The following is a 57671-nucleotide window of genomic DNA, read 5'->3' as shown; positions in this document are numbered from 1 at the left end:
AGGATAGCCCTCCCAATCGTCAGGCAGCAAAATCCTTCTAAGGTCCGGATGTCCCTCAAAATAAATCCCCATCAGGTCAAATGCTTCGCGCTCATGCCAGTCTGCCGTGCGCCACACCGAAGTAAGCGAAGGAATCTCCGGTAGTTCATCCAGCGAACGATGACCAGACAACTCAACTTTTAAGACCAAACTGTGTTGATACGGCAAGGAATTTAAATGGTAGACAATGGTAAAATGCGTTTGATAATCCACTGCAGTAAGGTTGCTTAAAAAATCAAAATATAAGCCTTCTGTATCCCGGAGGAATAAACAAACGGCTACAATATCTGCTTTATCTATAAATAGTGCAGGCTGCAGCCCATTGCGATCTTCTTTAAGAATAAGTTGAGTTCCAAATTTGGAAACAAGCATCGATTTAATTTCGTCAAATGTCATATTTATGGAGCTATACGCGTAATCTTCCAGGAATCCGACACCTTTTTATAGACTATGCGATCATGTAGCCGGCTTGCACGCCCCTGCCAAAACTCAAAATAAATCGGTTTCAACAGATAGCCACCCCAATGTGACGGTCTCGGTACAGAATCGCTTCCATTGTATTGGTTTTCGAGTGCTTCCACCCTGTTTTCCAAAAAACTACGGTTGGGAATTTCATGGCTCTGCGGGGATGCTAGTGCACCGATACGGCTTGCTTTTGGGCGCGATTGGAAATATTCATCGGAATCGGCCTCACTTACAAAATCAATAATACCTTCAATTCGGACCTGCCTCTGTAATTCAGGCCAAAAAAACAACATGGCAACATGCGGATTCGCTTTCATGTCTTCCCCTTTACGGCTTTCATAATTTGTAAAAAAGATCAGTCCTTCAGCTACAATGTCCTTCAATAAAACAACTCGCGAGGAAGGTAATTGATCGGATGACACCGTTGAAAGCACCATGGCATTAGGCTCGATTACCTCGCTGTGAATAGCCTCATCAAACCATTTTTTAAACTGGTGGACTGGATTACGATCCACATCCGATTCAGATAGGCTACCTAATACGTAATCCTGTCTGATTGCTGCAATATCTTTATGTTGAATGGACATAGAAACCTGTTTTTATATCCCACAAACTTACTAAAATCATTGCTTTTTCTCTATAAAGTTAGTAGAAATTGACAAAATCTCAATTTTGGCACAAATCTCGCATAGATTAAATAAAAAAGATTAAATTCAATAAATAATTAAAATTCGCGCTATATGTTTACCGAACTAAACCCACAAAAAGGAAGTCTATTGATTTCCGAGCCATTTATGTTAGACCCTAGATTCCTCAGATCCGTGATATTGTTATGTGAATACAATACAGAGGGTTCCCTCGGATTTGTCCTAAATAATCAAACCAATGTTCGCATAGGCCAATTATTGGAATCTATACCGAATTGCAATTTCCCCATCTACGTCGGTGGTCCTGTGGCTCAGGAAAGTCTTTTTTTTGTACATAGCCGTTTTGATTTACTGCTAAGTGGCGAGGAAGTGGCTCCTGGAATCTATTTTGGAGGCGATGAAGAAAAGCTTATTGAAGCCATACAAACCGATAGCATAAAACCTGACGAATTAAAATTCTTTATCGGATATTCTGGATGGTCTGCCGGTCAGTTGGACGGCGAAATCAAAGAAAATAGCTGGGCTGTACAAAACAAATACCACCATCAGCTCATTTTTGAAGGTAATGGCGAATTGCTATGGAAGGATGCCATCATTGGATTAGGTCCCAAATATGCACATGTCGCCAACTTCCCACAGAGCCCAGGTCTAAATTAGCGAAAGGGACTTACGCTATATGACAGTTTGCTTTACGAGTCCGTAAATCACCGAATGAGCCTATGACAAAATAGGCGGTTTTCTGCCATCATGTCCTGTAGGGACGATTTGGAACACTGATTGTATGTTTTAAACAAATCATAAAATTAAAATAGCGACATACAAATTATGAATCCAGAAAAAGGTAGTATTTCAATTCACACGGAGAATATATTTCCCGTAATCAAAAAGTTCTTATACTCTGATAATGAAATTTTCTTGCGTGAACTGGTATCTAATGCCGTTGATGCTTCTCAAAAAATCAAACGTCTGGCTTCTTTGGGTCAATACCAAGGGGAAACAGGAGAATTGATTGTAGACGTAAAATTTGATGAAGCGGCCAAGACCATCACTATTTCCGATAATGGTATTGGTATGACAGCCGATGAAATAAAAAAATACATCAACCAGATCGCTTTCTCAGGAGCAACAGAGTTCATGGAAAAATTCAAGGAGGCAAATGACGCAAATGAAATCATTGGTCGCTTTGGTTTAGGCTTCTATTCCGCATTTATGGTAGCCGATACCGTAGAAATCCAATCTTTATCCTATCAAGATGGCGCAGAACCGGCTCATTGGACTTGCGATGGTAGTACATCTTACGAAATTTCTACGGGCTCAAGAACCACACGTGGTACCGACGTCATCTTACATATTAATGAAGAATCAACAGAATTTTTAAGCCAGGCACGACTACAGGACATTTTAGATAAGTATGCTAAATTTCTTCCTGTTTCAATCCGTTTTGGCACCAAAACAAATTCTGAACAGGACGGTGAAGACGAAGAAGGAAAACCAAAATACAAATCTGTAGAGGTAGATAATATCATCAATAATACCAATCCAGCCTGGACAAAATCACCGTCTGAATTAAAAGACGAAGATTATCTAGCCTTCTACCGCGAACTCTATCCATATTCAATGGATGAACCTTTGTTTTGGATACACCTCAATGTTGATTACCCATTCAACCTGACAGGTATCCTCTACTTCCCTAAAGTTAAAAATGAACTGGAAATCCAGCGTAATAAAATTAAACTCTATTCTCGACAAGTGTTTATCACCGACGAGGTGAAAGATATTGTTCCTGAATTCTTGATGTTACTTCATGGGGTAATTGATTCACCGGACATTCCGTTAAACGTATCCCGTTCATTTTTACAGGCAGACAGTAACGTAAAAAAAATCAACAGTTATATCACCAAAAAGGTGGCTGACAAATTGAACGAAATATTTAAGACCGACCGTAAGGGATTTGAAGAGAAATGGACGGATATCGGTTTATTTATCAAATACGGTATGCTTAGCGATGAGAAATTTGCTGAAAAAGCAAATGACTTCTGTTTAGTAAAAAACACAGGTAACCAAAGCTTCACCATTAAAGAGTATTACGAAAAGGTCAAAGATATCCAGGTAGATAAAGATGGTAACATTATCTACTTATATACACATGACGCCGCTCAACAAGATGGCTTTATCCAAACGGCATTAAACAAAGGTTATGATGTTTTGATGCTTGATGGGCCATTGGATACACACTTTGCAGCTTATTTAGAGCAAAAGGGCGGCGATAAGGTACAGCTGAAACGTGTAGATGCTGACGTTATCGATAAGTTGATCCAAAAAGATGAAAAGGTTGAATTGGCCCTTTCAGAAGAAGAATCCAAAAAAGCGCTGGAGGTTTTCGAAAAAGCAATTTCGCGCCAAGATATGAAAGTTGAAGTTGACGCGTTAAATGAAAGTGACCTGCCTGTATCGGTAACAATTGATGAATTTATGCGTCGAATGAAAGATATGGCCAAGACAGGTGGTGGCATGAATTTTTATGGTTCATTGCCCGATAATTATAAGGTAACAGTCAATGGGAACCATCCGCTGATCAAAAGAATTTTATCGTCATCAGACGAAGAAGGTTCAAAACTGGCAAAACAAGCTTTTGATTTAGCACTCTTATCCAGAGGTTTATTGTCTGGAGCAGATCTGACATCTTTTGTGAAGAGAAGTGTAGAAATGATTTAAGGGTATTCCTTCTAATAAAAAAGGCGGTCTCTTTAATAGTAACCGCCTTTTTTATTAAAAATTGGACACAAATGACAAATTTGGAGCAGCCAAATGCATGGCATTATCGAAATGCAACCCTTTAGATGTTTTTTATTAAAATTTAATAAACTAATCTTCACCCAGTTGGCTTTAAACGCTGTTTTTTTTCAGTCAAATATTTGGAGGGAATAGGGTTTAATCGTACTTTTGTATCATCAAAATCACGGTAGGTATAGCTCAGTTGGTTAGAGCACTAGATTGTGGTTCTAGGGGTCGTCGGTTCGAGCCCGATTACTTACCCAAAAAGGCAGATCAAATGATCTGCCTTTTTTAATTTGATAAGTTCTCAGCCAACTAAACAAATGCTCCTTGACCAGCTACCCATCATCCGAACAAGCTTCAAAGGCAACTTCTTCCCTTTTACAGTTCAGGCACAGGATCCATAAGCCCTGGATGGCGCGGATCATAAATAGCCACAGCAACTTTAGAGTCCGCACAACCATAATATAAAAACCATTTTTGTTTAAAAAAGACCAATCCTTCGATAAAAACCGTTCCATCTATATATTGTCCACTTTTTTCGAAAGATTCCATGGGGCGTAAAAACGGAACATCCATTCGAGCCAATACGCTTGTCGGATCTCGTGGACTAAACAAAACCTGTCCAGCGGAATAGGTATTTTTATTAAAACGCACATCCCCTTTCTCAGCATGATTCTTACCATTGTATAGCAATACAATTCCTTTATCAGTCAAAACTGCTGGAGGACCGCACTCTGTCAATGAACTATCAAAGTAACCATCCCTTGGCGAAATGAAGGCTTTCAGTGTACCTCTATTATCTGTTACGGGTTCCCAGTCAATCAAATTATCGGATGTGGCGCCATAGACACCATGTTCTCCCCAGTACAACCAATATTTCCCATTGATTTTAGCTATAACCTGTTTGTTACCTTTCAATGTAGTCACAATAGAAGCCGATTTATGCGGTTCATTGACTAGAGTGCGCCTATTTCTCGAGTTCTTAAAAATAGGACCGTATTTAGTCCAGTGTTTCAGATCAGTGGATATTGCTACACCAAGCCGCGGTACCTTTCGGTTCCATTGGGTATAAAATAGCACAAAACGCCCATCCTCAGTCTGTGCTATCCGAGGATCTTCTGTCCCGCCAGGCCACTCGTTATCCTGCTGCTCATCAGGCCCCGGATAGAATATCGGCGTTTTCAGTCGTTCAAAATGAATACCGTCAGCACTAGCTGCTAACCCCAATCGGGAGGTCCGGTGGCCAATAGCTTTTCCTGTCCGATCTTCTGCACGATAAATGACATAGATACTATCTCCCCTTACTACTGCAGCAGGATTAAAAGTGTCGTTGTCCTCCCATCGAATTTCTTTCTTCAGCATTGGATCATAAAATACGGAACTCGTATCGGGCTCAATAATTGGATTGACACCTTTGGGCCGTTCAAAGCCTCCTAATACCCATTGTTCTTTTTTAAGCTTTCCAGCAGGCTGCACGCTGCAGCCGCATAAAAAGACGAACAGAATAGAGCCTGCAATTTTTACGATAATATTCATATTTTAATTGATTTCTATGGTTTTACATGTAGTAGCAAACAACAGCCTGTAAAAGTGAAAATTATAAATTGGTTACCACTGAAGAGCGATCGAAACTATTATTGATCATTCACAAATATAATGCTAATAGAAAAAAGTACCGCAAAAACAAGTTCAACAAAATTGAATTGGGACCAAAACTAAAAAACACAAATAAACAATTCAACGATAAATAACTCGAAATATTGCAATATATCGCAATACTACAACGATTATAATGACAAATATTGCAACATATAGCACAAAAACACTACATTTATAGCATGATATCCAAAGAAGAACGTCACGATTTTATATTAGTTAAAATCAAAAAGGAAAGGAAATTAGTAATGACAGAGTTAGCGGCCGAACTTGGTGTCTCTGAGCATACCGTCCGACGTGATCTTAAAGAACTATCTGACGCTGGCTTGCTCCGCGCTATTCGAGGGGGAGCCACTTTACGGTCAAACTTACCATTCGATATATACGACCGAAATAACCTTGATGTTATGGAGAAACAAGCCATAGCAGAAAAATCGATCACACTATTGAAAGATCATCAAGTCGTCTTTTTTGACGGTGGCACAACAACACAGGCAATTGCTGGCAACATTCCAGATAGCCTAAACCTTACTGTGGTCACACATAGTCTCCCGATAGCCAATATACTTGCAAACCTCCCAAACATCAGCTTGATTTTCGCGGGTGGCGCTTTCTGCAAATCATCTCTTACGATGCAGGGACAGCAAACTATTTCTAACTTTGAAGAAATATATGCGGATGTCAGCTTCATAGGTGTATGTAGCCTGGACCCCTATCGTGGACTTACGGCAAGAACTCGCGAAGAAACAGCTATCAAAAGAGTACTATGTAAAAATTCAATGAACATTGTTGCTGCCACAACGAGCAATAAGCTCGATACCCTGGCATCTTTTCTAACATGCCGCGCATCTGATATCAGTTATTTAATTACAGAAAAGGATCCTTCTGATCGCATTTTGCAGCCTTATGTCGAACAAGGTATTACAATTTTATAAGTTTACCATTTATGAACAATCTCAAACAGGAAGCCGCCAATGCTGCTCTTCAACTTTTAGAACCTGATCAATTCATTGGACTAGGTGTTGGATCAACAATAGCTTATTTCATTGAATTAATTGCCAGTAGGGTCAGTTTTAAATCCAGCCTGAAATTTACATCGCCTTCTTTGGAAACCAAAATACTGCTCCAAGAAAATGGTCTTATTTGTATTGATAACAGTACCATAGCAACACTGGATTATTATTTTGACAGCTGTGATCAGGTGGACATTCATTTAAATGCGTTCAAAAGTGGCGGCGGCGTACATACAGGTGAAAAGATTATGGCGAATATGGCAAAGCAATTTATTCTCTTGGTCGATGGCGCAAAGATGGTCGATAAACTGACCACAAAATATCCGCTATGTGTTGAAATTATTCCCGACGCCTGGCTATCGGTACTTAAAGAACTAAAATCAAGCTATTCTTCAGCGATATCAAATATTGTATTACGAAAATCTGAACAAAAATCGGGGCCTCTACTATCTGAGAGAGGTAATTTCCTGGCAGACATTTATTTTTCTAAACTGCCTGATATTTTTGATTTGAATAAACAAATCAAACTCATTACAGGCGTTGTAGAACATTCACTTTTTTATCAACTGTGTTCGGTATGTCTTCGAGCAACAGAAGATGGCGTAACACATCACTTTGCAAACCGCATTGTAGAATCGAACACGGACAAAAAAAGCACGCAATAGCATTAAATTTTATATTGAAGTCCAACAAGTAGCAAAACTGCGCTAAAATATTTTAAATCAACATGAAACACACTCAAATTAACACAGGAATACTAAGTTTTGGCATGTCAGGACGTGTTTTTCACGCGCCATTTATACATACCAATCCACATTTCAATCTCAGCGCTGTTGTAGAACGGTCGAAAAAAAACGCACATGAATTTTATCCGGCAATAAAAAGCTACGATAATATAACTGAATTACTAGCGGATGAAAGCATCGAACTGGTCATTGTGAACACACCAAACTATACCCATTTCCAATATGCAAAAGAAGCCCTAGAGGCAGGAAAACACGTTTTGATAGAAAAACCTGCCGTTGATGATTCTACACAATTCGATACGCTTCTTGCCATCAGCAAAAAACAAGGAAAAGACTTATTTTTCTATCAAAACAGACGATATGATAGTCACTTTTTAGACATTAAAAAAGTGATCGAAAGTGGAGAATTAGGAAAGCTGATTGAAGTGCATTTCAGATTTGATCGCTATAAAATGGAATTGGGACAAAAATACTTTAAGGAAGATACGCAGTATATTTCCAATGGTATCACTTATGACCTAGGTCCGCACCTTATTGATCAGGCAATCTCACTTTTTGGAAAACCGGTTAAATTTACCAAGACAACATCCATCAACAGACCCGATTCTAAAGTTGCAGATTATTTTCACTATCATCTTTATTATCCAGCTGGACTGAACGTGTATTTAACAGGCAGTTTACTTGTCGCCTCTCCGCAGCCCGCCTTTGTCTTACATGGTACAAAAGGGAGTTTTATCAAGAATATGACGGATGTGCAAGAACAGCAATTGCTAGATGGTATGCTGCCCGACGATCCATCTTATGGCCTTGAGCCAGCCGGCCTCGAGGGAAAACTTGTTACGATAGACGTATCAAATCAAAAACATGAGTCTTTAGTAACGCCACATACAGGAGATTACAATCAGCTGTTTGAAGCCATTTATGAAAGCTTAAGAAATAATATCGATTACCCTATTAAAGCGGATCAGATTAAATGGCAGATTCAATTGCTTGAAGCTGAAAACACCTAAGTTTTTAAACAATCAAATGGCAGCACGGTTCAAGAAAAATAATAGGTGCTGCCATTTTTAATTTGATTCCCAAAGGCATTCGTTCGGTTCAATATGGATCATCACATGACCAAGATCAGGAATATGCGCAACCAAGTGGTCTTTGAGTTTATGCGCCAGCTCATGCCCTTCTCTTACCGTAATTTCACTATCGACAATAGCGTGCAGATCGACGTGATATTTAGCCCCCGATTTGCGGACAAAACATTTTTCCGTGGCTTTTATCCCATCTACTTTTAATGCTTCTTGCCGGATATTGTCAATGACCTCATCGTATACATTTTCATCCATGATCTCGCCAAGCGCCGGTCTGAAAATATGGTAACAGTTATAAAGTATAAATCCAGCGGCAAATAATGCCGCGTAGTCATCCGCATTTTCATATCCCTTTCCGAGCAACAATGCAATAGATATCCCAATGAAAGCTGCAACTGACGTTATCGCATCGCTTCGATGATGCCAAGCGTCTGCACGAAGGGAAGAACTATTAGTTTCTTTACTTTTCTTCATAACGATCCTATAAGAAATCTCTTTCCACACAATGATCCCACCCAGAACAAATAAGGTCCAAGGCTTTGGCAGGTCATGTGGCGTTCCTATATTCTCAATACTTTCATAAGCGATTATGGTTGCAGAAACAATAAGAAAACCAACGACAATAAATGTAATGAGTGGTTCTACCCGACCATGGCCATAAGGGTGATTGTCGTCGGCAGGTCGTTGCGCATATTTTAAACCGAGGAGCACTAGAAATGAAGAGAAAATATCTGCCGTTGACTCAATTGCATCCGCTATCAGCGCATAAGAGTTTCCAAAGAAACCAGCTAACCATTTTAATAATGCCAGTGATGCATTACCTACAATACTAAAATAAGTCGTTCTGACTGCAGTCTGCTCTTGAAGTTCGGACATAGCTATAAATTAACTTGACACCGCGAAAATACTGTTTTTCTTTTCAAATTCTATTCTCCAGCTATAGAAAATAGTGATCACAACCTTCGAGCTTTAGCTACCACTCGCGATATCCTCCAATGCTTTTTTTATCTCAGGGGCCCCATAGTCACGGCTTCCTTCCAGACGCTCTACGATCTTACCCGCTTTATCCAAGATAACCGTTGTTGGTATGGACTGTCCTAAGAATTCTGCAGGAATTTCACCCGCTGCTATGTAAAGTGGTAGATCATACTTGTTTTCGGCCATGAATGCTGAAGACTTTTCTATGTCGCCATCAACATCTACCATGAGAAAAACGATATCTTTATTATCTTTAAGCGATTGCCTAAGCTGGTCAATAGAAGGTAGTTCATGAATACATGGGGGACACCAGGTCGCCCAGAAATTAATAAACACGACCTTACCTTTTAAAGCACTTAATTGAAGAACCTTACCCTCTTTATCCTTAAAAGATAACTCCTGCGTTGTGGTTGCAGTGTCAGCAAAAGCTTCAGCAGGTCCCTCTACCTTTTCGGCCTTGGCCTCATTTTTAGTGCCTGTGTTTCCACAGCCAAAAAATAAACTGGTCGATAAAGCCGCAAGACCAAAAAAAATAATTCCTTTATTATACCTAATATTCATCGTCTTCTGTTTCATTAAATTATGCTATTTACAAATATATTACTGTCCACCAATCGCGGAGACCTCGTCTATCCAATCCTTCTGGGAGAAATTTCTCAAAACATTAGCTAATTTAACCTTAATTATTCAAGACCACAAGTATTACACACAACTCCACAACATAAACCATTGATCAATAACAAAATAAGCAACAATAAAATTAAAAAATTAACAAGAACTTTTCCGACATTTAAGAGCGTGAACATATCGTTGACCAAAAGACAATTAATTGAATACACCATGAATCTCCCAGCAAATCATTTCAAAAAAAGCGTATCAATATGTTTCCTGTTATTCATCACCATCCAGCTTAATTTCGGACAATCCTCCTCAACTAAATTCAACAGGCTATATCAGCTAATAGCATCAAAAGATTTCTTCACTGCCCGCGACCTGTTTAGGGTAAATAAACCTTTCTTAAACGCCAATGAGCAAGTTTTTATTTTGGCAATACTCGATAACGCCTTTAACAAACCCATCGCTTCAAACAAAAAAATAGCACTATTGAGCGCAGCAACAGAAGAATTACCCGACACACTGCGACTAAAATTACGGCGTGTTCAGGAAGATAATTTTGTCAAACTGAAAGATTACGCGGGGGCAAAACAGACAACCCAGAAAATCTTACTCGACTTCGATCCTTTGCTGTCAACAGATACAAGAGCGGATCTCAGAAACAATCTAAAAATCTGGTCAGCACTTGAACATGTGCGGCCACAGCTTATAGAAATCAACGCCGATACCCGTCTTAAAATGACGAAAGATAAAGCCGGGTTGAAGAATCTAACACTAACAGTCAACGGCGATACGGCAAGTTTTATATTTGATACCGGAGCAAACCTATCGACAGTCACAGAGTCCGTGGCCAAACGTCTTCATATGGATCTTATCCGTGCAGATATTGATGTAGACGCCATTACCGGTGTTTCTATCAAAGCCGATTTGGCCGTTTGTAAACAATTAAAACTTGGTAGCATCAACATTTCAAACGCAATATTCCTGGTTTTCCCAGACAGCGCACTTTGTATCCCGCAAATTGGCTATCAGATCAATGGTATAATAGGCTTCCCTGTTATTGAAGCACTGCAAGAAGTACAGCTTACACAGGACGATTTTTTCATTGTACCCAAGAGACCTACAGTTTCATGGAAAGCATCGAATCTTGCAATAGATGGGTTATCACCGCTTATTGCCATTGATGGAAAGCACTATACTTTTGATACAGGAGCTGAAAAAACAATCCTTTATGCACCATTTTACGAAACCTACAAACAACATATCGAAAAACAGAATATACCGACCAAGGTCGCCATGGGAGGCGCAGGTGGTCAAGTTGAATATGACGGATTTGTTATACAACATACATTCCATATTAGCGATAAACCGATCGCTCTTAAAAATATAAGCCTATTAAAATCGAAGATTAAGAATGAAACCGTGTATGGAAATATAGGACAAGATATTATTCGCCAATTTTCTATAATGATACTAAATTTTAAAGATATGTTTATCCAATTTAATTAACAGAAAGCTAAGCTCGGTTTAGTCTCATCACAATACCCCATAAAAAACCCCTAAAGGTTGGAGAAAACTTTTAGGGTGTTTTTATGGGGTTCTATAGATTTATTGAACAATTAGGCGGAGCAGGCCGTGGCATTAAAGCCCTTCTTTTTGATAATTTCAATGATTTCTTCCTCCGAAACGCCTTCAGCTTTTACAGTCAGAATTTTGTCTGCATTTGTGGTGTCAACATTCCATTCATAGATACCGTCTACACTATCCAGATCAGCGCTTACTTTGGACACGCATCCCCCACAAATAAGGTTTGTTTTAAATTGAAATTCTTTGCTTTCCATGTTATTTAATTTTAATGTTATTAATCTATTTAATTATCTATACAAATATCCCTTTAATTCGATGGGTTGTACTTACAGTTTTTCTATTTTGTTTTGCAATATTTACCGTTTAAGATGAGGTCTAGACCTCAACCATAGTTAGCTATTTTTTCCAGCGAAGTCGCAAGCTATTACTGACAACACTTACACTACTCAATGCCATTGCAGCTCCAGCTATCATCGGGTTTAAAAGGAAACCATTGAATGGATACAGAATACCTGCAGCGAGGGGAATCCCAATTAAATTATAAATAAACGCCCAGAACAAATTTTGTTTAATCGTCGCGACCGTTTGTTTCGAAAGTCGAATGGCCTGCGGTATCTTCGTCAAATCAGATGAAATAATTGTCATTTTTGCTACATCCATTGCAATATCACTTCCCTTCCCCATTGCAATACTGACATCGGCCGTTGCTAAGGCTGTACTGTCATTAATACCGTCCCCAACCATAGCGACCACCTGCCCTCTTTGCTGCAATTCTTTAACAAAATCAGCTTTGTGCTCTGGCAATACTTCCGCTTTGTAATGCTGAAGACCTGTTTCCGCGGCAATGGCCCTAGCCGTAGCCTCGTTGTCACCAGTCAGCATATATAGCTCAATGCCCATGGCCTGCATCTCCTTGATAGCACGCACAGAAGTTTCCTTAATCCGGTCCGCAATGGCTATTACCGCTAACGCAGTATGACTGTTGGCAAACCAGATCACTGTTTTGGATTGATTTTCCCACTGGGTGCCATGTTCCATCAAATCCGTCGGAATTGTAATCCCATTCTCATCCAACAACCTGCGATTACCTACAGAGTACGTTTCGATTCCATCACTGCCTTTAACACCTTTCCCAGTAATACTTTCGATAAAGGATACTGGAGTAGCTTTTACATCTTTAAAATACCCGACTACAGCTTCTGCCAATGGATGCTCTGACTGTTTCTCCAGGCTCAACAAGATACCTTTCAAACTATCCTCATCATTTTTCCAATAAAGGTCAGTGACCACAGGCTTTCCTTCCGTAATGGTGCCGGTTTTATCCAAAACAACTGTATTTACCTTTTTGGCCAGCTCCAGACTTTCCGCATCTTTAATTAAAATACCCTGCTCAGCTCCCTTACCCACTCCAACCATGATTGCTGTGGGAGTTGCTAAACCTAGTGCGCAAGGACAAGCAATAACCAAAACCGTTACTGCCGCCATTAAACCCTGTACCAGATGGTTTTCTCCACCTAAAGTAAACCACAGTAGAAAAGTTAAAATAGCAATACCAATGACAATAGGAACGAATACAGCAGCAATTCGATCGACCAGTTTTTGCACAGGGGCCTTGCTTCCTTGTGCATCCTGTACCATTTTAATGATTTGGGCAAGCATTGTTTCCCGGCCAACTTTTGTAGCTTTGAACTGAAAACTGCCCTTCTGGTTGATCGTCCCTGCAAATACCTGCTCATTGCCCATTTTTAAAACAGGGACCGGCTCTCCGCTTAACATACTTTCGTCAACATAGGAATTTCCGCTGATAACAACCCCATCAACGGCGATCTTCTCCCCTGGTTTCACCAGAATAATATCGCCAGTATTAACGGCTTCTATAGCGACCTGACGCTCTGTTCCATCCGATTGAATGACCATCACCGTCTTAGGCTGCAGGCCCATTAGCTTTTTAATGGCGGATGAGGTGTTACCTTTAGCCTTCTCTTCCAGTAGTTTACCCAATAAAATAAAAGCAATGACGACTGAGGCGGCCTCAAAATACACATGTGCATGCAAGCCACGCTGATGCCAAAATTCAGCAAAGAGCATATTAAACACACTAAAGATGTAGGCTATTCCTGTGCTTAACGCAACAAGCGTATCCATATTGGCCGAACGATGTTTTGCCTGTTTCCACGCGTTGACAAAAAAGTCCTTGCCCAGCCAAAGAACTACTGGCGTGGAAAACAGCCACATAATAGGATTTGCGTACGGCATATCCATAAAGAACATACCTATCACGACCACGGGAAGCGAAAGTATTACTGCCCATCGAGTTTTGATTTTAAGCTTACGGGATTTCTCGGCGTGAATAGCCTCCAACGTTTCCTGCTGAGTAGATTCATCTTCGATTAATAAATCATAGCCACCAGCCTGAACCGCTTTCTGGATTTTTAAATGATCCGTAATATTAGGCAAATACTCCACCGTAAGGTTTCCTGTTGCAAAATTTACAGACGCATTGACAACCCCCTGTTCATATTTCGCCATACTTTCAGCGCTACTGGCACAAGAGGCACAAGTCATCCCAAGAACTGGAAAAGTTTTGGTTAATGTAGAAACACCATAACCAAGATCTTTGATCGTTTTTACACTGCTAACGACGGCTTCACTATCCTTCGGTACGATAGCAGCTCTGTGGTTATTCAATTCCACCCGATAGCTCGCTAGGCCTTTAACCTGGGCTAGTCCTTTTTCGACAATTGATGCACAATGTTCGCTTTCAACATCTTCTAAAGGTAGATAAACCGTATCCTTATAAATATCTGTCGCCATAACTTATTGTTTAATTTTACACAACAAATTTGGCCACAAATAAGATTAAAGTCATTACACAATTAAGGAATTGATTTGTAAAATTTACTCGATAATAAAATACGAAAGGTCAAGCTCAATGGAAAAATCATATGGAGAACTCTTCTTTAGCTTTCAATTTTCTCAACAAAACCATAGATAATGTAATCACCCCGTTCTTCGAGTTTAATCTTTTCCATTCCACTCCAGCCGGATGCACTGGTATCTTCATCGATAAAATTTTGAATTCTGTCAAATGCGACACCGATCTTTGTTTTCCCATCTCCATAGATTTGATATCTCGCAGAGGTCTGCCAGCTTACTTTTTTTCTAAATAACCGTAAACCTTCTCTTTTCAAAAAACCATACATTTCATTAGATAAATTCATATTCTCATTTGTTTTACGCGCCCACACTACTCACCTATTTTTTTGGTAGATGCTTTTTTGGTTTAAGGAATTACCTCAAGCCCTCTCGTTGGTTTATCTATTTAAGCTACATGGATTTAATGGCTAAAGAAATGGTTTTTTGATGCTAAAATAGACGAATCTAAGATAACGAACCAGATGGAATACTACAATGAAGCTACTGCTGTTTCATCGTACTCAAATGCTATTTCGTCGAATTTTCCAGAAACACACAATAGAACTTCTTTCAATGTCCATGATGATCTGGCAGGCTCTGCAAACAAAGTCTACTACATCGCGAACATAAATAGCAACAGACACTATTTTTTTCGTCGAATAGATTCTTTAGTTCGTCTGATTCATTTTCAATTCTGTCGATATTTTTCGTTGTTCTTTTCCATAGCGAGCACATTTGTTTACAATTTAAACGTATAACTATGGAAAACATTGAAAATTTTTTAGCAGAGGATTTTGTACTGGATGTACAAACTGTCTGCGCGGTAGAACCGATCTCATTTTTTGATTTTGATGATATGGAACTGGTAACTATTAAGACAGTTACATCTTCAAAAGTAATATAAAAGAGGATAACGCTGTGAAGGCGTTCTGGTAGGCGCCTTTACAGCAATCGTCTTTATTGCCTAATAAATAAAAAAGAATCGAGTATATGACTTCACCCAAGCTTAAATGTATTCTCATTGAGGATGAACCACTGGCGACAAAAAAAATAGTTGAATACATTCACATGTTTCCAGATCTTCAATTGATTAAGATGGTTGAAGACATTGAAAATCCAGCATTATTTAGCCATGATCTAAAATCTGCAGACATCCTATTCCTCGATCTCATTGTTAGCGGCGGTAATATTAATACACTAGCCGAATTGATCGCTGATATTCCAATCCTGATCATCACCTCCGCCGTGTCACGTTGGCAATATCCAGAATTTATCAAAAACAGGAAGCATTTTGCGCTGCAAAAACCAATTTCGCCCCAGATGTTTCAGTCTTGTATAAAACAAGTCATGCAATACTAGTCCAACTAATTCATGTCATTATTCCACTTATCCGATTATTTTCTTCTGCGCACTCCGCTACTTCCAGCTGCATCTGCCGTTGATCTTTTAACGATAACTGAGCGACATGAAATAGAAGAGAAACTTCGTCATTTGTTTCAAATTGAGCAATTAAAAGAAGCCTTATTTCTGGCAAGCCCGGCCTTCTCGGCGGAAGTTCAAAAATGGCTTGGATACAAGAAAGAAAGCAGCTCAAAAATGATCGCTTCACTACTCAAATATGCGATTAGGATGAGCACCAGAAGTACGCCTTTCGGTTTATTCGCAGGGGTATCTTTTGGGAACATTGCCGTCTCCGAAAAAAAGGTATCGTTAATCAGGTCAAATGCAAATCAAGCTGTTTTAAAACTGGATACCACCATTTTGACAAAAATTATTGGACAGATATCAAAAGACAAAAGAATTTACAGTCAACTCTATTATCGTCTCAATCCCACCTTATACTTAGATGGTAAATATTACAAATATTATCAAAAAGTGACAAATGGGAAGAAAGGACAGCATATCCTGAAACGTATAAGGCTTACTCCAGTTTTGGATCGAGTCATCCAATACTTTGAACACAATAAGAAAACTAGTCATTATCAATCATTAATCGATCTGCTGCAAGGTCTTGGAGCATCGATAACGCATGCGGCCCTATTCGTCAATAACCTCATCAGCCTTGGAATCATATCCTCTGAATTACAGCCCAATGTCATTGGCCGAGGTTATCTGGACAGCCTGATAACGACGCTTGAAAGAGTGGATAAGGAGGGAAATTATTTAAATCCTTTATTAACGATAAGAAAATGGCTTCATAGTTCTCAATCTGTCATTGAGATCCGAACCGCCATCCTTAAATTATTGCAGCCTTTGGCTCCAGACCTCGATATGACCAATTCGTTACAGGGGGACCTTCTCATAGGGATGGACGAAAACAATTTATCAGATACCGCATTAGATCACATAAGAGATCAATTTCAGGATTTACTACCACTTTGCAGCCAGGCTAAGTTAACAGATTTTGATCGGTTTAGAGCTGCGTTCTCTGTTAAATATGAAGATAGAATGGTTCCGCTAACGACAGCTCTAGACCCCGATATTGGGATTGGTTACGGACGTCAAGAAGGTGTTTACAATATAACGGATGAAATACTCGGGGAAGTTAACAACATCACCCCGGCGGGCGAAAAAAAATATGGCGACCACCATTATCAAGATCTGGTCATTGAAAAATTTGTAGAAAGTGTAAAAAATCAATTCACCGAAATTCAGCTGACCAGCAAAGATCTAGATCATATCGCTAAACAACGTAAACAAACTGTCAATACGATCCCTTCTTCATGCTATGCCATCGGCAATCTCCTTAGAAGTTCATGTCAGGAAAACTTATTCTTCAATCTGGTTACCATTGGTGGTTCGTCATCAGGAAACTTAATTTCCAGATTTGCACATCTGGATGAAAAATTGAATAACAAGTTGAAGGAATCTGCCGACACAGAGCAACAGCAGTTTCCAAATGCGATACTTGCCGAGATTTGTCATTACCCAGACAATAATGCTGGAAATATCATTTATAGACCTGCGCTGCGAAAAGCATCAATTTGTCTAAGCCCGACAATCGATAAAGAACAAGAGCAAATTGATGTTAATGACTTATACCTGTTCATCAAAGACCAGCGCCTAATCTTGTGGTCCAGGAAATTCAATAAAATGGTTATACCTCGTTTAACTACCGCCCACAATTTTGAACAGGGTATGAATATATATAAGTTTCTCGCAGATTTTCAGTTCCAAAATAATAGGTTGGATCTTTCCTGGAATTGGGGGATTATGAAGGAGCAGCCGAGACTCCCAAGAATAAGCTACAAAAATATTATCTTGTCTAGAGCACAATGGCGAATTCAAAAAATAGCGAAATACCCCAGTACCCCTCAGGCTTTCATAAAAAATATACAAGCGGAGCTAGCAATTCCTGCAATGGTCATCATCAGCAGTGGCGATAATGAATTGTTGATAAATTTAGACAATCCTTTTTGCATAGAAATCGTATTGGATCATATGTGCAAAAGAGAGATCATATTAACCGAATATATCCTGAATGACTATTCATCAGTAGCCTGCGATAAAGATGGACATATTTTTGCCAACGAAATCATTATTCCAATAGAATCACAGCAGGAGACTTTCACAAATGAATCAGCCCCTCAAGAAAGTAACCTAAAAAGATGCTTCCCCTTGGGCAGTGAATGGCTTTACGCCAAGATCTATTGTGGTTTACATGTTGCAGACACCTTGTTAAAGGAAATTTTCCCCCTAATCGTAGCGACACTTAATCAACAAGATGTCCTAAAAAAATGGTTTTTTATACGCTACAACGATCCGTCGCCCCACATTCGATTTAGAGTTGAGCTTTCAGATCCAAGCCAGTATTATTTCGTTATATCCACGCTTAATACCCTATTGGAACAGTTTATTAAAGATGGACAGATATCAACGCTATCCTTTGACACTTATACACGGGAGATTGAACGATATACACCATTTTGTATGGAACTTAGTGAGGAGCTATTCTATCAACAGAGCGAAACGGTACTGAAGGTTATCCAACAAAGTACTTCAATCAATGATCGATGGCGCCTGGCTTTCGAAAATATTGAGTCGCTCTTAGAAGCTGCAAAATTTACACTGATCGAGAAAAGAGATTTCTGCCTACAGATGAATACCCTTTATCAGCAAGAATTTGATAATAATAAAAACCTTTGGATTCATCTCAACAATAAGTTTAAAGAGAAAAAAGACTGGTTCGAAAAACCTTTAGACAACCCTGAAGAATCGAAAAAGAAACTAAATGCACTTCAATACAGCATATTTAACACCTTACGGAGTCATACCGATCAAGATGAATTCAAGTCAGCCCGAACATCGTTACTATCAAGCTACATTCATATGTTCATTAACCGATTGTTCATGTCCGATCAACGCTTACATGAACTTGCTGTTTACCATTTTATGGTTGGCTATTATAAAATGCAAATTGGGAAACAGAAAAAACGTATAACCTATGAACCCGATAAATTATATAAGTCCCATCTTCGCGAAGAGCTGATTACGATATTGTAAACCAATACCGAGTTCTGTCCCATTTTTCAGAATGACTTTACTTGCCTCAACACCCTTGATCTGTTTGATATTGACAATATAGGATCGATGCATACGAGCAAACATATCCCAAGGCAGTTCTGCTTCCATATCTTTCATGGTCGACAGCAAAGTCTGCATACCTTCTAACGTATAAATTTGAATGTAATCCCCCCAGGCTTTTAGATAGAAAATATCTGCAGGATCTATAAAAATAGTTTTGTTCCGATCCTTTATCTTAATCGCTTTTCTTTCACTCTGTGCCCCTCTTCGAGAAAACAAGATTGCCTTTTGAACTTTTTCAATTGCCTTGATCAATCGCTCTTCCGTCAGGAGTGGCTTTAAGATATAATCGATTACTTCCAATTCAAACCCATCAACAGCATACTCATAATGCCCAGTTATAAAAACAACAAATGGTGGATGAGCAAGTCCTTTGAGAAAGGTAATTCCATCCATTTCAGGCATATCTATATCTGACAAAATGAGATCTACCTCCTGCTGCCTTAAAACGTCAATTGCTTGCAATGGGTTTTCAAATACACCCAATATTTCGATCAGGCCTAATTTGGAAACTAATTTCTCCAGGCGACCTCTCGCAATAGGCTCATCTTCAATAAGGATAGTTTTAATTCTATTCATAAGTACTTCGCAACCCGCTGCTTTGGTGCTACGGTTCTGTTTCCGAATGTAAAGTTACAACAAGATTAACACTAAATACACCCTCATGCGACTTTATTTCCAAATTATGATGATGAGGATAATGAAGTTCCAGTCGCTTTTTTACATTTTCTATCCCTAATCCGCCGATATAATTTTCTGGTTTTGAAAGTTCCCTATATGCATTAGCCACGTGCATATACACCTTGTCATCCTTCACCTTAATGTCTATGGATATCCATCCCGCCGAAGAACTTAGCCGAGGTCCGTGTTTGAATGCATTTTCTACAAACGGAAAAAAGATCAAAGGAACCATCATGCAGCTTTCGTCTTCAGCCGCCAAATTTAGATTGATCTGCACGGTCTCGCTATAGCGTAACTTTTCCAATTCAACATAATCCTTTAGCAATTGAAATTCGCGACTAATTTCTATCCTGGGTTGATTACTTTCATGCAGTAAATACACCATCATACTGCTTAAACGCATCATACTTTCGCCGCCTCTTTCATCATGATCGGATACCAGCACATAGATGCTATAAAGTGTGTTAAGTAAAAAATGTGGATTAATCTGGTATTTTAGAAAAGCAAGTTCCAACTGGACATTGTTCAACTCAAGTGCTGAATTTTTCAATTCGAGTTTCATTTTTGAATTTCGGACAGACATAAACGCCTGTACAATTTTTACGGTCAAAGGCAGGGCCACCAGAAAAATAAAATCCAACAAATAATCGCTAATGGAAGAAAGGCGAAAAGCACCGAAGATTCCTTGACTTAGTATTATTTCAAGATAGCTTGACAGGCGAACATCTGGTGTTAGATATTTCAATGTTAATAGGGCTGCAAAATAACTTAGAAACGACCACCAGGCATAAATAAACAATAACCACAATATACACAACACAAACTTTCCTGGAATAAACCAGCGCGGAATGATGACATACGCTGTTACATAAAATATGGTCAACAAAGAAAATACGTCCTTTACAAACAAAATCCAGGAATTATCAATATCTATCCGCTGATAGGAAATGAATTGCATTCCCAAAACCAAAAACCAAAAACACAAATGAAGAATAATACGTTTTCCCGTATTGTAATTTTGGAAAAACCTGTTCATAGATAGCATACTTTTCGATAATATCAGTCTAATATAATGATATCCTTTAGTCTGTGGTAGTCTGACTTGCTATGCGAGAACGCAAAAAGACATTTCTGCGACAAAAAACAACAACCTATAACGCTAACAATCTGAATATATCTCAATTAAGATCTGAACAAACCAAAAAATAGAATTACGTAGAAAAGAATAAAATTGTAACAAATATATTGCTTTAAATTTTCAACCATAAATTGTCCATAAAATGAACGATTGATGGGGTTGGCAAAAAATTTATTGCGATCTACCGTATATTTAATTTTATAGAACCCACATAAACAACAATTAGATGTCAACTACTTTTATGCAGCTTTGGTTATATAATAACTGGGCCAATACAGCACTCCTGGATAAATTGAAAAGTGAAGGCGAAAATGTACCTCATTCTTGCATACGGCTCTTTAGCCATATTGTCAATGCTCAGATTATTTGGTTAAGTCGATTAACTGGTGAAAAACCACCTGTTGGTGTTTGGGATGAGCACAGTATCATCGATTGCCAAAGGTATCACGATTTAGCTTCTGAAGGATTTAGGCAGCAAATTCGGCGCAGAAATGATACGGAGGATGAAATTGTCAATTATACAAACACACAGCATCAGGCTTTTCATAACATGGCCAACGACATTCTGTTACACGTCTTTAATCATGGCACCTATCACAGGGCGCAAATAGCAAGCGAAATGCGAAAAAATGGCATTGAACCTGTCAACACAGATTATATCACTTTTGTTCGCACATAACAGTACTGTCATCAGACGCCGCCGTGGTCTGATGACAAACGAAGTAGTTGCAGTTGGCGGACTAGACGTTCTATAATATCGGAGAATACCTTAAATTTGAAACAAAATGAGTTACAAACATATCTTTAAAGCGTCCTTGGCTTGGAATCATCCTGAACAGCCTAGTGCTGTAGGTTCAAAAATTTATACAAAAAGCCATCACATCGCGATCGAGGGGAAAGCTGACCTGCAAGTTTCCGCAGCAAAAGCATTCAAGGGTGACCCTGCATTGTACAATCCGGAAGATTTGCTGCTGAGCAGCCTGATTTCTTGCCACATGATGTCCTATTTATACGTCTGCTCGAAAAATAGCATCGAGATTTTATCCTATAAGGACAATGCTATCGCTACCCTGGAAACGGATGGAGATGGAAGTGGTCGTTTTACAGAAGTTATATTACACCCCGAGGTTCTCATCACAGATGAATCCCAGATAGAACTTGCTTTATCCTTACATACCCAAGCAAATAAACTGTGTTTTATTGCGAATTCATGTAATTTCACGGTGCTGCACCATCCCAAATGTCAAGCGATTTAACCAGAAATGGGCACGCTATCGAAAGAAAAAAGCTCCCTCTTTTCGATTTGTTAACGCTATCGAAAATGCGACACTCACCACAAATTAGTAATTAAATAACAAACAAGTTTTTAAGGATTTCATTACTTTTGAATCATGATGGAAAATTCCAAGAAAAAAGCAGCAATCGGATTCATATTTATTACACTACTAATCGATATTACGGGTTGGGGAATCATTATTCCTGTCGTCCCTAAACTTATCGAGGAATTGATTCATAGCGATGTCAGTGAAGCGGCAAAATATGGCGGTTGGCTCGGCTTTGCCTATGCTTTCACGCAATTCATCTGTTCTCCCGTCGTTGGTAACCTCAGCGATAAATATGGCAGAAGGCCAATTATATTGATCTCACTTTTTGGCTTTGCGGTAGACTACATCTTTCTTGCCCTCGCACCAACTATAGGTTGGCTATTCTTAGGACGCGTTATCGCCGGATTGACAGGTGCTAGTTTTACAACGGCAAGTGCTTATATCGCCGATATATCTACGGATGAAGATCGGGCAAAGAACTTTGGCTTGATAGGCGCTGCATTTGGTCTAGGTTTTATCATCGGCCCAGTTATTGGCGGTCTGCTCGGTCACTATGGTGCCAGGGTTCCCTTTTATGCGGCCGCAGGACTGTGTATGCTAAACTTTCTATATGGCTATTTTATCTTACCTGAGAGCTTAGATAAAGAAAAACGTAGAGCTTTTGAATGGAAACGCGCAAATCCAATTGGATCCTTTAAGTTTCTTGGAAAACATCCAGAAATATCCGGATTAATCGTTGCCTTAATTTTAATATATATCGCAGGCCACGCAGTTCAAAGTAACTGGAACTTCTTCACCATGTATAAATTCGACTGGACAGAAAGAATGGTGGGTATCTCATTAGGTGTTATTGGATTATTGATTGGATTGGTTCAGGGCGTTTTAATTCGATGGACAACGCCCAAACTTGGTGAACAAAAAAGCATTTTCTATGGATTGACCCTGTATGCTATTGGACTACTGTTATTCTCGTTTGCAAGCGAAGGATGGATGATGTTCGTCTTCCTTATCCCCTATTGCTTGGGTGGTATTTGTGGACCAGCTCTTCAGTCTGTTATTACAAAAAATGTTCCTTCAAACGAACAGGGTGAACTTCAAGGTGCACTAACAAGCTTAATGAGTGCAACATCGATTATTGGTCCACCAATGATGACAAACCTATTTTATTATTTCACCCATGACAAAGCACCATTTAAATTTTCTGGCGCGCCGTTTTTCTTAGCATTTATCCTGATGACGATTAGTGTGATCATTGTCTATAATGCTTCTCGCAAAAAGAGAAATCAGCAAATAAATCTTTAAACCTGATTGATCAGTCTGCACTATTTTCATCTATCTTCCTCTAAAACTCAACTGGCCTANNTAGGCCAGTTGAGTTTTAGAGCTTTGACTTTAAACGGCTCAATGTCTCCTGTGAAATATTCAGATAGGAAGCAACTATTCTATTGGATAGCCTTCTGACAACCATTGGATTTTCATCCAACAATAAACGATATTTTTCAAGGGCATCTTGCATTAAAAATGACATCAGACGCTTTGTATTTGTTACATAGGCAATTTCCAAATAGAGACGGTAGAACTTCTCCCACTGTGGAATGAGGTCCAACAAATGATAAAAATCCTTATGACTTATATAGTAGATTTCAGTAGGTTCCAAAGCCTGAATGAATTCTTCGGACTCTTCTCCTGTAATAAAACTGACTAATGCGGTTGCAAACTGATTCTCAAAGGCAAAGTAGCGTGTTGCTTCTTGTCCAGACTCATTAATAAAAAAAATACGTAAACACCCCTTGGTCACGAAAAATGAGCGTTGGCTTATTTCACCATTGGCCAACAAAAACTCATTTTTCTTTAGCTTTAAAGGCTTAAAATATGAGCGTATTAGATGTAATTCATCTTCTGTTACCGTAATTTTACTCGTGATATAGGATATCAATAGCTCATCCATTTTAATTGCTGTTCTAAATTAATTTCCAGCAAAACTAATAAAATTGGATTAACAGTAACTAATTCAAGAACTAGATCGGCTCATTTAAATTCATAAGTTCACTTTCTGCATGCCCCACTCTCCAGTATGCGCAGGCATATAGGTCTTGTGAAGTTCTCCCTTTTTCCTCCCGAAAGTAATGACGTAATTCTTTCACAATGGCATACTCCGCAGCAATAAAGATATAACTCGTTTGATCATCCGCCCTAAAGTCGGCTTTCTTAACATATTCAGCGAGATTACTCCCTTGTTCTGGTGTCTGATTATAACACCATTGTATGAGTGCACTGCAGGCTGAGGACAATACAAGCTCGTCTTCTTTTGCCGGAATCTCAATAATTACTTTTGCTCTAGCCGTCGCTGGAAGCTCTTCTAATATTGCAGCAATAACCGGTAAAGCTGTTGTGTCTCCAACCAGCAGGTAACAGTCTACCTGGGGAACCAATTTTCTTTTGCTCTCCTTCATGCCAATTTCCAATTGATCGCCCTTTTCCGCCTTGATTGCCCAAGCAGATGCAGGACCGCTATCACCATGAACAACAAAATCGATATGCAATTCTCTGTTAGAAAGATCTATTTTACGATTGGTGTAAGTTCTGACGACTACTTCTTGCGCATTGTGCTGCAACGGAACGAAAAGCTTGTTATTTGAACCCGAACTGACTTCGGCCAATAACCCGAGCTGCTCATCGGTTAAATCAAATATTACCCGGATAAGATGTGGTGTAAGGTACTCTTTTCGGCCAACGCGGAATAACGATCTTATTTTTTTAGTGTTTGTCTGATTCATATACTGTTTTTCGATGATTACTATTTAGCTTTCTATAGGTAACAATATCCTCAATAGATAATACGGTAAGATTATGTTTCAGTCCGAATGCTGAGACCTCATTCAAACGCGCCATTGTCCCATCCTCATTCATCAATTCACATAAGACAGCCATCGGTTCTAAACCCGCCATAAGCATCAAATCGATACTGCCTTCTGTATGACCATCGCGACCCAATACTCCGTTCGCGTGCGCCCGCAAGGGAAAGATATGACCTGGGCGAACAAGGTCCCCCGGTTTGGCATCCTGCGCACAGGCCGCTCTTATTGTGGCAATTCGATCGGAAGCCGAGAGCCCCGTAGTTGCCCCTATCTTTGCATCGATAGATACTGTAAATGGCGTTTGGTAAGGACTTGAATTAGCTGACACCATATAAGGTAAGTCTAATTCATTCGCTTTCTCATGGGTGAGACAAAGACAGACAACACCACTACAATACCGGATCATTTGTACCATATCCGGTATGCTCATGTTTTGGGCAGAGAAAATAAGATCCCCCTCATTCTCTCGATCTTCATTATCAATAAGAAGAACCCCTTTACCGGCCTGTAAATCCTTTAATGCCTTTTCTACTCTTGCTATGGGATCATCCCCAAACATTGTTAACAAATTTTTCATATCATTCTATATTATCCTGCCTCTTTCCGAATAACTGAGGCTGGCTTATTTGATGACAAAGATCTATCCATGAAAAACAATAAACATTGACTTAAGTCAAAAACAGCAAACACCTACAATTTCATTTCTTGATAAATATTTGCTGTCCATAAATCAAGTTCAAATTCCTTTTTCCTAACATCTTCCAAGGGATAAATCCCCTTTTGATAGCTTCTCACAAGTTCTTTTCGCTGCACTTGAATCATAGATAGTTCGATGTCAAAATAGCATGCTCGCCACTCATCCCTACAGATAATGTCTTTGATAGATCTCTTCATGTCGTTAGGTTCTTCCCTTTGATTTTGCAACTTTACTTGCATCTTTTGTACGACTTCTTGCACTAATGGTCTGTCGATTTCCAGACTTTCCAAATAGCTTAACGAACGCTCAATCAATAAATCGTTTAGTTCTTTCCCCTTATCCTGTTTGTTCGGCTTGGGAGTAATACGCTTAATAAGTTGAGGCAAACTAATTCCTTGAATAACTAACGTGAAAATAATGACAACAAAGGAAAGAAAGAGAACGGTATTTCGCTGTGCAATGAGCGAACCATTGTTTGCATATAAAGGCAATGCAAATGCGGTAGCAAGTGAAACAACCCCGCGCATACCCGACCAAGACAAAATAATATACTCCTTTCGAAATCGCCATTGAAAAGCTGCATCCTCTTTATCTTCCCGACAAGAAAACAGCGGAAAAAAGTAGGTCACAATTAAGCGTATCAGAATTAACAGACAGAAGATCAAGAAGCCGTACAAAGTCAGAACGATTATTTCTGAACGAGGTATTGCTTCAACAATGTGGGGAAGCTGCATGCCTAAAATCAAAAAAACGAGTCCATTTAGAATAAAGATAATGACATCCCAAAAATGGCTCATCTGTAAACGGCTTGCTGAGCTAAATAAGGAAAAGGAATTCCAGGAGATATACATACCTAAACTGACGACAGCCAGGACCCCTGAAGCGGCTAAATGTTCAGCAAGGCTATATGTCGCAAATGGTAACAACAACACAGCAAAGGTTTCGACATTACTATTGCCATGGAGAAAGCGATGTAATTTTACAAACCCATAACCGATCGACAAACCTATTGCCACTCCACTTATTCCCATTATCACAAACTGTAATCCAGCATTCCAAAATGAAAAACCACCACTTACCAATGCTATAATCGCACACTTAAATGCAATTAATGCGGATGCATCATTAAGCAGACTTTCCCCCTCAAGAAGCGTGATTAATTTTCTCGATAGGGGAAGATCCTTCGCAATGCTCGTCGCTGCTATCGCGTCCGGTGGCGAAATAATTGCCCCTAACGCAAAGGAAATCGCCCAGTTAAATCCTGGAATGATCGAATGAACAACAACTGCAATAACAGTCGTTGTAATCAATACCAGTCCGACTGCCAATAAAGAAATCTTAGAAAATTGCCGTTTGAAATCCGGAATAGATGTATTCCAGGCTGCATCAAACAAAATTGGCGGCAAAACTATATTAAAAATTATATCGGGATTAATCGCCAATACCGGAAAGCACTGTGCCAAACTCAATATAAGTCCCACGATAACCAATAAAATGGGGAGTGCTAGTTTTAAACGGCTCCTAACTGATGTGATCACAATTAAAATAATAGAAATCCAAATAATATGCTCGAGTTCTGTCATTTGATAAAAAATTTAAGTCCCAAAACTAATCGCCTCGCAACTGAAAAACCATGACTTAAGTCAAAAAACAGCAACACAAAAGCTAATCCAGTACATAATTATCGAACTTCTGGATCAATTTAGGTTAATCAAACTTCAATTCTTCAATTCATGGATCGAATTCTTCAATTCCTCCATTACTGATCGCTGTAAATTTGCAGCCAAGGAAATAAAATTCAAAATGATACATACAACAGACATAACAAATCAAACCATAGAGTTTCACGTAGACTCAAAGCGGCATACACCTGTACTTACGAAGCCCCTTTTATGGCTTATTACCTTGACAACGGGAATAGTGGTCGGCAACAACTATTATAATCAGCCGCTTTTGGGATTGATGGCAAAAGACTTTCACGTTAGTGAAGCTGCAATTAGCATGATTGCTATGCTCACACAGATCGGTTTTGCAACCGGGCTGCTCTTTATCGTCCCTTTGGGAGATATGATAAAAAGAAAGAAATTAATATTAACCATATTTCTGCTGATCGTAGTCTCCTTATTGGCTATGGTCTTAGCTCCCACCCTCGAGTTGCTCTATATCGCAAGCTTTATGGTTGGATTCAGCTCTGTCGTTCCTCAAATGCTCGTTCCCCTCACGGCCGAACTAGCTGCTCCCGAAAAACGCAATTCATCAATCGGAATGGTCATGAGTGGCTTACTATTGGGTATTCTGCTTTCCCGTGTCGCAGCTGGATTTATTGGCGATATCTGGGGATGGCAAGCAATCTATTATATAGCTATAGCATTAATGGTTTTATTCATGTTATTATTAGCTTTCGCACTACCTGATGTAAAACCGACATTTCAAGGTACTTATCTCCAATTAATGCACTCCTTGGTCCATCTGACAAAAACTCAACCGGTATTACGGCTATCTGCACTCAGAGGGGCTTTAGGCTTTGCTGGATTCAGTGCTTTTTGGATTACATTAGTATTTCATTTACAGGAAGCTCCTTTCTACGCAGGCTCTGCCGTAGCGGGATCCTTCGGATTAATAGGGGCTGTTGGCGCGCTGGCAGCATCAGTGGTCGGCCGGATTGCAACGCGTGTTTCTACGTATACCATTATTCTTGGTTCCATATTTATCCTGCTATTGAGCTGGATTTTATTCTACATCGGAGGGAATAGCTATATCGGATTAATAACAGGTGTAATCTTAATCGACCTGGGTTTACAATCCATGCATATCAGCAATCAATCTGCTTTTTTTGCCTTAAATCTAGGGGCAACCAACCGACTAAATACAGTCTATATGTTTAGTTACTTTGCCGGTGGATCATTGGGTAGTTACTTGGCTTCCCTGGCTTGGAAATACTTTCAATGGAACGGCGTGGTATTGACCGGCTTTTGTTGTACACTACTGGTCCTCATCGTGCATGTCGGCTATGATAGACGACCAAAAAACTTTTCTTAGTCGTTGAGCACGACAATCCAAAGAAATGCAAGTTAACGGACAATCTTTTCTATTTTGATTTCCATACATGGCCTACATATTAAGGATATAAGCCATGTATGGAAATTTATTTCATTTATTCAAGTACGCCAAACTTGCCAGCTTGAAAATCTTCAAAGGCTTGGTAAATCTCCGCCTGTGTATTCATTACAAATGGGCCATAACTCACGATAGGTTCATCAATGGGTTCACCACTTAACACAAGTAAAACTGCATTCTTATTTGCCCTTATCGAAATCTCTTCACCATCATGACCAAATAAGACAAAGCTATGCTCCTTAGCAAGTTCACCGTTGACTACAACCTCGCCATTCACAACGAGCATCGCTGTATTATGATTTTGTGGAACCAAAAAGTTCGTTTCATGCTGTTCTTCCAATTTGATGTCAAATAGATTGACAGGGGTATAGGTGCTCGCTGGTCCAACCATATCCTGAAATTTCCCCGCGATGACATTGACTACCCCTGCCGCATCGGGCAACACGACTTTCCCCATCTGATCGGCAGTAATTGCCTGATAGTGCGCCGCTGTTGATTTATCTTTCGCTGGTAAATTAACCCAGAGCTGAACCATTTCAAATAATCCGCCTTTCTTTGAAAATTCCTCTTCATGGTACTCTTTATGCAATATGCCAGCGCCGGCAGTCATCCATTGTACATCACCCGGACGAATAACACCGCTATTCCCCGAACTGTCATGATGGGCTACACTACCTTTGTAGGCGATAGTCACGGTTTCAAATCCTTTATGCGGATGTACATCCACGCCTCTAATATGATCCGAAGGTCCAAAATCAAATGCTGCATTGAAATCCAGTAAAAGAAATGGACTCATCCTCTTTTGGGAAATCCCATTCCCTGGTATCATATTAAATACACGAAATCCATCTCCTACCATGCCAGGTTGAGCTGGACGTTGGAAAATTCTTTCAATTGATTTTTTCATGTTATAATCTCCTTTTTTATCGTTCTTGATGAATTTAAGTTGAAGCCTAAATGATCACTTCATTTTAAATTGCTATCTCAAAGGTACGACAAGAAGAAGTCTGCTTCCAACAACCTAGATTAAGGCGTAAACTTAACCTAGATTAAGTTTATAAGAAAGATACCGCTAAAACTAGGAATTCCCACATTTTCTGGATGCCACAGAAATGTGTAACTTAAATAAAAATCATAGACCAAGTATATTTATGCACGTAAACAATACCACCGCATTAACAAAATTCTATCGTCACCTTTGGTCACGTCCAATGCTATTACTCCTGCTATTCATCTTTTCATACCTCGTAGTACATGCGCAAGCCAATAATAAGGCTAAAGTGAAACCAAACTGGAATGAGATCCTTGAGGAACAACTATTTCCAGGCAAAAAGCTCCAAGATTCAACCTTCCATTTTCAGGGCAAATATGAAGAAAAATTTATCACAACAGCAGATCATGTTAAACTCCATGGGATCTTGTTTAAGGCAGACAAGAGCAAAGGACTAATTTTCTATTTGCATGGCAGTAATGGGGCGGTAGACACTTGGGGTAAAATTGCGAATATCTATACTGATAACGGCTATGATCTTTTTATGTTAGACTACCGAGGTTACGGAAAAAGTGAAGGTAAAGTAACCAATGAAGAACTACTTTATAGTGATCTGCAAATAGTCTATGATAACCTGAAACAACATTATCCGGAAGATCATATCATCATAATTGGTCAATCGATGGGTACAGCACTGGCTTCAACTATTGCTTCGCATAACGCCCCAAAAATACTTATTCTTCAGGCACCTTACTATAGTTTTGAAGATTGGACGCAACATATCGCTCCTGAGCTCGATACAAGCGGGCTCCCCTTTCATTTCGACAATGCTTCGGCATTACAAAAAGTAAAATGTAGAACGATCATCTTCCACGGAGACCAGGATAAAGCCGTCTATTTTGACTCTTCCATTAAACTGAGTAGATTCTTTAAAAAACAGGATAAATTGATTCGGTTGGCAAAGGAGGGACATAATGATTTTTCTAAAAATAAAGACTATCTGCATGCGATTGCCAAGCTATTGCGATAGTCTCATTTTATACCAAAAATACACTATGCCCCTTCCCGAATTTTATACATTAAATTCGGGATAAGGAAAACCCTTTCCTTTTTCACAGAAAAATTTTAAACTCCTGAAAAATAGTGCCCAATCAAAACTACAGGAAGCGAATTCCGCACTATAATTTGTCCAGCCATCATGGTGAAACAGCAGCATACATCCCTTTTGCTGAGGTTCAAGTTCAAAGGTCAGTGTCGTTCCAATCCATTCCTCAAATGCCTTGACACAGCGCCACTCGACCCTGGAATAAGGCTTCAGCGCAATAACTTCCATATTTTTAAAATAGCTGGGACCAAATCCAAAGCGCAGGATCGCACCAATCTCTGGCTTTGCCTTCGTATCTGGTGTCCACCAGCCTGCTAGTCCTTCCGCCGTTGTAAGCGCCTTGTAAACAGTCTCTACCGGAGTTTCAATTAACAATCTATGGTAGATACTTTTTGTCCCAGGATCATGTGGTATGCGATTCTCTTCCATAGCGTCCAGCGCTATTTCCTCCTTTGGAGTAGGCTGTCCCATCCCCGTTAAAATCAATTGTCTTAGGCTGTCCGCTATGTAATATGTCCAGGCATCATGACATACCTTATAACATTCCATCTGGGAATTAAGCCCACGATGGGTGAAATGTAATGTAGTTGTACCTACATCTTCAACAATATCGAAGATAATGGAACTATTCGTCCATTCCCGTTCATCCTGGGTAAATTTAAAATAGTTTTCGAGGACCCGCCAGACTACTTTACGATCTGTTTCCATCGTTTCTATTCGTATTCGACAACGATGTACATCCTGATAATGATATATAAACTCATCATGCAAAGCAGCAGTTGGCCCGTCAATATTTTGAGACCACCATCCACGGACATTATTGATTGCTTCAAATACGCGTTGAGCACCTGCATCAACGGTAATACTCATTTTAAAATCTTCCTTTTTCATCATTCTTCGTATTTTTAACCATTAACTCATACTTCTTATCTTCCTATACCTCAATCGAATCAAATATGTAAATCTGAACATCATGAGTTTGAGGCGCCAAGTTTCTTCAGTCAACTTATATATTGCGATCATTCGTACCATCCTGTCGTTTTAATTTAAATTTATAGATCAAATATAGTGGAGTTCAAAACACAAAAAGGGGTGTAAAATAGACATTCTCAGCGGTTGATTTAGACAAGTCGTTTCGGTATATTTGAATAGTATCAAATAAGCGTACTATCGTTTATTCAATCTTATAAACTTTCAACATGAAACACCTAACGATCTTAGTTCCAAACAGTCAGACAGGCCCTAATACCATATCGTGCATTATTGGAACATACCATGTATTCACCGAAGCGAACCGCTATTACGATCAACTGAACAGGGAGCCTATATTTATTATAGAATTAGCAGGAGTTTCTAAACAGAGTAACTTTGTCAATGGATTATTAACGGTCATGCCACAGAAAGATATCACTGCAATTCAAAAAACAGACCTCATTATTGTACCCGCTGTCATTTCCAATTTTACTGCAATAGAAGCTGGGAATAGCGTTCTTTCAGAATGGATATTACACCATCATGCCAAAGGAGCAAATGTTGCAAGCATGTGTACCGGTGCATATCTGCTCGCATCCACGGGACTTTTAGATAACAAAAGCTGCTCTATCCATTGGAAATCAGCAGCAAACTTCCATAAGCTCTTCCCCAAAGTCAACTTAAAAACAGAACAAATTATTACCGATGAGCAGGGAATCTATACCAATGGTGGCGGTTATTCCTTCCTCAACCTCCTCCTTTACCTGGTTGAAAAGTTTTACGACAGACAGACAGCGATTTATTGCTCCAAAATATTTCAAATTGATATTGCCAGACAAACGCAATCCGATTTTATGATCTTTAATGGTCAAAAGTCACATGGCGATGAAATGGTCATGCGTGCACAGGACTATCTCGAGAATAACTTCTCAGAAAAAATCTCCATGGAGAAGTTATCTGAAAAATTCACCGTCGGACGCCGGAATTTCGACCGTAGATTTATTAAAGCGACAGGTAATACACCTGTGGAATATCTTCAACGGATAAAAGTGGAATCGGCAAAAAAGGAATTGGAAAGCTCGCGGAAAACGGTAAATGAAGTAATGTACGCTATTGGGTATACTGACGTAAAGGCTTTCCGTGAAATATTCCGTCGGTTTACGGGACTATCCCCCCTTGAATATAAAAACAAGTACAATAAAACCGCAATAAAATAGAGGCTACATGAATTTTGATCCTATTCAGTTTTCCGATCTTCCCATAATTACAACGCTAAGTCCGGAAGGATGGGGCAATATCACGATCAAAATACAACACTATATAGAAAGCCCTTTTTGTTTTCCCATAAAACTCCTGGTCGATCAGAAAATTGTCGCCATAGGTACGACCATTATCCATAGTAACGTAGCCTGGTTGGGACATATTATCGTTGCTGCCGATGAAAGAGGAAAAGGCTATGGGAAACACATCACCCAAGAACTTATTCATATAGCAAATAGCAAAAAATGCAAGAGCATCCAACTCATTGCAACGGATATGGGCGCACCAGTTTACACAAAACTCGGCTTTAAGGAATCTTCTTCCTATCTTTTCTTTGATGATATACAGATCACTCAGCTTGAAGAACCGGACCACAGCATACAGCACTATCAATCCCGTTATAGCGAGCAACTTTTGGCACTCGACCAGAAAACTGCTGCCGAAAATAGACGGTTCGAAATAGAACCACATTTCACGGCTGGCTTTGTCTATGTGGAAAACAAAACTGTCCGCGGCTATTACCTTCCCACTTTGGGAGAAGGTCTTATTGTCGCCAATAAACAATCCGCCGGAATGGCTTTGTTGAAACTCTATTTAAGGCAAAATTCCAAAATTGTACTACCTCAAGAGAATACAACCACAGTTTCCTTCCTATTGAACCAAGGAAATCCTATAAAACGCCGGGCCAAGCGCATGTACCTGGGTGAAAATATCGATGTTCAATTTAAGTCTATCTTCAATAGAATTGGTGGAAATATTGGTTAACATCAATCCTATTCGCTATTTTTTTAGGACCGACAACAAATTTCAAGACGACATGAAGGATTATGAAAGTTGACCAACGGCATCCTCAAGAACTTCTTTGTTATCCATAGTCGGCTGCTTTTTGCTTCGTTGGATGTAACATAAAGAAATGACTATCCCTAATGCCGCCATTACCGCACCAACCAAAGCTGGAGAAGTGTAACCATAGCCTTGATTAATAGGCACACCACCTAAAAAAGCACCCAGCGCATTCGCAATATTAAAACATGCAGGCCCCAGAGAAGCAACCAACATTTCAGCATCACTCTTTACCGAATTAAGCAATAATAGGGTTAACGAAGGTACAAGCGCAAAAGTAGTGACTCCGGTTAAAAAAGTCATCACCAAGGATATCCCAACGTTGTCGGACATGCCATAAATAGCCAGCATACATAAAATCTGAACCACCAATACGGCTACGACCACCTTTGTTGGCGAAAAAGTATCCGTCAACTTCCCGCCGATCAAATTCCCCACAAACATACCCAATCCAGCCAACACCATAATATACGGCAGGTATTTATCAGCAATCCCAGACACTTCAGTCATCAGCGGAGCAATATAACTTATCCAGGCAAACAACGCCCCTGGGGCCACTGAAAATAATAAAACCATAAACCAGACATTCACATTGCGAAAAATGCCAAAGTCCTTCCAGGGATTATTTTTAGGTGCTGCTTTCATTTTAGGCATCCACAACTTTAAGGCTAACATGGTCAAAATACCGACGACAACAATCAATAAGAAAGTATAACGCCATGAAAAATGATGCCCTATATAGGTACCCAATGGAACCCCAAATAAATTGGCAACGGTCAATCCCGAATACATCGTCGCTACCGCCTGCGCTTCTTTCCCAGGATCGGCCAATCGACTAGCAATGACAGACCCTACACCGAAGAAAGCACCATGCGGCAATCCTGAAATAAAACGCGACACCAGCAAAAGACCGTAGTCTGGAGCAATCACAGATAATCCATTAAACAGGGTAAATAATCCCATGAGGGTAATCAGGGTTTTAAGGGGCGACAACCGATTCATAGCAACTACCAATAGTGGAGCACCAATAACAACACCCAAAGCATAAGCGGTAATGAGATAACCAGCTTCCGGAATTGAAACTTGCAGGCTTTGGGCAACGTCCGGTAACATCCCCATCATACTAAATTCGGTAATACCTATCCCTAATCCCCCTAGTGCAAGTGCTAATAAACTCTTCTTCATATATAAGTAAAATTATCAATACTGCAAATTTCTATCAGAATAATAAAATAAACAAATCATTTAAATAGTAAAAGGTATCATTAAACTAATAGCATCATCTTTGTCTCAATGAAAACAGCTATATTAGCTTGTGGTAAAAACGATCGTCGCAACATATACAAACCTTAACCATGAAATTGCATCATTATATTCTTACATTCACCTTGTACGCATGTGTACCTTTTTGGGCATTGGCACAAAAAGAGCAGACAAAAAAGCATCCAAATATTGTATATATCATGAGTGATGACCATGGTTATCAAGCGATCAGCGCTTATGGTTACGGATTAAATGAAACACCCAATATTGACAGATTAGCAAAGGAAGGTGCCATTTTCACACGTGCGACCGTGACAAATTCATTATGTGCGCCCAGTCGGGCTGTACTTTTAACGGGAAAGCACAGTTATATGAATGGGAAAATTGATAATGAGGCAAAATTCGACTGGAATCAGGACAACTTTGCCAAGATTCTTCAAAAAAATGGGTACCAAACAGCATTAATTGGTAAAATCCACATGGATGGATTGCCACAGGGATTCAACTACTCCGCGGTCCTTATCGACCAGGGCGAATATTATAATCCTAACTTCATTATCAATGGTGTGAAACAACAAATACCAGGCTATGTATCGGATCTCACCACCGATATGACCTTAGATTGGATCGCTAAAAGAGATACTAGTAAACCATTCTGTGTGCTTTATCATCAAAAAGCGCCACACCGAGAATGGCTACCTGCTTTACGGCATATTCAACAATATACATCAAAAACCTATAAAGAACCGGACAATCTATTCGACACCTACGAAGGAAGAGGAACCGCCGCAAAAACCGCGGAAATGAATATCCTTAAACACATGAACTGGGCTGGTGACAATAAGATACCGCCTACGCTAATGGATGAATTGGGACTAAAAGAATATCTATCTTGGGATAAAGCTGCCTTTAATGGAAACTTAGGAAGAATGACCGCAGCACAACGTGCAACATGGGATTCAATATACAACCCAATTATGGCAGATTTTAAGATAAAATATCCCAGCATGTCCAAAGAAGACCTGATGCGCTGGCGATATCAACGCTATATGCAAGATTACCTGGGTACCGTTGCAGCGGTAGACGATGGTGTTGGACGCCTATTGGAATTTCTGAAAGATAATAGACTTGACGAAAATACCATTGTCATTTATACCTCAGACCAAGGATTCTATCTAGGTGAACATGGTTGGTTTGATAAACGTTTTATGTATGAGGAATCGCTTCGAACTCCCTTATTGATCCGCTATCCAGCAGAAATTAAAGCTGGCCAATCCTCAAAAGCACTTGTCCAGAATCTCGATTTTGCCCCAACAATCCTAGATTATGCAGGACTTGCAATCCCGAAAGATATGCAGGGAAAATCTTTTCGTGGCCTACTCAATGGAAAAGAAAAGCAATGGCGCGATGCCGTATATTACACCTATTATGAGTATCCTTCCATTCACATGGTAAAACGACATTATGGAATTCGTACCGAAAGGTACAAACTGATCCATTTCTATTATGACAAAGATGAGTGGGAATTATACGATCTAGAAAAAGATCCACAGGAAATGCAGAATGTATACCATGTACAAGGATACCACAACGTACGTGAAGAAATGCATCATAAACTGGACGAAGCGCGAGCCTACTATAAAGATTCCGATGAGAACGACAAAAAGTTTTTACCAAAGGTGAAACACTGATTTACTGGTGTATCAAGCCAGTAAATCAGTGTTGATAAAAATTTAAACAGGGTTGAGTTTGAAATAGCGTCTCAAAATACGTCTAACATCTCTGTTCTCGGCCTTGAAGACGATGGCTTCTCGCTTTTTCTTTTCGCTATAAACACGCTTATTGCAGTAGCCAAATCCTTTATACCGACCGTCCAACAAGTAAACAAGGCCCTTTTCATTGGGATTACGCCCTAAAAATTCCAAAAATATTTCGCCCAGCGGAAGCTCCGAAGAGACGACAAATTCCTGCACTCTTCGATTATAGTCTTCTGGAAGCTCCTGCGCAATACAAGCCCCCTTGCAGGTCTTCAACATATACTGAAAACAATGTTTCGTATACGTCTGTAACTTATTTATTTTTTGACACAGCTGATAAGCTTCCACGATATGAAATAATTGCTCCCGCCCCTCCTGGTAACTCGAAAAAGTCATTAACTCTTCACGTTCGGGATCAAGTGTCTCAACCTGCAAGACTTGATAACCTGAAGGATTCACAGCCAGGTAAAGGCCAAATCCATAGTAAGTTCGACGCTGCGCTCGATTGTAATAGGGTTGGTGTTTTTTGATCAGGTCAGATTCATACAATAACGCAAGTAATTCATGACCGGTCAGTTCAAATCCAACTCTGCAGGCTGCTCCTTGGATTTTACGTTCCTTAAAATCTGTACTTCTAAAATGCTGCAATAACCTATTTCTAATATCGATACTCTTGCCCACATAAATTAGCGCATCATGCTTATCATAAATATAATATACGCCGACTGCTGAAGGTACTCCTTCAAGCAATCCGGCAATTTGCTCTTTCGTCATTACATAAAAATCACGCCCAAATATACTAATATATTTAGTGTTTTAGATGATGGCTAATAAAAATAGGCATACACCCACCCTTCATTTCATCCAATGAAAAGGGCGGGTGCAACTTAATGCTAAATGTCAAAATTTCATTTTCTGAATTCTTATGGCATTCAATATCGCAATCAACGATACGCCAACATCGGCAAAGACTGCCTCCCACATCGTTGCCAATCCCCCAGCGCCAAGAATCAACACGATCCCCTTAACTATGAAGGCAAGGCCTATATTCTGATAAACGACTTTTTTCGTCTCTTTTCCAATGCGAATCGCCATTGGAATTTTCGAAGGTTTATCATCTTGTATCACGACATCTGCCGTCTCGATCGTCGCATCACTGCCCAGTCCCCCCATCGCTATTCCAACATCGCTCAGTGCGACAACCGGAGCATCATTAACGCCATCCCCCACAAAAGCAACAGATTCGTTTAGTCCCTTTATTTCCTTGACTTTATTCACTTTATCTTCCGGCAGCAGATCGCCATAGGCCTGATCTATTCCAAGTTCCTTGGCAACATAGGCGACAACAGTCGTCTTGTCCCCGCTCAGCATTGTGGCTTTTACACCGAGTTTATGCAGTAGCTGTATGGTAAGCGCAGCATCCGCTTTGATGCTATCAGCAATGGTCATGAATCCTACAAATTTACCATCTAAAGCGATCGCGATGGTCGTATATACGATACTATTGGGATCGATATCATAGACTACATTAAATTTGTCCAGCAATTTAAAGTTGCCCACCAGCAACACTTTGCCATCAGCCATAGCTTTTAGTCCATGTCCAGGGATTTCTTCTATGGTATTGAGATCGACAGACTCATCGATCGGACCGACATATTCTCTAATCGCTGTTGCAACTGGATGGCTACTGTGGCTCTCTATTTTATTGACGAGCTTTAAAATCCTTGCTTCGTCGTAACCGGCCTGTAGCTTAATTTCCTGCACTTTAAAAACGCCGGCAGTCATTGTTCCGGTTTTATCCATCACGACATGGCGGATAGCTGCCATCGCATCCAAAAAATTACTGCCTTTAAAAAGTATACCATTTCTACTTGCAGCACCAATTCCACCAAAATACCCCAAAGGAATTGAAATGACGAGTGCACAGGGGCAAGAGATCACTAAAAACACGAGAGCCCTATACAACCATTCGCTAAATACATATTGATCCACAAACAAGTAAGGCAGGAGACAAATTCCAATGGCCAAAAACACGACAATTGGGGTATAAATCTTAGCAAATTTGCGAATAAACAGCTCTGTGGGTGCTTTTTGAGCCGTTGCGTTCTGTACGAGCTCGAGGATTTTGCTCAACTTGCTGTCCTGATATGCTGTTGTCACTTGAATTAGGCTCACGGTGTTCATATTAATCATTCCAGCCAGTACAACATCACCCTTCATCTTTGTATCTGGCTTGCTCTCGCCAGTCAGCGCAGCTGTATTAAATGCACCTTGCTCAGACAACAATTCACCATCAAGCCCAAGCTTTTCACCAGGTTTCAGCTGAATTATTGCTCCAATACCTGCATCGGCAGCTTTGATCACTTTGCTCTTTCCATTCTCCAAAATGGTCACCTCATCCGGACGCTGATCCAGTAGAGCCTTAATATTACTTTTAGCCCTACTTACCGCCAAGGTCTGAAACACCTCTCCTACGGCGTAAAACAACATTACCGCTACAGCCTCGGGGTATTCTTTGATCCCAAAAGCGCCTATGGTAGCAATACTCATTAACAAAAACTCCGAAAAGATTTCCCCTTTGGCTATACTCTTTAAAGCATCCCTGATAACAGGAAACCCAACCGGTAGATAAGCTAATATGTACCAGCCTGTACGGACCCAATCCTTAAACCAGGATTGTGCAATCCAATTATCCATGGCTATAGCAGCAATGAGTAAGATAAAAGAAATTAGCGCAGGTAGAAATAACTGCATCTGACTGGCCCCTGCCGTCGAGTGATCTTGACCGTCCTCATCATGGCTATGGTCATGACCTTGGCTGGAAGCCGGAGCTTTCCCAATAAGATCCTCAGCTCCAGCCTGATTATATATTTTTTCTGTCTGTGTACAACAAAGCTGCCTGCCCTGTGCATCATAACGATGTTTATGTTCCATCACTTGCTTTGATTATGTTAACAAATACGGTCAATTAATGTTCGTGCCCACCTGTATTGCTCATTTTGGCATTGATAAAAAAAGCACCCTTCACAACAATTTTTGTTCCAGCAGGCACTTCTGTAACCGGGGTAATCGCCGTATATCCCAAAGCAGATACGCCTTTTTGAATCTCAATTTTTTCAAAATTGATGTTTTTAGCCTGTTCTTCTCCATGCTGCCCGGCTTCTTGCTCATTTTTATGCGCATGTTTTGCTTCACCTTCATCGTGCGCATGCCCGTGATCGTCATGCCCCTCCTCATGCTCTTCCGGTTTCTTGTTGGTCTCCACAAAAATATAATACTTGCCGTCAGCCTCCACGATTGCGTCATTCGGAACAGCCGGAGTCCGCACATTTTTGACACCGATCATACCCGTAATGTTCATCCCATCAATCAACCCCACTTTGCTGCCCACAACCGTACTGTGTACAGCGATGGTCTTGCTGTCATTTTCAAATGAAGATCCAATTGTAAAAACTTTAGCGGTATAGGTCTTATCCGGATTGTTGGTCAGCTGAAAGTTGATGAGCTGTCCGACTTTAACCAAAGGTAGATCCTTTTCAAATACCTGCAGATCCAAATGCAACAGACTATTGTCAACAATCTCGATCACCGGAGAAGAGACATCCACATAACTCCCTATTTTCGCAAAAACATTACTAACTGTTCCATTGATAGGGCTTGTTACGGCCAGTGAAGTTCGCATATTGGACAGATTCACGCTATTGGGGTTAATACCCATCAATTGGATCTGTTGTTGCAAGGAAGCCTTTCGGGCCCTTAAACTGTTGAAGTCTGCTGTTGCGGCCTGCAGATTTTTCCGTGCGCCTGCATTGCCTTCATTGAGTTCCTGTTGCCTTGCCATTTCTTGTTCGGCCAAGGTAATCTTACTTGCCAGGGATACATATTCCTCCTGCAATTGTACAAACTGGGGGTTGATAATCGTGGCGATCACCTGCCCCTTACGCACATTGTCCCCCAGCTGCACATTCAATGTCTTTACAACACCACCATAAAGCGCCGTCGCATTCGCTTTATTGTTATTGGGTACACTCAAAAGTCCATTGGCCTTAATGGTAGCTGTTAGTTCCTTCTCTTCAATCCCTCCAAAAACGATTCCCACAGCCTTTATTTGTGCAGCACTCAATGCCGCCACCGTCACCGGCCCTTCCTCATGCTCCGCTTCGGCTTTGGGTACTTCCTTTCCTTCCGGTTGACCTTTACGCTCGGACTCATTAGAACCGCAACCGTAAAAAACAGTAACGGCTACACATACGATAAATATCTTTATGAAAACTTTCATTGTTGCCTTATTTGTTATTGAAGTAATTATATTGAATTGCTGATTGATTATACTGATTGAGGACTTCTAAATAATTCTGGCGAATGCCAATGGCCTGACTTAAAAATTGGCTTAATTCAGCAAAATTGATCTCCCCCGTTCTATAACCCAAACTAGCTGCTTTAATAATTGCATCAGCTTGTTTTAACCCCGAAGACTCATAAAATTGCAGCAATGCACTATTCTTGTCAATTTCAGCAAGTGCATTCCCTTTATTTGTCTGGAATACCTGCGTATCATATTCCAACTTACGCTGTTGAACTTCCATTTCAGCGTTGGCAACCTTCACTTTACTTTTATAGGCGCCCAAGCTAAAGACCGGGAAGGATGCGGAGACCGAGAATCCCGATAATGGATCTTTGGCTCCCCAAACACGTTGGGAGAAAAATCGACCCGAGAACTCAGGCTTATTGGTATTTTTCTGAACACTGATGTTTGATGAAGCGATATTTACATTTTGCTGCTGTAAAACCAGTAAAGGATGCGCCGTTTCATCTGATGGACTTGCGTCCACGACAATCTTCTCCAAGGATTGATCCAATGGGAGCATCCACTCATTACGGTCTAACAACATCATCAATTGCTGTTGCTGAATAATGATATCCTTTTTGTTTTGAACAAGTTGTGCCTGCAGCTCTTTCAGCTTTGCTTCAGCCGCGATCTTATCCAGCGCAGCTACGTCACCCGTTCTAAAGCGAAGTTCAGTTGCTTTGAACATGGCGGTATAGATACTATCCAACTCCATATACAGTTTTTGGCGATCCTGAAGATACCAGAGCTGAAAATAGGCTGTCCTCACGTCTTTGGTAATCGCAGTTTTCAATACATCTGTATTTAGGTTCGCATATTTTAGTTGTTCTTTAAAATACGCCTTACGCGCAGTGTAGAGTCCAGGCCAGGCAATACTTTGCGTTATACCAATTTTCAATAAGCCGGCCTTATCCGTAGGACGGTAATCTTCATTTTCTGCAAAAATCCCGGTCTTGGGAATTTCAGTCGCCGTCTTAACATTGAAACCAGCGCCCACGATTTCAGCCTGGTTGATCTGAAACTGACGATTGTTCTTCAGCGCAGTTTCTACAGCTTCTGTGACAGAAATGCGCTCCTGTCCAAACACCTGAGATCCCAAAGCCATAAATAGGAAAGCAAGTATTGTGACGATGGTCTTAGCACCTCTACTTCGTTTCATATTCAATTTAGAATTAAAAATTATATACAATAAGGGTAGCACAAACAAGGTCAGGAAAGTTGCCGTTACCAATCCGCCAATAACAACCGTTGCCAAAGGTTTCTGAACTTCAGCGCCGGCACTTGTACTTATTGCCATCGGTAAAAAGCCCAGTGAAGCCACGGTCGCAGTCATGAGTACTGGACGCAGACGAGTCAACGTACCTTCTTTAACGCGTTGAAAAATATCATCGACACCCTCTTTTTTCAACTGATTGAATGTCCCAATTAAAACGATACCATTGAGTACGGCTACGCCAAACAAGGCAATAAAACCGATACCGGCACTAATACTGAAAGGCATGCCGCGCAACATCAACGCAAATACACCCCCTATAGCACTCATTGGAATTGCAGTAAAAATAAGCGTCGCCTGCTTAAAGGAATGAAACGTGAAATACAACAGCATAAAAATAAGCAATAAGGAAACTGGCACAGCAATCAACAAGCGTGAGCTCGCCTTCTGTAAATTCTCAAACTGCCCCCCATAGGTGAAATAATACCCTGCAGGAAGTTTTACATTTGCAGCCAATTGTTGTTGGATATCTTTTACGACGGTTTGAACATCACGCCCGGCCACATTAAATCCAATCACAATTCTTCGTTTACCCGCTTCGCGGCTGATCTGGGCCGGCCCCAATTTATAATCAATGGCAGCGACCTGAGAAAGCGGAATCTGCGTACCCGTATCTGTAGGAATCATCAGATTACGCACATCATCAATGCTGTTTCGATGCGTTGTATCTAACCGGACGACCAAATCAAAGCGACGTTCATTTTCATAGATCTGTCCCGTGCTTCGACCGGCAAAAGCAGTACTCACCACGTCATTGACGTCCTGAATCGTCAAGCCATAATTTGCAATACGGGTGCGGTCATAAACGATATTGATTTGTGGGAGGCCGGATACACGCTCCACTTGTGGCGAAGTCGCCCCTTGAACGGATTGAATCTGCGCGGCAACCACATTGGCGTAAGCGGCTAGCGAATCGATGTTTTCACCGAAGATCTTTACAGCAACATCCTGACGGATACCCGTCATTAGTTCATTAAAACGCATTTGAATAGGTTGGTTTTTTTCGAAGAAGACACCCGGAATTACTTCTAGTTTCTCCAGAATAGCGCTCCCCAGTTCTTCATAAGAACGGCCCGACTTCCACTCTTTTTGAGGCTTCAATACCACCATAATATCTGTCGCTTCCGGTGGCATAGGGTCTGTTGGTACCTCAGCAGCTCCTGTTTTACCGACAACCATCTTCACCTCATCGAACTCTTTGATAATCCGGGATGCCTGCATCGAGGTTTCGATACTTTGCGAAAGTGAGCTTCCCTGGGGAAGTATGCAATGGAATGCATAATCACCTTCCTGCAATTGTGGAATAAATTCGCCTCCCATATTCTTAAAAAAGAAGGCCGACAAAGCAAAAATGGCAACGGTTAAACTCACGATTAGGTATTTAAACCGAATGGCTTTTTGTAATAAAGGCTCATAAATACGTTGCAGTCCCGCAATCATCCGGTCGCTCAACGTTTTCTTGTCGCTGTGTTTTTTCGGCAGGAACAGAGCGCACATCATGGGGATATAGGTTAACGAGAGAATCAATGCGCCGAAAATAGCAAACCCAACTGTTTGTGCCATTGGACGAAACATTTTCCCTTCAACACCCACTAATGTTAAAATTGGAATATAGACAATAAGAATAATAATCTCACCAAAGGCTGCACTGGTACGAATCTTTGAAGCAGACTCAAATACCTCATGGTCCATCTCGGCCTGGGTCAATTTCTCGGTAGACTTTCGTAAGCCTAAATGGTGTAGTGTAGCTTCCACCACAATGACGGCTCCGTCTACAATCAAACCGAAATCTATCGCGCCCAAACTCATTAAATTGGCGCTTACGCCGAAGACGTTCATCAGTCCAAGTGCAAATAGCAGCGCCAGTGGAATTGCCGAAGCAACGATAAGACCTGCGCGCAAGTTCCCAAGAAATAAGACTAGGACAAAAATGACGATCAGGGCACCTTCAATCAGATTTTTTTCAACGGTACTTATCGCACGCCCAACGAGGTCTGTCCGGTCCAAATAGGGCTCTATAACCACATCATCAGGTAGCGACTTTTGAATAGTCGGTAGTTTTTCTTTCACGCGGTTGACCACCTCATTGCTGTTTTCACCCTTTAGCATCATGACGACACCTCCCACAGCATCAACCTCACCATTGTATGTCAAGGCACCATAGCGCACAGCATGACCAAAACGTACATCCGCAACATCTTTAACATAAATCGGTATTGCTCCTGATTTTCGGATGGCAATATTTCTGACATCTTCCAAGGAGGTCGCCAGCCCAATTCCCCGAATAAAGTAGGCATTCGGTTTTTTATCAATATAGGCACCGCCTGTATTTTGATTGTTTTTCTCCAGGGCAGTAAATAGCTCTGGAATGGTGATATTCATCGCCTTAAGTCTATTCGGATCAACAGCTACTTCATATTGTTTGAGCTCACCACCGAAACTATTGACCTCGGCAATTCCAGGTGTGCCATAGAGCTGACGGGCAACAATCCAATCTTGCATGGTGCGCAAATCTTTTGCGTTGTATTTCTTTTCGCTTCCCTTTTTGGGATGTATAATATATTGATATACTTCTCCTAGTCCAGTACTCACTGGAGCCAGCTCAGGTTTACCAATACCTTGTGGAATCTGATCCACCGCTTCTTTTAAACGCTCACCAATCAGCTGACGGGCAAAATAGATATCTACATCATCGTCAAAAACAACAGTAATGACAGAAAGTCCAAAGCGCGAAATACTCCTGATCTCCTCAATTTTGGGTACAGTTGCAATACTTTGTTCAATTGGAAAAGTAACCAATTGTTCCACTTCCTGCCCGGCAAGCGTTGGACAAGAGGTAAAGATCTGGACTTGATTATTGGTAATATCGGGAACGGCATCGATTGGCAGTTTCGTTGCACTCCATGCCCCCCAAATGATAAGCAACAAGGTCATTAAACCGATAATGATCTTGTTCTTAATGCTAAATTTTATAATATGATCTAACACAATTATACGTGATTAATGCTTAAATAATAGCTCGTTAGAATAGTTCATCTTTTGTCGTAATACCATACAACAAGCGTATTCCGAGCACAAAGCTGAATAAAGAACAGCATAGCATGCTCTATCAGATTTGTTTCTAGAATTTTTACGAAAAATTAAGCATTAACCTTTGGCGGCTGCCAGATGCTCCCAAAATAACTGGAAACAATCGCTGTATTGAGGACAGGATTACGATTATCAAAATAAATTGAAACCGGGACACCATCTATTTGCGGAAATTGATACGCATAAGCCGTTATATTTCCACTACAACAATTGCAATAGCAGAAAATCGAACAAGCATCGGACGCGTCATCATTATGGTTATGAGTTTGGTTTAATTGTCTTTCCATAGCAGTCTGCTCGCAGCGATTGGTAGAATCACTGCAGGGAACAAAAGAAAGTCCCATAATATATGCTATCAATATGAAAACAATTAACCTCATGAATGCACAAATTTAAAAAAATAAATTAAAATCTCCGCTTAGTCTCAGAAATCTATTGCGATCATCACATCCTATTCTTCCTAAAAAACAATGGAACAGTTGCCCTCTATCGAACGCTTTTCTTAACCTTAAATCCACACAAAACCGCATAACCCAACAAAGAACAATCACTCGACACCAATATTAATTACAAGTAAATTATTATTCAAATAAAACGAATTGTAATTAACAGAAAAACAGCATAAAACATGTTTAAACAGCCTTAAAGCAGCAAATAGTTGTATTGTAGATATTTCTCTACAAGAAAAATAAGATAATACAAATACGTCATATTAAGTAAAATGCTATTTATATAATTGCATCGATAAAAAATAATAGCAACAAAAAAAGCAATCGTATACCACATTTTAAACATAAACAGGCATACACCTGCAAAGACAGTACAACAAATAAATCAATAACTAAATCAAAAAATCAATAACAAAACAAAATGTCAATTAACATGAATCTAATCCCCCATCACCGACTGACTAACCTGTTCATGCTGGGTTGCAGTGCTTTCGCACTTAGTCTCTACTCCTGTAACAAAAGTGGAGAAAACACCGCATTGACAGGAGAAACTGTCGTTAAAGTCAATCTTTCGGGTGTAGAAGCTTACACTGAAACGGACAACAATGCTGTTCAAAAGCAAGCATCTGCAAAAGCTTCACGCACATCAATCGATGCACCTGATGTACAGGAAATGACAGTACCGCTTGAAAACGGTGGTTCTGTCGACGTGGTCCTAACAAACAATTCAGCGATCACAAAAAGCCTCGTCGCTTCGTCCACCCCCAAACTAGCGGCTGTCCAGACACAAGAGAAGCCGTTGGACAAAAACGTTAAATATAAAGTTGTTGTCTATGACAACCAAGGCGCTTACGTAACGGAAAAGATTTATAGCTATGGTGAGGAAGCTACTGCTGCAGGTATCGTTCTTGACGCTGGAAAATCTTACACGTTCATTGCCTATTCAATCAATAGTACCACAGCATTACCGGGTATCAACAATCAAAATACACTGTCCACTGCCAGCTTAGACAATATAAGTGGTGATTTGATGTATTACACGGGCACATTAACGTTAAAAAGTGGTGTAAATAACTTAAATGTTGTATTAAAACACCGGTTTAGCCAAATCACCACAACATTGACCATGGATCCAAGTATGACCGGAGCTATTACTCAAATCGGGGCTGCCGTATTAAAACCTAGTCATGGTAGTGCAAATTTGAAATTCTCAGACCAAACACTAACCTACAATGGCTTGAACAACGCAGGCGTGACCACGCAATTCCCGGCTTTAGGAAATGGCCTGCGTACCGTGATCAGTAACCCCTCTTTATTGATCCACCCGGCAACCAGCAATGGAACACTGATGCTCGGTAGTCTAACACTGGATGATGAGACTAAAACAAACATCACCATTCCAAATGTTAAGATCAATCCCGGACAGAAATACGATCTGAAACTCAATTTCAGAACCTGCACACAAAATGTAACCAGCAATGGCCTGGACTGGAGCTATCCGGCAACTACATCGGGAGGTAAAACGGGTATTATGAAAGATGGAAAATTCTATGCCAATGGAACGACAATCGATAGAAATTTCACTGCCCCAGCGGCAGACTATGGTTTTGTTTTCGACATTACCGAACTGGACAATGCATTTAACATGGAAGTAAATGGTGTCAAATTGGCGAAACAAGAAATTCAATTTGAAGTGGGTGCCTCTTCTGCTCAAAACATCCAGTTTGTTGATGGAAGCAAATACGCAGGCAACAATATTGAAACTGGTAAAAGAATTGATCAGGTCTACAACATGAAAGGTACAAGTGCAGCCCCATTGATCAAGCTTGTCATCAGCAGAACTGGCCAGGTTACCATGTTTGGTAGCAAAACATCCGGCGGTCCTTTATATGAACTTAAACTCGTTAATGGCAACAGCTTCAACACATTCCCTTGGAGTGCAACACAAAGCAACACCGTAAAAGTGACCCAACTTGTTGATGGACGTACAATTATCAAAGGTGTAGGTGCTGGAAAGAAGAAAATCCCTTGTCAGTAGTCACCATTAGTCAATAAATAGATCAATAATCTTAAAAATTAAATACACGCTGAGCATAACAATAGAAATTCAGCAAGGATAAAAAAGGTATTATGGAAAAGAAATTAGCATACATCGCCCCTCGAATAAACATGACGACGATCGAACTTGAACAAGGTATCGCCGCCGGTTCGGCATACGCCAGACCAGAAGACGCCAACAGCGGTAAAGTGAGCGAACAATGGGAAGTAGGTTCAACAGACAATAGAAATATCGACTGGTAAACTATTTCCAATGTGGATAAAAAGGGGCTAGCCGAATGTGGATAGCCCTTTTTTATGCTATATTATAATACACGATCGTGTCAGCACTATGTATACTCAAATCGTTATTGAACCCAAATGCAGACTGTCTGTATTACCTCCACCGTAACTCTCGATAAAAAAGATATACACCTGATAGGTCACTTCCTTTCTATGTTTTGGCATTTCAATATGTTGTTTGCCAGATAGTAGGCTACCTTTGAAGTCGTTCATGACAAGTGAATATCCGTTCCCGTTATCCGCTACATTATACAGGACCAAGAAGGAATCGTAAGTTCTGGTATTGAACTTTTCCTCCAGATAGGCGTCATATTCCCAGGTAACCTGAAGTACTTGGTTTTCTTTGTCAAAATCCATTGTATAGGAAGTGATGGGATTGGGGCTTCCTTTGGCAATCATAAATTTCTGCCAGTCAATCAAAAAACCATTTTCTTCCTGGATAAGCGCTTCTTTCAAATTATAAGACATCGCGACATCGTATGCCCGTTTAGGATAGCTGTACGCTTTATACCCCATATTGATGATCGGTTTTAACTGGCTAATATGTGACCTCACCATTTTGAAGCGTTTTCTACTGAGCAGTTGCTCAGGACTGGGCTCCCGTTTTTTAACACGAGGGAGAGATCGTACATAATTTCCTGTTTTAGTCGACACAAATACAACAGAACCTGCTTTCCCGGAAACAGTTCCATTAACACCATTTTTAACGATTGCCATAATTGCCTGATAATGTTATAGATATTAAAGATAAACATTATCAAGGAAACATACTCATACCAAATTAGGTGAAAAAACAATTTTTATTCAATATTTGGACAGTAATTAGTCATTGTTTATTCAGTCTCCACTGAGCAAGCACTGAACAAGCACTGAACGAGCACTGAACAAGCACTGTTAAAATCGCGAATTTGGCCACCGATTGATCTCCGTTTGCTATATCGAAAACTTAATCATATTACATCAAAGCCAACTAGCTTTTATGTCAAACTATAAAACAAAAAATGTCTCCTACATTTGCTTCATACAAACATAAGAGACATTCTCTTCTTTCTATGGTAGGCCTGATTCCCACCTCAACGCTGGATCGAAAACTCGACCTGCTACAACGGTTACAGGACAGCCTGTAGACGTTTTGGCAAATCTTCAATCTTTGAAAGACTCAATTGCTTCATAACCTGATACAAATGTGTCTTGAACATATTGATTGTATGTTCCCCACCTTCATTGCCCAATGCGCCAACGCCATACATAAATGGTCTTCCCATAAAATTGAAATCCGATCCAACCGCATGGGCGCGGGCTAGGTCAACTCCCGATCGAATACCACCATCTAACATGATTTTTATCTTATTTTTATATTCTGGGTTGCTCGCCAAATGGATCAATGAATTGATCGAAGATTCACTTGCGTCGAGCTGTCGTCCACCATGATTTGAGACAATGACTCCATCCACGCCCAATGCGATAGAAGCCTGCATATCTTCGTCGGTGGCAATCCCTTTAAGCACCAATGGCCCTTTCCAAAGATCGCGAATAGCTTTAATTTTCTCAACATCTACCTTACCGGTAAATGTTCTATTCATAAACTGTCCCAGCTGCGCTAAATCAAGACCTTTTTCCATATAAGGCTTCAATGTTGCAAAAGAAGGAATTCCATGTCTTAATGTTTCTATCCCCCAAGTTGGGCAGGCAAAAGTTTGCAAGATATTGGCGATACTCATTTTAGGCGGCATAGACAATCCGCTTTTTATTTCACGATAACGAAGTCCAAAAGCAGGAACATCGACCAAAACTACCAATACGGGACATTCAACAGCCTGTAGACGTTGAATAATATCATCGCGCAACCTGTTTTCTGTCGGATGATAGAGCTGGAACCACGCTTTCCCATCAGATACCTCGGCAATACGTTCAATACTACTTGTTGATACAGTACTCAAAATATAAGGAACATCATTTTTTGCAGCCGCTTTCGCAAGAATCTCTGGCGCATTCGGCCACATCAATCCCTGAAGTCCAATAGGCGAAACCCCAAAAGGCGCACTATAACGGCGACCGAATAGTTCGACCGAAAGGTCTATTTCTTCACTCGCAAGCAGATATTGAGGCTTCAACAGAATATTATCAAAATCGTTTTCATTTCTGGCAAGGTTCAATTCTTCATTGGCTCCTCCGGTCAAATAATCAAATGCAAATTTGGGAATCCTTTTCTTCGCTTTAATCTTTAGATCTTCAACAGAAGGATAACGGGTATTATATATAAATTTCTGGCTCATGATTGATGTATTATTTATAAGCAGTCTACAACTGCGCGCCAAACTTAGATAAATTGCTTTTCAAATGCAAGCTAATTATAGTTAATATAAAAAAATCTGTCACACATTTCTGCGGTAGCCCAACTCGGCACCTCCACTTACAGGTAGATTTACCCCTGTAATAAAGCGCGCTTGGTTTGACAGCAGAAACACACAGGCATCAGCAATGACATCACCGTCAGGACAGTATCCAAGCAAATGAATATCCTTCAAAAAATCAAAAACCTGTTTCGGCTGTGGTTGCTCCAGTGTCCATTTGTTGAGCATGGGTGTCATAACAGCTGCAGGCATAACCGAATTGACACGTATGCCGACAGACGCATAGTCTATGGCCATCGATTTTGTCAACGCATTGATAGCCCCTTTTGTGGCAGCATATGCCGCATGGTTCTCCTGGCCTATTTCCCCTACTAAGCTACTCGTATTTAGAATACAACCGGCAGATTCCTTTAAATGGGGGTAGCCATACCGTGTAGTCAAAAGAACACTTTTCATGTTGGTATCCAGTAACCTTATCCATTCATCGTCCGTCGTTTCATGCAAAGGTTTTGATGGACTTGCCAAGCCAGCATTGTTATGGATTGCATCAAGCCGCCCAAAAACAGCAACGGTCTTTTGGATAGCTGATTCAACTTCCCTGGCCTGCGTGACATCCGCACAGATGCCCATATGTGGTGCCCCGATCAGTTCAGCTGTTTCATCCACGGATGTTTGATCGAGACCAATAAAGGCAACCTTTGCCCCCGCTTTGACATAGGCTTTTACACATTCCAAACCGATACCAGCACTTCCTCCGGTAACCAATATGATTTTATCTTCTAAGATTTTCACGTTCTATTATTCTTGTATTTAGCATCAAGTTCCAAAGCATTGGAACAAATTAAAAAATCAGTTGAAAATTACATATAAAATCACGACAATAGCGAGTAGCAATGTCGACAAAATGCGGTAACTCCCGATACCCGACCAGGCTTTACCCCGAAGTGGGTCCATGGGATTCTTCCAGTACAAATCCCGACTTTGTGCAGTGTGCTGCACGGGATACTTATACGATAATAATACCTGAAGTACCATACAGATCAAAAACAGATAAAAAGCCATCATCATAAATGGAGTCTGACCTATCCACGAGTCAGGCAGCAGCTTGTTCAGTAAAAATACGGCAACCCCCAAAACAGAACCTATCCACAAGGTAAGTTTTGCAGCTATTGCCGATGCCCCTTTCCAAAACACACCTAAAAGAAATACGCAGGTTATTGGTGGCGCAATGTGTGCTATCACATCATTTATGCCGTAGAAAATACTCTCATAGCGATCCAATAGTGGTAAAAGAGCCAAGGAAAATCCCATGGCAATAACTGCAGCAATTTTCCCGATACGAATCAACTGACCATCGGAAGCGGCAGGTTTCCGCTGTCTAAAGATATCGTAACTCACCATGGTCGATATCGAATTTAGCGCACCCGATATCTGGCTCATTAAACCCGACAGGAGCGCTGCGACCAAAACACCGATCAATCCGGAAGGCAAAAGTTGTGTAATCATAAGTGTATAGATGCCTTTTGAATTGACCTGCCCTTGATGGTCCACGCCGAGACTGCTTAAATCCAATTGACCTGTTTTAAACAAGGTATACGCAAATAGGCCTGGAAGCACAAAAATAAAAACAGGCAAGATTTTTAGAAAACCACAGAAAAGAGCGCCCACACGTCCATGGTTTTCATCTTTCGCCCCTAAAACACGCTGAACGATGGTCTGATCGGCACACCAATACCAAATACCCAAAATCGGATAGCCAAACAAAACGGCATACCAAGGCATTCCACTTCCATCGTTGCTCCCACGAAGCATAGAAAGACGATCAAGGGCATTATCCTGCACAAGTACTGCTTTCATCGGCGTCCAACCGCCCATCTTGTCAAAAGCGGCAAAACTGATAATGAAAGCCCCCGCAAGCAACACAATTGTCTGGATAGATTCCGTCACCACAACAGCACGCAATCCGCCCAAAATCGTATATATTCCAGTTATCACACAGATTACTGTAATACTCAAATACATATTAAACCCAAAAAGTGTGCGCAGCACAATCCCTCCAGCCAACATCGAAAAAGCGATATGAATAACAATTGCCGATAGTATAGAGATAAACGTAAGCCAATCTCTGCTGGCACGATCATAGCGTCGTTCCAGAAAGTCGGGCAAGGTGGCAACACCCGACTTGAGGTAAAATGGCACAAAAAAAAGTGCAAGCAAGATTAAAGTAAAGGCCGCCATCCATTCAAAGTTGCCGTTTAGCAGGCCTGTATCAAATCCGCTCTGTGCCAAACTGACCAGATGCACCGTTGAAATATTGGTTGCAAAAAGCGCCAAACCTATAGCCGGCCACCGGAGTGTCTTTCCAGCCAAAAAATATCCCTCGGCACTTGTTTCCTTCACTTTCTTAAATCGCCCTGATCCTGCCAATACGCCGACAACTAAAATCAACACAATATAAAAGATGGCGATACCTAAATCTAAATTTCCTAACATCATGTCAACTTATAACAAATCACAACTGCTTCCCACATCCATTGGGGTACGGTAAACTCCATTCTCAATAGATACTGGATGTACAAAATGAGACTTTAGATGCGGGATATGCTCCAAAAACAAAGCTTCATGCCCCAAGCTTATGTGGTTAAATAAAACCAGGTGCTGATGGAGCTGCCCCATATCCCCAACATGTGGTACAACAGGGATATTATATTTTCGACAAAGTAGACTCACGGATAGAAACTCGCTTACGCCGCCAACGCGAACAGCATCGACCTGTACAAATCCCGTCGCACCCATTTGAAGATAATTTTTAAACAAAATGCGGTTCGGCACATGCTCACCCATGGCAACTTTTATCGGCGCAATATGTTCGGCCAAGCGTTTATGACCAACAATGTCGTCCGGGTGTGTCGGCTCCTCTACCCAAAACGGGTTCATCTCTTTAAGCTCTTGACAGATGGATAGCGCCTGCGGCAGCGTCCATTGCTGATTCGCATCGAGCATTACTTTAGCTTCATCACCAGCAACCTCACGCACGATATGCGCACGACGAATATCCCGCAAGGGATCTTCACTGCCCACTTTGAGTTTCATTGCGGAGAAGCCGTTTTCTAAAGCACGCTTACAATTCACCCGTATCTTTTCATCAGAATAGTTAAACCAGCCTACTGACGTATCATAGCCCACATAGCCCTTTTCAATAATCCCCATTCTTTTATGACCTGTAGCCATATTTGACTCCAGTAAGCTGATGGCCTCCGCCTTTGTCAACTCATCTTCCAAATAGGAAAGATCCAGCGTATTGACAATCTCTTCGGCGCTGAGCTCGGTTAACAATTTCCAAAGTGGAACTCCTCTCGTTTTAGCCCAAAGATCAAAACAGGCATTTGTTACCGAAGCTAAGGCCAAATGAACAACCCCTTTATGTGGACCCAACCAACGATACTGCTGTTCATTGCTCAACCTATTAAACAATTGACCAAAATCTGCCATAAGATCCTCAATTGGAATCCCTTTCAGTCGTTCGGCATAAAAAGCTGCGGCACGACAGACCAGCTCGTTCCCTGCACCCAGTGTAAAAGCCAGACCTGTCCCAACGCGCCCCTTATCATCGGCCAATCGGGTCACTGCATAAGAATAGATCGGATCTTTGTGTATCGCATCACTGCCTGCACCTGTAGCCAAAGGAAATCTTCGATCCTGAATATCAAACGTCTTTATCATAAAATCGTAACGTGCTTATTTTTAGTATTTAGGTTAATCTATTTTGAATTATAACTTTAATTTCTCTTTTAATTTGCGTAAAATGTCAACATCCGAATCCTTTATGCGCCCCATTCGATTGGGACCAACGTTTAAGATCAGGATATTGTCTTGCGCAGTTGCGGTCTGATAAATCCCCGCAAGCTCTTCCAAAGACTTATACTTCTTGTCTGTCGTGTTATAGAACCAGCGTTCTCCAAGTACCACTGTTGTCTCAAAAGGCATATAGTAAGTGTTCCCCTGTGCCATAAAAACCTTAGGGTCAGGATCGACCGGAAGATAAGGGTCGCCTAGCCTAAAGTCACTTGGAAAATAACGTATTGGGTAATAATTCTGCTGGTCTTTCGGCAAAACAATGTGTTTGTCCGTATTCTCAGGCGATCCGATGCTCCAGTTTATACCAATTTGACATCCAGGAACCTTTTTCTTGATTAAATTATAGATCTCCTGCGTGGGCCATCGATAATTCTCTTTTTCCCAGCCTCCATCCAGCCAAAGCTCAACGATATCCGTATACTTTTTGGTCATATCTACCAGCTCATTGAGCTGGTTCAACATATATTGATTATAGGCTGCATCTGCAGACCTGTCTTTAACATTGGGGTTCTGCTTTCGGTCCCATAAAGAATAATACAAGCCGAGGCGCATTCCCTGTTTGGCGCATTCTTTAGCCAGCTCCAGTACAACATTTGTTGCGTTCGAAGAGTTCGCTACATCATAATCCGTATACTTGCTATCCCATAAACAAAAACCCTCGTGGTGTTTCGTTACCAAAATCATGTACTTCATCCCGGCTTCCTTTGCTGTCGAAACCCATTGTTTAACCTCAATTGCTGATGGAGCATATGTGCTGGCGGGTTTAGATCCGTCTGTCCACTCCTGATCATGAAATGTATTCATGCCAAAATGAACGAACATGCCATATTTTCGGTCAATCTGCGCCCGCTGATATGCATTGGGCCGTACCGATGGAACAGGTACAATAGCCTTTGTTTGAGCACCGACATGTATACCTAAAACAGCGAGTGCCAAACTAAATAATATTTTTTTTCTCATGGCTACATTCTATTGGTTATTACTGCGTTTATTAATTTTCTTTCTTTAGTCCGTATGGAATACTTCCGCCATATCAGACCAAATCTCCCCTTTCTCCTGTGCATCGGACAAGGGTTGCTGACAAGGATCGGTTTCCTTCCACCAGCGCTGTGTCTCTGGATCGGAAGCCATTTTTTGCATATCAAGCTTGATATTTTGTCCTGCATATTCAAAATAGCTGAAAAGAAAAAATTGACCATCTATCTCCTTCAAAAAAATAGAATAATTGCGGATATGACATGCCTTGATCTTTCGAAGTACTGAGGGCCAAACTTTGGCATGAAGCTTTTTATAATACGCTACTTTCTCGGCTTTCAATCCTGTTATGGATGCATAGCGAGTCACGGAGCGACTGCTCTCTGTAGACCGGAAGGCTGTTGTACAGAGTACGACCAAGACGATCACAAGGATGTAAGGATACAATTTAGGATACATAAGTTCTGCGTTATTGTATAATTATACGTAGTTGTATAGTACTACTAAATTACGCGCTTAGCAGGACCGAGACTACTGCTAGATTGCTCATTTCTCCCACTATATTAACAATTTTACACATGTTTACTTATTTTTAAGGCAAAATAGGCTATATTGCCTGTTCTTAATTTAAAAATAACCAAACACATGAAACCTGTTTTCGCCAAAATTTTGGAAGGTGCAGCTATCACAACTTTTGCGACCAAAGATGTGCAACGCCCATTCTTCTCAACCGAATTTCATTTTCATAGCGCCTGCCAGATGACCTATATTGTGGAAAGTGAGGGAAAGCGGATTATTGGCGACAATGTGAGTAACTTTGTTTCCGATGAACTTACTTTTGTAGGACCTGATCTGCCACATGTCTGGCACAATAACACGATAAATTGCGCAGGCTCTACTATTGCGGAGACAAAAACTTCCCGTTCTTTAGCCTTGTATATAGAACCTAAATTAATGATTAAACTTTTAGGGCATTTCTTTCAAACACACAAAGTCGAAACCTTCTTTTCGGTCTCCAAACGCGGTCTCCTATTCCGTGGCGCAACAAAGGAACAATTGAAGGTAAAGCTAAAAAAGATCGTACAGCTGGATTATGGCTTTGAAAAAACTATTTTGTTACTAGAGATTATCGAATTGATGTTATCGACAGATGAATTTGATTACATTTCCAGCGCTGGATACACCCACAACTATAGCCCTATTGACAATAGTAAAATTGACAGCATCTTTAAATTCGTATTTAACAACTATACCGGAGAAATTCAATTGGATCAAGTTGCGCAGCTCGCTAATATGTCAAAACACTCCTTTTGCCGTTATTTCAAATCCCGTACGCAGAAAACCTTCGTCCAATTTGTCAATGAGGTTCGCATCAGTGAATCCTGTAGATTGATTGTCGAAAACAAGCATCAAATCACACACATTGCTTATGCCTGTGGCTTCAACAGCCTTTCCAACTTCAATAAAATTTTCAAATCAATTAAAGGGATCACGCCAAGCCAATATAAGTCCCAGATATGTTAGAAAAGCGTCAAAACAAAGTTGCACTAATCAAAATTGACACGACCAAGATCTACACTAGCAGGACCATTCAAAAGCTTTCCATTCATTCCGAACCGTGAACCATGACAAGGACAGTCCCAGGACATTTCGGATGGGTTCCAGCTTACTGTACACCCCATATGCGGACAGACTGAGTTTACAGCATGCAACTCCCCTTCCATATCCCGACAAATAGCCAGTTTTCTGTCCCTATAGTGAACAATTTTACCTTCCGCTGGCTGTAAGCTTTCGACCTCCTTCAGCGTTTCAGCCGAAAATTTGTCCATGATAAAATGTTTTGCAGCATTGACACCTTCCGATAATAC

General features: G+C 40.5%; 50 protein-coding genes and 1 tRNA gene (2 of these 51 only partly in view). 21 read left to right on the top strand and 30 right to left on the bottom strand.

What is annotated here, in order from left to right; all coding sequences use genetic code 11:
• Together B3600_RS01600 and pdxH are read right to left on the bottom strand one after the other, a co-directional pair.
• Positions 1-435, bottom strand: partial view of an NADH-quinone oxidoreductase subunit C gene (locus B3600_RS01600; RefSeq protein WP_286751866.1) — the 5' portion only. The gene continues 54 nt to the left of window position 1, outside the view; the window shows 435 of its 489 coding nt (coding positions 1-435); its start codon is at positions 433-435; its stop codon lies off the left edge, out of view.
• Positions 436-437: 2 nt separating this feature from the next.
• Positions 438-1091, bottom strand: a complete 654-nt coding sequence (gene pdxH, locus B3600_RS01595) for a pyridoxamine 5'-phosphate oxidase (protein WP_286751865.1) — start codon at positions 1089-1091, stop codon at positions 438-440.
• 153 nt (positions 1092-1244) lie between these two features.
• Between pdxH and B3600_RS01590 the strand changes: the two genes are divergently transcribed.
• The 3 genes from B3600_RS01590 to B3600_RS01580 all read left to right on the top strand — a co-directional run bounded on the left by B3600_RS01590 (position 1245) and on the right by B3600_RS01580 (position 4187).
• Entirely contained in the window at positions 1245-1808 is a 564-nt protein-coding gene (locus B3600_RS01590; RefSeq protein WP_201639210.1) for a YqgE/AlgH family protein, read from the top strand.
• Positions 1809-1976: 168 nt separating this feature from the next.
• Complete coding sequence (htpG, locus tag B3600_RS01585; protein WP_286751864.1) at positions 1977-3866, top strand: molecular chaperone HtpG; 1890 nt, start codon at positions 1977-1979, stop codon at positions 3864-3866.
• Positions 3867-4113: 247 nt separating this feature from the next.
• Positions 4114-4187 (top strand) — tRNA-His (locus tag B3600_RS01580).
• 120 nt (positions 4188-4307) lie between these two features.
• Here B3600_RS01580 and B3600_RS01575 read toward each other — a convergent pair.
• Positions 4308-5465, bottom strand: a complete 1158-nt coding sequence (locus B3600_RS01575) for a glycoside hydrolase family 130 protein (RefSeq protein WP_286751863.1) — start codon at positions 5463-5465, stop codon at positions 4308-4310.
• A 302-nt stretch (positions 5466-5767) separates the two neighbouring features.
• Between B3600_RS01575 and B3600_RS01570 the strand changes: the two genes are divergently transcribed.
• From B3600_RS01570 to B3600_RS01560, 3 genes are all read left to right on the top strand, one after another.
• A complete protein-coding gene (locus B3600_RS01570) occupies positions 5768-6520 on the top strand; it encodes a DeoR/GlpR family DNA-binding transcription regulator (RefSeq protein ID WP_286751862.1) in 753 nt (250 codons plus the stop codon).
• An 11-nt stretch (positions 6521-6531) separates the two neighbouring features.
• Positions 6532-7263: a ribose 5-phosphate isomerase A gene (gene rpiA / locus B3600_RS01565; protein WP_286751861.1), complete on the top strand. Its 732-nt coding sequence runs from the start codon at positions 6532-6534 to the stop codon at positions 7261-7263.
• 62 nt (positions 7264-7325) lie between these two features.
• Positions 7326-8354: a Gfo/Idh/MocA family protein gene (locus B3600_RS01560; RefSeq protein ID WP_286751860.1), complete on the top strand. Its 1029-nt coding sequence runs from the start codon at positions 7326-7328 to the stop codon at positions 8352-8354.
• A 57-nt stretch (positions 8355-8411) separates the two neighbouring features.
• Here B3600_RS01560 and B3600_RS01555 read toward each other — a convergent pair whose 3' ends face one another.
• Complete coding sequence (locus tag B3600_RS01555) at positions 8412-9305, bottom strand: cation diffusion facilitator family transporter (RefSeq protein WP_115048663.1); 894 nt, start codon at positions 9303-9305, stop codon at positions 8412-8414.
• 93 nt (positions 9306-9398) lie between these two features.
• Positions 9399-9983 carry a TlpA family protein disulfide reductase gene (locus tag B3600_RS01550; RefSeq protein ID WP_286751859.1) on the bottom strand — a complete coding sequence of 195 codons (585 nt, stop codon included), beginning with the start codon at positions 9981-9983 and terminating at the stop codon, positions 9399-9401.
• A 264-nt stretch (positions 9984-10247) separates the two neighbouring features.
• Between B3600_RS01550 and B3600_RS01545 the strand changes: the two genes are divergently transcribed.
• A complete protein-coding gene (locus B3600_RS01545; protein ID WP_286751858.1) occupies positions 10248-11531 on the top strand; it encodes a retropepsin-like aspartic protease in 1284 nt (427 codons plus the stop codon).
• 110 nt (positions 11532-11641) lie between these two features.
• On the opposite strand, the gene B3600_RS01540 is transcribed toward B3600_RS01545, so the two are convergent.
• The 3 genes from B3600_RS01540 to B3600_RS01530 form a co-directional block, all read right to left on the bottom strand.
• On the bottom strand, positions 11642-11863 hold the full coding sequence (locus B3600_RS01540) for a cation transporter (protein WP_286751857.1): 222 nt from the start codon (positions 11861-11863) through the stop codon (positions 11642-11644).
• Positions 11864-12005: 142 nt separating this feature from the next.
• Entirely contained in the window at positions 12006-14423 is a 2418-nt protein-coding gene (locus tag B3600_RS01535; RefSeq protein WP_286751856.1) for a heavy metal translocating P-type ATPase, read from the bottom strand.
• Positions 14424-14569: 146 nt separating this feature from the next.
• Complete coding sequence (locus B3600_RS01530; RefSeq protein ID WP_139144941.1) at positions 14570-14830, bottom strand: hypothetical protein; 261 nt, start codon at positions 14828-14830, stop codon at positions 14570-14572.
• A 455-nt stretch (positions 14831-15285) separates the two neighbouring features.
• Between B3600_RS01530 and B3600_RS01525 the strand changes: the two genes are divergently transcribed.
• From B3600_RS01525 to B3600_RS01515, 3 genes are all read left to right on the top strand, one after another.
• Positions 15286-15429, top strand: coding sequence for a hypothetical protein (locus B3600_RS01525; protein WP_159332940.1), 144 nt, complete (start codon positions 15286-15288; stop codon positions 15427-15429).
• Positions 15430-15515: 86 nt separating this feature from the next.
• A complete protein-coding gene (locus tag B3600_RS01520) occupies positions 15516-15884 on the top strand; it encodes a hypothetical protein (protein ID WP_070564280.1) in 369 nt (122 codons plus the stop codon).
• A 12-nt stretch (positions 15885-15896) separates the two neighbouring features.
• Positions 15897-19028, top strand: coding sequence for a lantibiotic dehydratase (locus tag B3600_RS01515; protein WP_286751855.1), 3132 nt, complete (start codon positions 15897-15899; stop codon positions 19026-19028).
• Here B3600_RS01515 and B3600_RS01510 read toward each other — a convergent pair.
• Positions 18984-19688, bottom strand: a complete 705-nt coding sequence (locus B3600_RS01510; RefSeq protein ID WP_286751854.1) for a LytR/AlgR family response regulator transcription factor — start codon at positions 19686-19688, stop codon at positions 18984-18986. The two genes, B3600_RS01515 and B3600_RS01510, sit on opposite strands and share 45 nt — an antisense overlap.
• A gap of 28 nt (positions 19689-19716) precedes the next feature.
• Positions 19717-20826 carry a sensor histidine kinase gene (locus tag B3600_RS01505; RefSeq protein ID WP_286751853.1) on the bottom strand — a complete coding sequence of 370 codons (1110 nt, stop codon included), beginning with the start codon at positions 20824-20826 and terminating at the stop codon, positions 19717-19719.
• Positions 20827-21154: 328 nt separating this feature from the next.
• Between B3600_RS01505 and B3600_RS01500 the strand changes: the two genes are divergently transcribed.
• From B3600_RS01500 to B3600_RS01490, 3 genes are all read left to right on the top strand, one after another.
• The gene (locus B3600_RS01500; protein WP_286751852.1) at positions 21155-21607 is read left to right on the top strand and encodes a DinB family protein; all 453 of its coding nucleotides are present in this window, start codon (positions 21155-21157) and stop codon (positions 21605-21607) included.
• A 106-nt stretch (positions 21608-21713) separates the two neighbouring features.
• The gene (locus tag B3600_RS01495; RefSeq protein ID WP_286751851.1) at positions 21714-22184 is read left to right on the top strand and encodes an OsmC family protein; all 471 of its coding nucleotides are present in this window, start codon (positions 21714-21716) and stop codon (positions 22182-22184) included.
• A 135-nt stretch (positions 22185-22319) separates the two neighbouring features.
• Entirely contained in the window at positions 22320-23555 is a 1236-nt protein-coding gene (locus tag B3600_RS01490) for a TCR/Tet family MFS transporter (RefSeq protein WP_321167224.1), read from the top strand.
• Positions 23556-23631: 76 nt separating this feature from the next.
• On the opposite strand, the gene B3600_RS01485 is transcribed toward B3600_RS01490, so the two are convergent.
• The 4 genes from B3600_RS01485 to B3600_RS01470 all read right to left on the bottom strand — a co-directional run bounded on the left by B3600_RS01485 (position 23632) and on the right by B3600_RS01470 (position 27391).
• Positions 23632-24201: a Crp/Fnr family transcriptional regulator gene (locus tag B3600_RS01485; protein WP_070564302.1), complete on the bottom strand. Its 570-nt coding sequence runs from the start codon at positions 24199-24201 to the stop codon at positions 23632-23634.
• A gap of 70 nt (positions 24202-24271) precedes the next feature.
• On the bottom strand, positions 24272-25030 hold the full coding sequence (locus B3600_RS01480; protein ID WP_070564305.1) for a siderophore-interacting protein: 759 nt from the start codon (positions 25028-25030) through the stop codon (positions 24272-24274).
• The gene (ribB, locus tag B3600_RS01475) at positions 25011-25688 is read right to left on the bottom strand and encodes a 3,4-dihydroxy-2-butanone-4-phosphate synthase (RefSeq protein ID WP_286751850.1); all 678 of its coding nucleotides are present in this window, start codon (positions 25686-25688) and stop codon (positions 25011-25013) included. Before ribB ends, B3600_RS01480 begins: the two co-directional genes overlap by 20 nt.
• 113 nt (positions 25689-25801) lie before the next feature.
• The gene (locus B3600_RS01470) at positions 25802-27391 is read right to left on the bottom strand and encodes a Na+/H+ antiporter (protein WP_112374769.1); all 1590 of its coding nucleotides are present in this window, start codon (positions 27389-27391) and stop codon (positions 25802-25804) included.
• A gap of 220 nt (positions 27392-27611) precedes the next feature.
• Here B3600_RS01470 and B3600_RS01465 point away from each other — a divergent pair, with 220 nt between their 5' ends.
• Positions 27612-28847 carry an MFS transporter gene (locus tag B3600_RS01465; RefSeq protein WP_286751849.1) on the top strand — a complete coding sequence of 412 codons (1236 nt, stop codon included), beginning with the start codon at positions 27612-27614 and terminating at the stop codon, positions 28845-28847.
• 115 nt (positions 28848-28962) lie between these two features.
• Here B3600_RS01465 and B3600_RS01460 read toward each other — a convergent pair whose 3' ends face one another.
• Positions 28963-29832, bottom strand: coding sequence for a pirin family protein (locus tag B3600_RS01460; protein WP_070564311.1), 870 nt, complete (start codon positions 29830-29832; stop codon positions 28963-28965).
• 244 nt (positions 29833-30076) lie between these two features.
• Here B3600_RS01460 and B3600_RS01455 point away from each other — a divergent pair, with 244 nt between their 5' ends.
• The gene (locus B3600_RS01455) at positions 30077-30946 is read left to right on the top strand and encodes an alpha/beta hydrolase (protein WP_286751848.1); all 870 of its coding nucleotides are present in this window, start codon (positions 30077-30079) and stop codon (positions 30944-30946) included.
• 42 nt (positions 30947-30988) lie between these two features.
• On the opposite strand, the gene B3600_RS01450 is transcribed toward B3600_RS01455, so the two are convergent.
• Positions 30989-31915, bottom strand: a complete 927-nt coding sequence (locus B3600_RS01450; protein ID WP_286751847.1) for an SRPBCC family protein — start codon at positions 31913-31915, stop codon at positions 30989-30991.
• A 305-nt stretch (positions 31916-32220) separates the two neighbouring features.
• On the opposite strand from B3600_RS01450, the gene B3600_RS01445 reads away from it, so the two are divergent.
• Both B3600_RS01445 and B3600_RS01440 read left to right on the top strand, forming a co-directional pair.
• A complete protein-coding gene (locus B3600_RS01445) occupies positions 32221-33210 on the top strand; it encodes a GlxA family transcriptional regulator (protein ID WP_112374766.1) in 990 nt (329 codons plus the stop codon).
• Between the two features lie 7 nt (positions 33211-33217).
• The gene (locus tag B3600_RS01440) at positions 33218-34018 is read left to right on the top strand and encodes a GNAT family N-acetyltransferase (RefSeq protein WP_286751846.1); all 801 of its coding nucleotides are present in this window, start codon (positions 33218-33220) and stop codon (positions 34016-34018) included.
• A gap of 60 nt (positions 34019-34078) precedes the next feature.
• Here B3600_RS01440 and B3600_RS01435 read toward each other — a convergent pair whose 3' ends face one another.
• Positions 34079-35281 carry an MFS transporter gene (locus B3600_RS01435; protein WP_286751845.1) on the bottom strand — a complete coding sequence of 401 codons (1203 nt, stop codon included), beginning with the start codon at positions 35279-35281 and terminating at the stop codon, positions 34079-34081.
• A 170-nt stretch (positions 35282-35451) separates the two neighbouring features.
• Here B3600_RS01435 and B3600_RS01430 point away from each other — a divergent pair, with 170 nt between their 5' ends.
• Positions 35452-37050: a sulfatase family protein gene (locus tag B3600_RS01430; protein WP_286751844.1), complete on the top strand. Its 1599-nt coding sequence runs from the start codon at positions 35452-35454 to the stop codon at positions 37048-37050.
• Positions 37051-37092: 42 nt separating this feature from the next.
• Here B3600_RS01430 and B3600_RS01425 read toward each other — a convergent pair whose 3' ends face one another.
• The 5 genes from B3600_RS01425 to B3600_RS25555 form a co-directional block, all read right to left on the bottom strand.
• A complete protein-coding gene (locus B3600_RS01425) occupies positions 37093-37890 on the bottom strand; it encodes a GIY-YIG nuclease family protein (RefSeq protein WP_286751843.1) in 798 nt (265 codons plus the stop codon).
• A 126-nt stretch (positions 37891-38016) separates the two neighbouring features.
• Positions 38017-40050, bottom strand: a complete 2034-nt coding sequence (locus tag B3600_RS01420; RefSeq protein WP_286751842.1) for a heavy metal translocating P-type ATPase — start codon at positions 40048-40050, stop codon at positions 38017-38019.
• 34 nt (positions 40051-40084) lie between these two features.
• Positions 40085-41395, bottom strand: a complete 1311-nt coding sequence (locus tag B3600_RS01415; RefSeq protein ID WP_286751841.1) for an efflux RND transporter periplasmic adaptor subunit — start codon at positions 41393-41395, stop codon at positions 40085-40087.
• Positions 41396-41402: 7 nt separating this feature from the next.
• Entirely contained in the window at positions 41403-45725 is a 4323-nt protein-coding gene (locus B3600_RS01410; protein ID WP_286751840.1) for a CusA/CzcA family heavy metal efflux RND transporter, read from the bottom strand.
• A 152-nt stretch (positions 45726-45877) separates the two neighbouring features.
• Entirely contained in the window at positions 45878-46207 is a 330-nt protein-coding gene (locus tag B3600_RS25555; RefSeq protein WP_313240106.1) for a DUF6660 family protein, read from the bottom strand.
• A 502-nt stretch (positions 46208-46709) separates the two neighbouring features.
• Here B3600_RS25555 and B3600_RS01405 point away from each other — a divergent pair.
• Positions 46710-48314: a hypothetical protein gene (locus B3600_RS01405; RefSeq protein WP_286751839.1), complete on the top strand. Its 1605-nt coding sequence runs from the start codon at positions 46710-46712 to the stop codon at positions 48312-48314.
• A 131-nt stretch (positions 48315-48445) separates the two neighbouring features.
• The gene (locus tag B3600_RS01400) at positions 48446-48577 is read left to right on the top strand and encodes a hypothetical protein (RefSeq protein WP_256603458.1); all 132 of its coding nucleotides are present in this window, start codon (positions 48446-48448) and stop codon (positions 48575-48577) included.
• Positions 48578-48673: 96 nt separating this feature from the next.
• Here B3600_RS01400 and B3600_RS01395 read toward each other — a convergent pair whose 3' ends face one another.
• The 7 genes from B3600_RS01395 to B3600_RS01365 form a co-directional block, all read right to left on the bottom strand.
• The gene (locus B3600_RS01395) at positions 48674-49333 is read right to left on the bottom strand and encodes a DUF6266 family protein (protein WP_070564348.1); all 660 of its coding nucleotides are present in this window, start codon (positions 49331-49333) and stop codon (positions 48674-48676) included.
• Positions 49334-49725: 392 nt separating this feature from the next.
• Positions 49726-50892 (bottom strand): alpha-hydroxy acid oxidase, encoded by a 1167-nt coding sequence (locus B3600_RS01390; protein WP_286751838.1) that lies wholly within the window; start codon positions 50890-50892, stop codon positions 49726-49728.
• Positions 50893-50991: 99 nt separating this feature from the next.
• The gene (locus tag B3600_RS01385; RefSeq protein WP_286751837.1) at positions 50992-51762 is read right to left on the bottom strand and encodes an SDR family NAD(P)-dependent oxidoreductase; all 771 of its coding nucleotides are present in this window, start codon (positions 51760-51762) and stop codon (positions 50992-50994) included.
• 57 nt (positions 51763-51819) lie between these two features.
• A complete protein-coding gene (locus B3600_RS01380) occupies positions 51820-53466 on the bottom strand; it encodes a sodium:solute symporter (RefSeq protein ID WP_286751836.1) in 1647 nt (548 codons plus the stop codon).
• 6 nt (positions 53467-53472) lie between these two features.
• A complete protein-coding gene (locus B3600_RS01375; protein WP_286751835.1) occupies positions 53473-54693 on the bottom strand; it encodes an enolase C-terminal domain-like protein in 1221 nt (406 codons plus the stop codon).
• 48 nt (positions 54694-54741) lie between these two features.
• Positions 54742-55788 carry an alpha-L-fucosidase gene (locus B3600_RS01370; RefSeq protein WP_286751834.1) on the bottom strand — a complete coding sequence of 349 codons (1047 nt, stop codon included), beginning with the start codon at positions 55786-55788 and terminating at the stop codon, positions 54742-54744.
• Between the two features lie 45 nt (positions 55789-55833).
• On the bottom strand, positions 55834-56262 hold the full coding sequence (locus tag B3600_RS01365) for an L-rhamnose mutarotase (protein WP_286751833.1): 429 nt from the start codon (positions 56260-56262) through the stop codon (positions 55834-55836).
• A 186-nt stretch (positions 56263-56448) separates the two neighbouring features.
• On the opposite strand from B3600_RS01365, the gene B3600_RS01360 reads away from it, so the two are divergent.
• Complete coding sequence (locus tag B3600_RS01360) at positions 56449-57327, top strand: AraC family transcriptional regulator (protein WP_286751832.1); 879 nt, start codon at positions 56449-56451, stop codon at positions 57325-57327.
• 23 nt (positions 57328-57350) lie between these two features.
• Here the strand turns inward: B3600_RS01360 and B3600_RS01355 are convergent, their stop codons facing one another.
• Positions 57351-57671: the 3' portion of an FAD-dependent oxidoreductase gene (locus tag B3600_RS01355; protein ID WP_286751831.1), read on the bottom strand. Its footprint extends 1200 nt past the window's final position; the window shows 321 of its 1521 coding nt (coding positions 1201-1521); its start codon lies off the right edge, out of view — the gene reads right to left on this strand; its stop codon occupies positions 57351-57353.

The sequence above is a fragment of the Sphingobacterium sp. UBA2480 genome (genome assembly GCF_002341965.1).
GTDB classification, from domain to species: Bacteria; Bacteroidota; Bacteroidia; order Sphingobacteriales; family Sphingobacteriaceae; genus Sphingobacterium; species Sphingobacterium multivorum.
Note: the sequence above shows the minus strand (reverse complement) of the source record. Positions and strands in the feature narration are given on the sequence as shown.

Coding starts and splice junctions, on each gene's coding strand:
- B3600_RS01455 (WP_286751848.1), top strand. CDS start 30,077: ATGCACGTAAACAATACCACCGCATTAACAAAATTCTATCGTCACCTT.
- B3600_RS01525 (WP_159332940.1), top strand. CDS start 15,286: ATGGAAAACATTGAAAATTTTTTAGCAGAGGATTTTGTACTGGATGTA.
- B3600_RS01550 (WP_286751859.1), bottom strand. CDS start 9,983: ATGAAACAGAAGACGATGAATATTAGGTATAATAAAGGAATTATTTTT.
- B3600_RS01540 (WP_286751857.1), bottom strand. CDS start 11,863: ATGGAAAGCAAAGAATTTCAATTTAAAACAAACCTTATTTGTGGGGGA.
- B3600_RS01415 (WP_286751841.1), bottom strand. CDS start 41,395: ATGAAAGTTTTCATAAAGATATTTATCGTATGTGTAGCCGTTACTGTT.
- B3600_RS01450 (WP_286751847.1), bottom strand. CDS start 31,915: ATGATGAAAAAGGAAGATTTTAAAATGAGTATTACCGTTGATGCAGGT.
- B3600_RS01575 (WP_286751863.1), bottom strand. CDS start 5,465: ATGAATATTATCGTAAAAATTGCAGGCTCTATTCTGTTCGTCTTTTTA.
- ribB (WP_286751850.1), bottom strand. CDS start 25,688: ATGAAAAATTTGTTAACAATGTTTGGGGATGATCCCATAGCAAGAGTA.
- B3600_RS01520 (WP_070564280.1), top strand. CDS start 15,516: ATGACTTCACCCAAGCTTAAATGTATTCTCATTGAGGATGAACCACTG.
- B3600_RS01535 (WP_286751856.1), bottom strand. CDS start 14,423: ATGGCGACAGATATTTATAAGGATACGGTTTATCTACCTTTAGAAGAT.
- B3600_RS01430 (WP_286751844.1), top strand. CDS start 35,452: ATGAAATTGCATCATTATATTCTTACATTCACCTTGTACGCATGTGTA.
- B3600_RS01445 (WP_112374766.1), top strand. CDS start 32,221: ATGAAACACCTAACGATCTTAGTTCCAAACAGTCAGACAGGCCCTAAT.
- B3600_RS01530 (WP_139144941.1), bottom strand. CDS start 14,830: ATGAATTTATCTAATGAAATGTATGGTTTTTTGAAAAGAGAAGGTTTA.
- B3600_RS01480 (WP_070564305.1), bottom strand. CDS start 25,030: ATGAATCAGACAAACACTAAAAAAATAAGATCGTTATTCCGCGTTGGC.
- B3600_RS01440 (WP_286751846.1), top strand. CDS start 33,218: ATGAATTTTGATCCTATTCAGTTTTCCGATCTTCCCATAATTACAACG.
- B3600_RS01425 (WP_286751843.1), bottom strand. CDS start 37,890: ATGACGAAAGAGCAAATTGCCGGATTGCTTGAAGGAGTACCTTCAGCA.
- B3600_RS01495 (WP_286751851.1), top strand. CDS start 21,714: ATGAGTTACAAACATATCTTTAAAGCGTCCTTGGCTTGGAATCATCCT.
- B3600_RS01500 (WP_286751852.1), top strand. CDS start 21,155: ATGTCAACTACTTTTATGCAGCTTTGGTTATATAATAACTGGGCCAAT.
- B3600_RS01590 (WP_201639210.1), top strand. CDS start 1,245: ATGTTTACCGAACTAAACCCACAAAAAGGAAGTCTATTGATTTCCGAG.
- B3600_RS01505 (WP_286751853.1), bottom strand. CDS start 20,826: ATGAACAGGTTTTTCCAAAATTACAATACGGGAAAACGTATTATTCTT.
- B3600_RS01435 (WP_286751845.1), bottom strand. CDS start 35,281: ATGAAGAAGAGTTTATTAGCACTTGCACTAGGGGGATTAGGGATAGGT.
- B3600_RS01405 (WP_286751839.1), top strand. CDS start 46,710: ATGAATCTAATCCCCCATCACCGACTGACTAACCTGTTCATGCTGGGT.
- htpG (WP_286751864.1), top strand. CDS start 1,977: ATGAATCCAGAAAAAGGTAGTATTTCAATTCACACGGAGAATATATTT.
- B3600_RS01485 (WP_070564302.1), bottom strand. CDS start 24,201: ATGGATGAGCTATTGATATCCTATATCACGAGTAAAATTACGGTAACA.
- B3600_RS01365 (WP_286751833.1), bottom strand. CDS start 56,262: ATGTATCCTAAATTGTATCCTTACATCCTTGTGATCGTCTTGGTCGTA.
- B3600_RS01375 (WP_286751835.1), bottom strand. CDS start 54,693: ATGATAAAGACGTTTGATATTCAGGATCGAAGATTTCCTTTGGCTACA.
- B3600_RS01570 (WP_286751862.1), top strand. CDS start 5,768: ATGATATCCAAAGAAGAACGTCACGATTTTATATTAGTTAAAATCAAA.
- B3600_RS01360 (WP_286751832.1), top strand. CDS start 56,449: ATGAAACCTGTTTTCGCCAAAATTTTGGAAGGTGCAGCTATCACAACT.
- B3600_RS01460 (WP_070564311.1), bottom strand. CDS start 29,832: ATGAAAAAATCAATTGAAAGAATTTTCCAACGTCCAGCTCAACCTGGC.
- B3600_RS01545 (WP_286751858.1), top strand. CDS start 10,248: ATGAATCTCCCAGCAAATCATTTCAAAAAAAGCGTATCAATATGTTTC.
- B3600_RS01380 (WP_286751836.1), bottom strand. CDS start 53,466: ATGATGTTAGGAAATTTAGATTTAGGTATCGCCATCTTTTATATTGTG.
- B3600_RS01510 (WP_286751854.1), bottom strand. CDS start 19,688: ATGAATAGAATTAAAACTATCCTTATTGAAGATGAGCCTATTGCGAGA.
- B3600_RS01555 (WP_115048663.1), bottom strand. CDS start 9,305: ATGTCCGAACTTCAAGAGCAGACTGCAGTCAGAACGACTTATTTTAGT.
- B3600_RS01370 (WP_286751834.1), bottom strand. CDS start 55,788: ATGAGAAAAAAAATATTATTTAGTTTGGCACTCGCTGTTTTAGGTATA.
- B3600_RS01390 (WP_286751838.1), bottom strand. CDS start 50,892: ATGAGCCAGAAATTTATATATAATACCCGTTATCCTTCTGTTGAAGAT.
- pdxH (WP_286751865.1), bottom strand. CDS start 1,091: ATGTCCATTCAACATAAAGATATTGCAGCAATCAGACAGGATTACGTA.
- B3600_RS01470 (WP_112374769.1), bottom strand. CDS start 27,391: ATGACAGAACTCGAGCATATTATTTGGATTTCTATTATTTTAATTGTG.
- B3600_RS01465 (WP_286751849.1), top strand. CDS start 27,612: ATGATACATACAACAGACATAACAAATCAAACCATAGAGTTTCACGTA.
- B3600_RS01490 (WP_321167224.1), top strand. CDS start 22,320: ATGATGGAAAATTCCAAGAAAAAAGCAGCAATCGGATTCATATTTATT.
- B3600_RS01395 (WP_070564348.1), bottom strand. CDS start 49,333: ATGGCAATCGTTAAAAATGGTGTTAATGGAACTGTTTCCGGGAAAGCA.
- B3600_RS01560 (WP_286751860.1), top strand. CDS start 7,326: ATGAAACACACTCAAATTAACACAGGAATACTAAGTTTTGGCATGTCA.
- B3600_RS25555 (WP_313240106.1), bottom strand. CDS start 46,207: ATGAGGTTAATTGTTTTCATATTGATAGCATATATTATGGGACTTTCT.
- B3600_RS01400 (WP_256603458.1), top strand. CDS start 48,446: ATGACGACGATCGAACTTGAACAAGGTATCGCCGCCGGTTCGGCATAC.
- B3600_RS01515 (WP_286751855.1), top strand. CDS start 15,897: ATGTCATTATTCCACTTATCCGATTATTTTCTTCTGCGCACTCCGCTA.
- B3600_RS01420 (WP_286751842.1), bottom strand. CDS start 40,050: ATGGAACATAAACATCGTTATGATGCACAGGGCAGGCAGCTTTGTTGT.
- rpiA (WP_286751861.1), top strand. CDS start 6,532: ATGAACAATCTCAAACAGGAAGCCGCCAATGCTGCTCTTCAACTTTTA.